Origin of the sequence: Kitasatospora sp. NPDC052868, assembly GCF_044547105.1 — a bacterium.
In the GTDB taxonomy this organism is placed as follows: Bacteria; Actinomycetota; Actinomycetes; order Streptomycetales; family Streptomycetaceae; genus Kitasatospora.
The window spans coordinates 323448-379429 of record NZ_JBITZW010000003.1 but is presented as its reverse complement, the minus strand read 5'-3'; the positions used below and the strand labels follow the sequence as shown (position 1 = coordinate 379429).

Annotated in this window: 52 protein-coding genes and 1 tRNA gene (2 of these 53 cut by a window edge); 8 read left to right on the top strand and 45 right to left on the bottom strand. The window is 72.2% G+C overall.

Annotation, left to right across the window (positions count from 1 at the left end; translation table 11 throughout):
* Positions 1-258, top strand: the end of a protein-coding gene (locus ACIGZJ_RS08120) for an ABC transporter permease subunit (protein ID WP_396456469.1). The gene continues 510 nt to the left of window position 1, outside the view; only the last 258 of its 768 coding nucleotides appear in the window; its start codon lies beyond the left edge, outside the window; its stop codon occupies positions 256-258.
* 31 nt (positions 259-289) lie between these two features.
* On the opposite strand, the gene ACIGZJ_RS08115 is transcribed toward ACIGZJ_RS08120, so the two are convergent.
* Positions 290-610, bottom strand: coding sequence for an ATP/GTP-binding protein (locus tag ACIGZJ_RS08115; protein WP_396456468.1), 321 nt, complete (start codon positions 608-610; stop codon positions 290-292).
* A 227-nt stretch (positions 611-837) separates the two neighbouring features.
* Between ACIGZJ_RS08115 and ACIGZJ_RS08110 the strand changes: the two genes are divergently transcribed.
* Positions 838-2142 carry an LLM class flavin-dependent oxidoreductase gene (locus ACIGZJ_RS08110; RefSeq protein ID WP_396456467.1) on the top strand — a complete coding sequence of 435 codons (1305 nt, stop codon included), beginning with the start codon at positions 838-840 and terminating at the stop codon, positions 2140-2142.
* Between the two features lie 206 nt (positions 2143-2348).
* On the opposite strand, the gene ACIGZJ_RS08105 is transcribed toward ACIGZJ_RS08110, so the two are convergent.
* The gene (locus tag ACIGZJ_RS08105) at positions 2349-2741 is read right to left on the bottom strand and encodes an SCO5389 family protein (RefSeq protein ID WP_392929302.1); all 393 of its coding nucleotides are present in this window, start codon (positions 2739-2741) and stop codon (positions 2349-2351) included.
* 461 nt (positions 2742-3202) lie between these two features.
* Between ACIGZJ_RS08105 and nucS the strand changes: the two genes are divergently transcribed.
* Positions 3203-3862: an endonuclease NucS gene (nucS, locus tag ACIGZJ_RS08100; protein WP_392929300.1), complete on the top strand. Its 660-nt coding sequence runs from the start codon at positions 3203-3205 to the stop codon at positions 3860-3862.
* A 16-nt stretch (positions 3863-3878) separates the two neighbouring features.
* Here nucS and ACIGZJ_RS08095 read toward each other — a convergent pair whose 3' ends face one another.
* The 5 genes from ACIGZJ_RS08095 to ACIGZJ_RS08075 all read right to left on the bottom strand — a co-directional run bounded on the left by ACIGZJ_RS08095 (position 3879) and on the right by ACIGZJ_RS08075 (position 10166).
* A complete protein-coding gene (locus tag ACIGZJ_RS08095; RefSeq protein ID WP_396456466.1) occupies positions 3879-6266 on the bottom strand; it encodes an ATP-binding protein in 2388 nt (795 codons plus the stop codon).
* A gap of 289 nt (positions 6267-6555) precedes the next feature.
* The gene (locus tag ACIGZJ_RS08090) at positions 6556-6900 is read right to left on the bottom strand and encodes an STAS domain-containing protein (RefSeq protein ID WP_396456465.1); all 345 of its coding nucleotides are present in this window, start codon (positions 6898-6900) and stop codon (positions 6556-6558) included.
* A gap of 369 nt (positions 6901-7269) precedes the next feature.
* Entirely contained in the window at positions 7270-8139 is an 870-nt protein-coding gene (locus ACIGZJ_RS08085; protein WP_396456464.1) for a 3-hydroxyacyl-CoA dehydrogenase family protein, read from the bottom strand.
* Positions 8140-8307: 168 nt separating this feature from the next.
* Positions 8308-8958 (bottom strand): response regulator, encoded by a 651-nt coding sequence (locus ACIGZJ_RS08080; RefSeq protein WP_396456463.1) that lies wholly within the window; start codon positions 8956-8958, stop codon positions 8308-8310.
* Positions 8955-10166, bottom strand: a complete 1212-nt coding sequence (locus ACIGZJ_RS08075) for a sensor histidine kinase (protein ID WP_396456462.1) — start codon at positions 10164-10166, stop codon at positions 8955-8957. The genes ACIGZJ_RS08080 and ACIGZJ_RS08075 overlap by 4 nt, the downstream gene beginning before the upstream one ends.
* Before the next feature lie 157 nt (positions 10167-10323).
* Here ACIGZJ_RS08075 and ACIGZJ_RS08070 point away from each other — a divergent pair, with 157 nt between their 5' ends.
* The gene (locus tag ACIGZJ_RS08070; RefSeq protein ID WP_396456461.1) at positions 10324-10902 is read left to right on the top strand and encodes a hypothetical protein; all 579 of its coding nucleotides are present in this window, start codon (positions 10324-10326) and stop codon (positions 10900-10902) included.
* An 11-nt stretch (positions 10903-10913) separates the two neighbouring features.
* Here the strand turns inward: ACIGZJ_RS08070 and ACIGZJ_RS08065 are convergent, their stop codons facing one another.
* The 26 genes from ACIGZJ_RS08065 to ACIGZJ_RS07940 all read right to left on the bottom strand — a co-directional run bounded on the left by ACIGZJ_RS08065 (position 10914) and on the right by ACIGZJ_RS07940 (position 39114).
* Positions 10914-11486, bottom strand: a complete 573-nt coding sequence (locus ACIGZJ_RS08065; RefSeq protein ID WP_396456460.1) for a cob(I)yrinic acid a,c-diamide adenosyltransferase — start codon at positions 11484-11486, stop codon at positions 10914-10916.
* A gap of 220 nt (positions 11487-11706) precedes the next feature.
* The gene (locus tag ACIGZJ_RS08060; RefSeq protein WP_030302766.1) at positions 11707-12207 is read right to left on the bottom strand and encodes a DUF2550 domain-containing protein; all 501 of its coding nucleotides are present in this window, start codon (positions 12205-12207) and stop codon (positions 11707-11709) included.
* 148 nt (positions 12208-12355) lie between these two features.
* Positions 12356-12739, bottom strand: a complete 384-nt coding sequence (locus ACIGZJ_RS08055) for a F0F1 ATP synthase subunit epsilon (protein ID WP_392929284.1) — start codon at positions 12737-12739, stop codon at positions 12356-12358.
* A gap of 184 nt (positions 12740-12923) precedes the next feature.
* The gene (atpD, locus tag ACIGZJ_RS08050; protein ID WP_392929282.1) at positions 12924-14369 is read right to left on the bottom strand and encodes a F0F1 ATP synthase subunit beta; all 1446 of its coding nucleotides are present in this window, start codon (positions 14367-14369) and stop codon (positions 12924-12926) included.
* 2 nt (positions 14370-14371) lie between these two features.
* On the bottom strand, positions 14372-15286 hold the full coding sequence (locus tag ACIGZJ_RS08045) for a F0F1 ATP synthase subunit gamma (RefSeq protein WP_396456459.1): 915 nt from the start codon (positions 15284-15286) through the stop codon (positions 14372-14374).
* 32 nt (positions 15287-15318) lie between these two features.
* Positions 15319-16893: a F0F1 ATP synthase subunit alpha gene (atpA, locus tag ACIGZJ_RS08040; protein WP_392929278.1), complete on the bottom strand. Its 1575-nt coding sequence runs from the start codon at positions 16891-16893 to the stop codon at positions 15319-15321.
* Between the two features lie 153 nt (positions 16894-17046).
* Complete coding sequence (locus ACIGZJ_RS08035) at positions 17047-17862, bottom strand: F0F1 ATP synthase subunit delta (protein WP_392929276.1); 816 nt, start codon at positions 17860-17862, stop codon at positions 17047-17049.
* Complete coding sequence (locus ACIGZJ_RS08030; RefSeq protein WP_387945394.1) at positions 17859-18419, bottom strand: F0F1 ATP synthase subunit B; 561 nt, start codon at positions 18417-18419, stop codon at positions 17859-17861. Before ACIGZJ_RS08030 ends, ACIGZJ_RS08035 begins: the two co-directional genes overlap by 4 nt.
* Before the next feature lie 40 nt (positions 18420-18459).
* Positions 18460-18696, bottom strand: coding sequence for an ATP synthase F0 subunit C (gene atpE, locus ACIGZJ_RS08025; protein WP_148642913.1), 237 nt, complete (start codon positions 18694-18696; stop codon positions 18460-18462).
* Between the two features lie 92 nt (positions 18697-18788).
* On the bottom strand, positions 18789-19601 hold the full coding sequence (gene atpB / locus ACIGZJ_RS08020) for a F0F1 ATP synthase subunit A (RefSeq protein WP_392929274.1): 813 nt from the start codon (positions 19599-19601) through the stop codon (positions 18789-18791).
* A gap of 285 nt (positions 19602-19886) precedes the next feature.
* Positions 19887-20330: a hypothetical protein gene (locus tag ACIGZJ_RS08015; RefSeq protein WP_396456458.1), complete on the bottom strand. Its 444-nt coding sequence runs from the start codon at positions 20328-20330 to the stop codon at positions 19887-19889.
* Between the two features lie 360 nt (positions 20331-20690).
* Positions 20691-22025, bottom strand: coding sequence for an MraY family glycosyltransferase (locus tag ACIGZJ_RS08010; RefSeq protein WP_396456457.1), 1335 nt, complete (start codon positions 22023-22025; stop codon positions 20691-20693).
* Between the two features lie 160 nt (positions 22026-22185).
* Positions 22186-23466, bottom strand: a complete 1281-nt coding sequence (gene glyA / locus ACIGZJ_RS08005) for a serine hydroxymethyltransferase (RefSeq protein ID WP_396456456.1) — start codon at positions 23464-23466, stop codon at positions 22186-22188.
* A 171-nt stretch (positions 23467-23637) separates the two neighbouring features.
* Positions 23638-24261, bottom strand: coding sequence for a protein-tyrosine-phosphatase (locus ACIGZJ_RS08000; RefSeq protein WP_396456455.1), 624 nt, complete (start codon positions 24259-24261; stop codon positions 23638-23640).
* Between the two features lie 47 nt (positions 24262-24308).
* Entirely contained in the window at positions 24309-24956 is a 648-nt protein-coding gene (locus ACIGZJ_RS07995) for an L-threonylcarbamoyladenylate synthase (RefSeq protein ID WP_396456454.1), read from the bottom strand.
* A 190-nt stretch (positions 24957-25146) separates the two neighbouring features.
* Positions 25147-26013, bottom strand: coding sequence for a peptide chain release factor N(5)-glutamine methyltransferase (gene prmC / locus ACIGZJ_RS07990; protein WP_392929264.1), 867 nt, complete (start codon positions 26011-26013; stop codon positions 25147-25149).
* Between the two features lie 43 nt (positions 26014-26056).
* A complete protein-coding gene (gene prfA, locus ACIGZJ_RS07985) occupies positions 26057-27133 on the bottom strand; it encodes a peptide chain release factor 1 (RefSeq protein WP_396456453.1) in 1077 nt (358 codons plus the stop codon).
* Between the two features lie 161 nt (positions 27134-27294).
* Positions 27295-27516, bottom strand: a complete 222-nt coding sequence (rpmE, locus tag ACIGZJ_RS07980; RefSeq protein ID WP_327680707.1) for a 50S ribosomal protein L31 — start codon at positions 27514-27516, stop codon at positions 27295-27297.
* A 137-nt stretch (positions 27517-27653) separates the two neighbouring features.
* Positions 27654-28835: an LCP family protein gene (locus ACIGZJ_RS07975; RefSeq protein WP_396456452.1), complete on the bottom strand. Its 1182-nt coding sequence runs from the start codon at positions 28833-28835 to the stop codon at positions 27654-27656.
* A 126-nt stretch (positions 28836-28961) separates the two neighbouring features.
* Positions 28962-31064, bottom strand: coding sequence for a transcription termination factor Rho (gene rho / locus ACIGZJ_RS07970; RefSeq protein WP_396456451.1), 2103 nt, complete (start codon positions 31062-31064; stop codon positions 28962-28964).
* 604 nt (positions 31065-31668) lie between these two features.
* Positions 31669-32586 carry a homoserine kinase gene (gene thrB, locus ACIGZJ_RS07965; RefSeq protein ID WP_396456450.1) on the bottom strand — a complete coding sequence of 306 codons (918 nt, stop codon included), beginning with the start codon at positions 32584-32586 and terminating at the stop codon, positions 31669-31671.
* A 362-nt stretch (positions 32587-32948) separates the two neighbouring features.
* Positions 32949-34037, bottom strand: a complete 1089-nt coding sequence (thrC, locus tag ACIGZJ_RS07960) for a threonine synthase (RefSeq protein ID WP_392929254.1) — start codon at positions 34035-34037, stop codon at positions 32949-32951.
* A gap of 8 nt (positions 34038-34045) precedes the next feature.
* On the bottom strand, positions 34046-35338 hold the full coding sequence (locus ACIGZJ_RS07955) for a homoserine dehydrogenase (protein ID WP_396456449.1): 1293 nt from the start codon (positions 35336-35338) through the stop codon (positions 34046-34048).
* 138 nt (positions 35339-35476) lie between these two features.
* Positions 35477-36868, bottom strand: a complete 1392-nt coding sequence (lysA, locus tag ACIGZJ_RS07950) for a diaminopimelate decarboxylase (RefSeq protein WP_396456448.1) — start codon at positions 36866-36868, stop codon at positions 35477-35479.
* A gap of 88 nt (positions 36869-36956) precedes the next feature.
* A complete protein-coding gene (gene argS / locus ACIGZJ_RS07945) occupies positions 36957-38612 on the bottom strand; it encodes an arginine--tRNA ligase (RefSeq protein ID WP_396456447.1) in 1656 nt (551 codons plus the stop codon).
* A 73-nt stretch (positions 38613-38685) separates the two neighbouring features.
* Positions 38686-39114, bottom strand: a complete 429-nt coding sequence (locus tag ACIGZJ_RS07940) for a response regulator (RefSeq protein WP_396456446.1) — start codon at positions 39112-39114, stop codon at positions 38686-38688.
* A 244-nt stretch (positions 39115-39358) separates the two neighbouring features.
* On the opposite strand from ACIGZJ_RS07940, the gene ACIGZJ_RS07935 reads away from it, so the two are divergent.
* A tRNA-Arg gene (locus tag ACIGZJ_RS07935) sits at positions 39359-39430 on the top strand.
* A 293-nt stretch (positions 39431-39723) separates the two neighbouring features.
* Here ACIGZJ_RS07935 and ACIGZJ_RS07930 read toward each other — a convergent pair.
* The 5 genes from ACIGZJ_RS07930 to ACIGZJ_RS07910 form a co-directional block, all read right to left on the bottom strand.
* Positions 39724-40704, bottom strand: coding sequence for a trypsin-like serine peptidase (locus ACIGZJ_RS07930; RefSeq protein WP_396456445.1), 981 nt, complete (start codon positions 40702-40704; stop codon positions 39724-39726).
* A gap of 104 nt (positions 40705-40808) precedes the next feature.
* A complete protein-coding gene (locus tag ACIGZJ_RS07925) occupies positions 40809-41762 on the bottom strand; it encodes a carbohydrate kinase family protein (RefSeq protein ID WP_396456444.1) in 954 nt (317 codons plus the stop codon).
* 80 nt (positions 41763-41842) lie between these two features.
* Positions 41843-43417: an MFS transporter gene (locus ACIGZJ_RS07920; protein WP_396456443.1), complete on the bottom strand. Its 1575-nt coding sequence runs from the start codon at positions 43415-43417 to the stop codon at positions 41843-41845.
* 236 nt (positions 43418-43653) lie between these two features.
* Positions 43654-45387 carry a DUF885 domain-containing protein gene (locus ACIGZJ_RS07915; RefSeq protein WP_396456442.1) on the bottom strand — a complete coding sequence of 578 codons (1734 nt, stop codon included), beginning with the start codon at positions 45385-45387 and terminating at the stop codon, positions 43654-43656.
* Between the two features lie 64 nt (positions 45388-45451).
* A complete protein-coding gene (locus ACIGZJ_RS07910) occupies positions 45452-46141 on the bottom strand; it encodes a rhomboid-like protein (RefSeq protein WP_396456441.1) in 690 nt (229 codons plus the stop codon).
* 171 nt (positions 46142-46312) lie between these two features.
* Between ACIGZJ_RS07910 and ACIGZJ_RS07905 the strand changes: the two genes are divergently transcribed.
* Positions 46313-47047, top strand: a complete 735-nt coding sequence (locus ACIGZJ_RS07905; protein ID WP_396456440.1) for a TetR/AcrR family transcriptional regulator — start codon at positions 46313-46315, stop codon at positions 47045-47047.
* Between the two features lie 77 nt (positions 47048-47124).
* On the opposite strand, the gene ACIGZJ_RS07900 is transcribed toward ACIGZJ_RS07905, so the two are convergent.
* The 7 genes from ACIGZJ_RS07900 to ACIGZJ_RS07870 form a co-directional block, all read right to left on the bottom strand.
* Entirely contained in the window at positions 47125-47976 is an 852-nt protein-coding gene (locus tag ACIGZJ_RS07900; RefSeq protein ID WP_396456439.1) for a fumarylacetoacetate hydrolase family protein, read from the bottom strand.
* Between the two features lie 271 nt (positions 47977-48247).
* Positions 48248-49444 (bottom strand): serine/threonine-protein kinase, encoded by a 1197-nt coding sequence (locus ACIGZJ_RS07895; protein ID WP_396456438.1) that lies wholly within the window; start codon positions 49442-49444, stop codon positions 48248-48250.
* 78 nt (positions 49445-49522) lie between these two features.
* Positions 49523-50509, bottom strand: a complete 987-nt coding sequence (locus ACIGZJ_RS07890) for an ABC transporter substrate-binding protein (protein ID WP_396456437.1) — start codon at positions 50507-50509, stop codon at positions 49523-49525.
* A gap of 45 nt (positions 50510-50554) precedes the next feature.
* The gene (locus ACIGZJ_RS07885) at positions 50555-51337 is read right to left on the bottom strand and encodes an amino acid ABC transporter ATP-binding protein (protein WP_392929227.1); all 783 of its coding nucleotides are present in this window, start codon (positions 51335-51337) and stop codon (positions 50555-50557) included.
* Positions 51334-52335 carry an amino acid ABC transporter permease gene (locus ACIGZJ_RS07880; RefSeq protein WP_396456436.1) on the bottom strand — a complete coding sequence of 334 codons (1002 nt, stop codon included), beginning with the start codon at positions 52333-52335 and terminating at the stop codon, positions 51334-51336. Before ACIGZJ_RS07880 ends, ACIGZJ_RS07885 begins: the two co-directional genes overlap by 4 nt.
* 40 nt (positions 52336-52375) lie before the next feature.
* Positions 52376-53323, bottom strand: coding sequence for an ABC transporter substrate-binding protein (locus ACIGZJ_RS07875; RefSeq protein ID WP_396456435.1), 948 nt, complete (start codon positions 53321-53323; stop codon positions 52376-52378).
* A gap of 15 nt (positions 53324-53338) precedes the next feature.
* Complete coding sequence (locus ACIGZJ_RS07870; RefSeq protein WP_396456434.1) at positions 53339-53851, bottom strand: GNAT family N-acetyltransferase; 513 nt, start codon at positions 53849-53851, stop codon at positions 53339-53341.
* 634 nt (positions 53852-54485) lie between these two features.
* Here ACIGZJ_RS07870 and ACIGZJ_RS07865 point away from each other — a divergent pair.
* Complete coding sequence (locus tag ACIGZJ_RS07865) at positions 54486-55478, top strand: amino acid ABC transporter permease (protein WP_396456433.1); 993 nt, start codon at positions 54486-54488, stop codon at positions 55476-55478.
* On the top strand, positions 55475-55982 hold the 5' portion of the coding sequence (locus tag ACIGZJ_RS07860) for an FAD/NAD(P)-binding protein (RefSeq protein WP_396456432.1). It continues 1424 nt past the right edge of the window; only the first 508 of its 1932 coding nucleotides appear in the window; the start codon lies at positions 55475-55477; its stop codon lies beyond the right edge, outside the window. The genes ACIGZJ_RS07865 and ACIGZJ_RS07860 overlap by 4 nt, the downstream gene beginning before the upstream one ends.

The following is a 55982-nucleotide window of genomic DNA, read 5'->3' as shown; positions in this document are numbered from 1 at the left end:
GCGATGCTGCACAACCAGACCCTGGCGCTGGGCGTGCTGGTGCCGTTCTTCTTCCTGCTCTCGCCGATCCTCTCGGCGGTGCCGAAGGTCAAGACGCTGGCCCACTACTTCCCCGACTACGCGGGCTCCCGGATGCTGCTGGTGTACGAGCAGCACGGCCAGCCCTACGGACCGTGGACCGGCTTCACCATCTGCCTGGCCTGGACCCTGGCCGCACTGGTGGGCGGCGCGCTGGTGCTGAAGAACCGCGACGCCTGACCGGTCGGCGCGGACCCGGCCGCGGCGCCGCTCAGTAGCGGGGGGCGCCGCGGCCGCGCTGGATGTTGGAGGCGCGCCGCTCCCGGGCGCCCCAGCAGGCCCGGTGCCAGTGCCGGCGGTCGTCCACCCCGGCCCCGTGCATCGGCCAGGCCACCACGTGCCCGACGCCCGGCGGGATCTCCTGGTCGCAGCCCGGGCAGCGGTAGTGGCGGCCGGCCGTCCCGGCCACCGTCTGCACCACCCACTCCTCGCCCTGGTAGTTCTCGGTGCGGCGCAGCGAGCCCCCGAGCGGGGGTGCCGGCTCCGCGGCCTCGCGGTCGGCTGCGATCTTGATCCGGTTGCGGCGCGGCACGGCTGGCTACCTTTCTGCGGGGGCGCGGAACCATCCCAGCCTACGGCCGGAATCCGATCTCCCGGGCCTCTATCACGGCATCGCCCGGAGCTCCGGTGTTTCCCGTGATATCCACCCGATCTTCTGGGAAATTGGTGGTTCGGCGTGCCATTGGCACATGACATCGGTTACTCACGAGGGGACAGGCGGGGCCCGCAGACCCTGCGCGCACCCGAGGAGGCCCATCGATGACCAAGACCAGTGCCCGCGCCGAGGCCCGACGACCCGTCGGAGTGCGTCCGCCCGCCCCCGGCCCGGTGCCGCACGCCCCGGTGACCCCTACCCCCGGCACCCCGCTGCCCGTACCCGAGCGGGCGGCCGCACTACCCGCGGACACCGCTCCCGTCCGGGTCGGCGCCTTCCTGCTCTCGGCGCAGTTCCCCGGACAGACCCACGGCGAGGCGCTGGACCGCACCGTGCGGGCCGCCGTCGAGGCCGAGCGCGCCGGCCTGGACTCCGTCTGGCTGGCCGAACACCACTTCGTCCCCTACGGGGTCTGCCCGAACGCCGCCACGCTCGCCGCGCTGCTGCTCGGCCGAACGCGCCGGATCGGCGTCGGAACGGCCGTCAGCGTGCTGTCCACCGCCCACCCGGTGACGCTCGGCGAGCAGGCCGCGCTGCTGCACCTCACCTCCGACGGGCGGTTCACGCTCGGCGTCGGACGCGGCGGGCCGTGGATCGACCTGGCCGTCTTCGGTGGCGGCGTGGACGCGTTCGAGCAGGGGTTCCCGGAGCGGCTGGACCTGCTGCTGCGCTGGCTGCGCGGCTCCCGGGTGGGCGGGGACGGGCCGCAGTTCGACTTCCCCGAGGTGGCCGTGGTGCCCCGGGCCTCCGAACCGGCCCGCCGCCCCGAGCTCGGCTCCTGGCTGGGCCTCGGCGACCAGGGCGCGCTGCCGCGGTTCCCGCGCCAGCGCAAGGACGCCGGCGCCGCGGACGGGGAGCTCACGCCCGCCGGGCGCCCGGTGGCGGGCCCGCCGGTGGTGGTCGCCTGCACCTCCCCCGGCGGGGTCCGGCTCGCCGCCGAGCGCGGCCTGCCGATGCTGCTCGGGATGCACTCCGGGGACGAGGACAAGCTGCGGATGCTGGAGCTGTACCGGGCCGCCTGGCTGGCCGCCGGCCGCAGCGAGGAGCAGCTGCGCCGGGTGAACCGCCAGCACGTGGCGGCCGGTGTGGCCCAGGTCGACGACCGGACCTCGGCCGCCCGGGCCACCCTGCTGCGCTCGATGCCGGGCTGGTTCGAGTACGGGCTCGGCGCGCACCGCACGGTGGACGGTCGGGAGCGCAAGATGCGCGACCCGCACGAGTACACCGAACTGCTCTGCGACCTGCACGCGGTGGGCACACCGAAGCAGTGCGCCGACCGCCTGCTGGCGACCGCCGAGCGGACCGGCATCCGCCGTTTCGCCCTGCTCGCCGAGGGCAGCGGTGATCGCGAGGCGACGCTGCAGAACATCGCCCGGCTCGGCTCCGAGGTCCTGCCGCAGTTGAGCTGAGGCCGATGGAGGCCGCCGTCGCCGCGCCGGAACGGTTCTGCGACGGCCCGGGCCGCCCCTCCCCCTCGACGTCCCGATCGGGCGACGTCTCGGCGGGGGCGGGGCGGCCCGGTGGCGTCCTGCGATCCGACCGGCCTAGGCCCTGTCCGGCCGATCTTGCCGGGCGCTGATCCGCCAAGATCGACCGGACAGGGCCTGGTGGCCCGTCAGCAGTCCCGCAGTTCGTCGGACTGGTTGAGCAGCTGCTCCCGGACGGACGTGAAGCGCTGCAAACGCGCCTCGTTGGCGTCCGACGGCAGGAACACCGCCACCCGGTGACAGTTCTGGAAAGCCAGCCGGACGCCGAAGTGGCGCTGCAGGGCGCCCCGGATCGCGTCGCTGGCGAGGGCCCGGAGGAGCTGGCCGCGGGCCTGCTCGCTGGGCGGCGGTACCTGGTTGTCGGCGAAGTCGGTGCCGTCGACCTTCGCCTGGGCGACCAGCGAGCTGATCAGCTCCCAGGCGTACGGCAGGGAGACGCGGACGCAGTCGACGAATTCCCGCTCGTCGACCTCGCCCCGCTCGGCCTTCTCCAGCAGGGCCGGTGAGACGTCGAGCGACATGGATTCTCCTCTCGCGGTCCACCCGCGCGGCGCCCGGGTGGTTCTGCGTTGTCCAAGCTGAGGGTGAGGGTGGGCGATCGCGCGTGATGTCCGGAACGCCGTCGGACGGCTGTTTCCGGCACCGTGCGGAGGCGGTTGGGCACAGGGCGTCAACCGCTCACAACAGCGTGGCAGCCATCCGTGGACGAGGCCGGTGGTTCCTTCGGATTGCTCCGGAAATACGACGCGCTGCACCAGAATGGCCTGATCCCGTCGGATCGTTCATCTGCCGTCTCCATCCCCGTTGACAGCGGCCCCGCAATCGTGCCGTCACACACGGTAGCTACCTATGGGTGTGGGCGCCAGAGCGTGGCGGGCAATCGTCGAACCGCCGAACATCCATGTTCGTCGGGTTCGCGGTTTCTTCACCCGGCCGTCGCGGAATCGCATCAACTGGCCCCGGTGGGCTAGCGTGGTCGACCGTGCGTCTCGTAATTGCCCGCTGCTCAGTCGACTATGCCGGTCGGCTCTCCGCCCATCTGCCCTCCGCCACCAGGCTCATCCTGGTCAAGGCCGACGGCAGCGTCAGCATCCACGCCGACGACCGCGCCTACAAGCCGCTCAACTGGATGTCCCCGCCGTGCGTCCTCAAGGAGGCCGACGGGGTCTGGACGGTGGAGAACAAGGCCGGCGAGAAGCTCATCATCACGCTGGAGGAGGTGCTGCATGACTCCTCCCACGAACTCGGGGTGGACCCTGGTCTGATCAAGGACGGCGTCGAAGCCCACCTCCAGGAGCTGCTCGCGGACCGGATGGAGGTGCTCGGCGCAGGCTGGTCGCTGATCCGCCGCGAGTACCCGACCGCGATCGGCCCGGTCGACATCCTGTGCCGCGACTCGGACGGCGCGACCGTCGCCATCGAGATCAAGCGGCGCGGCGAGATCGACGGCGTCGAGCAGCTCACCCGCTACCTGGAGCTGCTCAACCGCGACCCGCTGCTCGCCCCGGTGAAGGGCGTCTTCGCCGCGCAGGAGATCAAGCCCCAGGCCCGTGTCCTGGCCACCGACCGGGGCATCGGCTGCGTAGTGCTGGACTACGACGAGCTGCGCGGCATCGACGACGACAAGCTCAAGCTGTTCTGACCGGTCCCCGACCGCGTCAGGACGGCGATCCGGACGCGGTCGGGCTGCCCGTGCCCGACGGCGTCGTGCTGGACGTGGCGCTGGGGCTGGTCGAGGGCGGGGTGCTGGTCGTGGACTGCGAGGGCGACGGCGTGCTGCCGGTACCGCCGGCGGCCGCGCCGCCACCGGTCGTCCCACCGTTGTTGCCGTTCCCACCGGCCCCGCCGTTGCCGCCGCCTACCGAACCGCCGGGCGGCGGCGGGTTGCCGCCCGCCCCGCCACCCGCCGCACCGCCGCCGACCGCGCCGCCGGCCGGGGGCGGCGACTGGCCCGGATCCGCGGGCTGCGGGGTGCTCGCCGTGGCGGTCGGCGACTTGGTGGGCTTCTTCGACGGCGAGGGCGAGTGCGACGCTCCGCCGCTGCTCGCCGAGGCCTCCGGGCTCGACTGCTCCTCGGCCGGGGTGGCCGGGTCCTGGGTGCCGCTGGAGGCCGTCGCGCCGGGGCTGAGGCTCGGGCGGGGCGTCGGCAGGCCCGCGGGCAGGCCCGAGCCGTCCTCGGTGCTGATGTGCGGGTCGCCGCCGGGCTTCTCCGAGCCGGTGACGCTCATCGCGACCGCCGTCCCGAGCACGCCGAGCGCCAGCACGGCCGCCGAGGCGGCGATCACCGTCCGCCGGGTGCCGCCGGCCGTTCCCGGAGTGCTCTTGAAACGCCACGGCACCTGCGCGATGGCCCGGATGACGGGCCGCCGGGGCGAGGTCTGGCCGGCCGACCCGGCCGCGGGCAGCTGACGCCCGTCGGCGCGCAGCAGGTCGAGCATCCGACGGGCCGCGACGGCCCCCCGCGGCTCGCCCAGCGCGGCCCGCAGGGCCAGTGCGGCCTCCAACTCGGCCATCGCGCGGGCCGGTTCCCGCACGCAGATCGCGAACACGCCCAACTCGTGGCGGAACCAGGCCTCGTCGCCGCGCGAGCCGCTCCGGCGGGCGGCCTCCAGCCCGAGCTGCAGGGCCTGCTCCCAGGCCCCCCAGCGCAGCGACAGCGCCAGCGCGGGGGCGGCCGCCCGGGCCAGCCGCAGCACCGAGCCGTCGCGCCCGGCGGCGGCGTCGGCCAGCAGCACGCCGATCACCACCTCCGCCTCGGCCGCGATCTGCCGGGTGGAGACCGAGCTGTGCCCGACCCACCAGGCGAAGTGCTGGGCGGCGCCGTCGATGCTGCGGCGGGCCGGCCAGTGCGGGGCGAGCAGCTCCAACGCGCCCGAGGTGAGCCGGTGGTGGCCGCCGATGGAGACGGCCAGCCCGCAGTCGGCGAGTTCGTGCAGGGCGCTCTCGCCCTGGCCCACGTCGATCAGCGCGGGCAGGTGTGGCGCCGTCGGGCACTCGCCGCCGAGTGCCACGGCGAGCCGCAGCACGGCCTGGGCGGGCTCACTGAGCCCCTCGGCGAGCCGGACGGCGGGTGAGGCGCTCTCAGCGACGGAGGGCAGCGGGACGGTGCCGCGCAGCTCGCCCTCGCGGATCGCCGGGTCGGGGTGCTGGACCGGCTCCTCGACCGCGCCGAAGACACCCAGCCGGTCCTCCTCGGCGGCCACCAGCGCGTCCACCGCGACGTCCCGCTGGCGCAGCAGCGCGGCGGCCTGGACGAAGCGCAGCGGCAGGCCCTCCGACTCGAACCAGAGGTCGACCGCCCAGGCCTTCTCGGACGGGTCCAGCGCCCGGCCGGCCAGCCGGGCGGCCAGCGCCAGGCAGGCGGACCGGGAGAGCCCGGCCACCAGGTGGTCCTGCAGCCGGGAGTCGAGCGGCAGCGCGGGGCTGTCCGGGGCGACGGAGAGCAGGAAGGCGCAGTCGGGGGCCGCGGCGAGCAGCTGCTCCAGCTCGGGGCCGACGCACTCGACCTCGTCGATCACCACGACCGCGCCGACCCTGGCCAGGTGCTCGGCGAGCTGCCCCGGGTCGGGCCGGTAGCCGGGGGCGTGGTGGGTGGCGGCGAAGAGGTCCTGGAGCAGGTCGGCCGCGGTGCGGCGGTGACCGCAGAGCTGGACGACGCCGCCGGGGGCGATGTCCCCGGCCGCCTCGGCGACCGCCGACAGCAGGGCGCTGCGGCCCGATCCGGCCTGGCCGACCAGCCGTATCGAGCGGCCCTCGGCCAGCAGGCCGAGCAGCTGGGCGATGTCGGCCTCGCGGTCCAGCAGCGGCAGGTCGGCCGCCCCCGCGCCGAGGGCGAGCGGTCCGACGGCGCGGCCGGGGCCGCCGACCGGGCCGCGGGCGGGCTCGCTGCGCTCGATCCGGCGGGGGCGGGGACGCCACTCCTCGGGGCAGGGCCGCACCTCGGAGCCGTCCGGGGTGCCGACGCTCACCAGCAGGCCGCCGGAGACCAGCTCACCGCCACGGGTGCGTACGGCCTCCTGCCGGAACTCACCGGATGGCTGTCCCACGTTCTACCTCGCCCCATGCTCGGCCGACGACTGCGTGCGGCCGCTCCCGTGCCGGGGTGCGCCCCCGGCCTCCGGTCGGCGGACCCCCGCCCGGCCGAAGGCCGGAGGGAGCCGGACCTGGCTCCGGCGGCCGAATTCTCTGACGGCAGACTCTCGCACATCCGGCCCCACCCGTGCAGCGGCGGTCCGGGCCGGGCCCGCGGCCGACGGCCGGACCAGGGGCGATGCCCGCCGCCGGGACCGGGCGGTGCCGGGCCGGGCCGGGCCGAGCTGGACGGTGCGGGCCGGGTTAGAGGACCGGCCCGAGGGCGGGCAGGGTCGCACCGAGGTGGTCGACGGTGATGCCCTCGACGGCGAGGATGCGGTGCAGCCTGGTGGCCACCAGCAGGCGCTGGAGCTGGGCCGGGACGGAGCGCAGCACCAGTCGGCGGCCGATCCGGCCGGCCCGGCGGTGGGTGCCCATGATCACGCCGAGTCCGGTGGCGTCCCAGAAGTCCAGCCGGGCGAGGTCCAGGACGAGGTCGCCCCGGCCGCCGTCGACGGCCCGGTGCAGGCGGGCACGGGCGTCGGCGGCGGTGCGCACGTCGAGGCGGCCTTCGATGGCCAGCGCCGTGTGGTCGCCGGTGATGCGCATGCTCTCCTCCTCCGCCTGGCAGGCCTGGTACGGGATCGTTCCGCCCCGGCCGCGCCGGGTCCGGGGGCGGGGTGTGTCCATCCGGGCGGGCCGTGGCCCCGCGCCCGGGCCCGACCGCGGCATCAGTGCCGGGCCGGGTTCCCCCTCATCTGACGGTGAACCAGGTCCGCAGGTTGCTGGTTCCGGCCAGATCTGAAGCAACTTCACTCGTCCGAGGGAATATACGCAGTAACTCCCCACACCTACGCTCGATTACCGCCCAAATCACCCGTCTGCGGCACCCGGCGTGAGGAAACTCACCCGCCCCCTCGGAGGCGGGCCCGCGATGCGCTGATCGCGGGCCCGGCCCTGCTCATCCGAGCGGGCGGATCACTTGCCCGGGTAGGGGTAGAAGCCCCGGCCGCTCTTGCGGCCCAGGTCACCGGCCGTGACCATGCGGGCCATGATCTCAGGGGCGGCGAACTTCTCGTCCTGGGTCTCGGCGTAGATGTTGTGGGCGGCGTGCAGCAGGATGTCGACGCCGGTGAGGTCGGCGGTCTCCAGCGGGCCCATCGGGTGGCCGAAGCCGAGACGGCAGGCCGTGTCGATGTCCTCGGCGGTGGCGACGCCCGACTCGTACAGCTTTGCGGCCTCGACGACCAGGGCGGTGATCAGGCGGGTGGTGACGAAACCGGCCACGTCGCGGTTGACCACCACGACGTCCTTGCCGACGCCCTCGGCGTAGGCGCGGACGGTGGCCAGCGTCGCGTCGCTGGTCTTGTAGCCGCGCACCAGCTCGACCAGCTTCATCAGCGGCACCGGCGAGAAGAAGTGCACGCCGACGACGGACTCGGGGCGCCCTGTGGCGGCGGCGATCCGGGTGATCGGGATGGCGGAGGTGTTGGAGGCCAGCACCGCGCCGTCCTTGGCGATCTTGTCGAGCTCGCGGAAGACGCCCTCCTTGACCTCCAGCTGCTCGAACACCGCCTCGACCACGATGTCGGCCTCGGCGACCGCGCCCAGGTCGGTGGTGGTGGTGATCCGGGCGAGCGCCGCCTCGGCGTCCTCGGCGGTCAGCCGGCCCTTGGCGACGAACTTGTCGTACGAGGCGCGGATGCCGGCGAGGCCGCGCTGCAGCGCCTCGTCGGTGACGTCCCGCAGCACCACCGGGTGCCCCGCCTGCGCGGAGACCTGGGCGATGCCGGCCCCCATCAGGCCGGCGCCGATCACGGCGATCTGCTGGCTGGACGCATTGCTCATGGCTGGGTCTCCCGGATGCCGTCGCCGCCCTGTGGGCGGGCCCTGAAGGCGGCTCAGGGCAGGGGTCACCCGCTTCGGAGCCGCGTCGCTCATGCGCGGACTCTAATGCCCTTCAGGCCCGCGTGGTGCCATTCGAGAGTGTGATCTGTGCCCGACCTGGTCACCCGATCAGACCGTCAGCCCGAGGTCCTGCGCGAGGATCGCCGCCTGCACCCGGCTGCGCAGCTCCAGCTTCGACAGGATCCGGCTGACGTGCGTCTTGGTGGTCGCCTCCGCCATCTCCAGCCGCCGCGCGATCTCGCCGTTGGACAGCCCGGCGCCGATGCAGGCCAGCACCTCCCGCTCGCGCGGGGTGAGCGCCGCGACGGCCGCCCGCGCGTCGGGTCCCACCGCGCGGTCCGGACGGGCGAAGGTGCCGATCAGCCGCCTGAGCACCGAGGGCGCCAGCATGCCGTCCCCGCGGGCCACCGTGCGGATGCCCTCGACCAGGGTGTCCGCCTCCAGGTCCTTGAGCAGGAACCCGGCCGCGCCGGCCCGCAGCGCGCCGTAGACGTACTCGTCCAGGTCGAAGGTGGTCAGCACCAGTACCTGGGCCGCCCCGGCGGCCACCACCTCGCGGGTCGCCGAGACGCCGTCCAGCCGGGGCATCTGCACGTCCATCAGGACGACGTCGGGCCGCAGCTCCAGCGCGAGGCGCACCGCCTCCTCCCCGTCGGCGGCCTGTCCGACCACCTCCAGGTCCGGTTCGGCGCTCAGGATCATCACCAGCGCCGCCCGCACGGCCGCCTGGTCCTCGGCCACCAGCACCCGGATCGTCATGCCCGGCCCTCGCCTTCCTCGGTCACCAAGGCGCGCGGCAGTACCGCGCGCACGCTCCACAGCTCCCCGTGCGGGCCGGCCTCGAAGTCGCCGCCGAGGAGTCCGGCCCGCTCCCGCATCCCCACCATGCCCGCCCGGGCACCGGGCAGCGCCTGGCCGGCGCCGGTGCGGTACGGGCTGTCCACGGCGATCCGCAGCTCCCGCGGCAGGTACTCCAGCCGCACCCGGACCGTACCCGGACCGGCGTGCTTGAGCGTGTTGGTCAGCGACTCCTGCACGATCCGGTACGCCGCCAGCCCGACCGGCACCGCCAGCGTGCCGCGCTCACCGCTCTGCTCCAGCTCGAAGTCCAGCCCGACGTCCTGCCCGGCCGCCCGGGCCTTGGCCAGCAACGCGTCGACCGCGTCCAGGTCGGGCGCGGCATAGGACTCGTCGGCCTCTCCCCCGCCGCTGTCCCGCAGCAGGCCGATCATGCGGCGCATTTCGGCCAATCCCTGGACGCTGTTCTCCCGGATCACCCTCAGCGCCTCCACCAGCGGGTCGTCCTCGGGCCGGCGCTGACGGCGGGCCACCGACTGCGCGCCGGTGGCGTGGATCGCGATGGCCGACAGGTGGTTGGCCACCACGTCGTGCAACTCCCTTGCCATCCTGGCCCGTTCGGCGACGACTGCCTCCCGCCGGTCCATCTCGGAGAGCAGCGCGGTCTGTTCGGCCCGCAGCCGCTGGGTCTCCGCCTCCTCGCGGTGCCTGCGCACCAGGTCGCCGGTCCACACCGGCCCGAGGAAGATCAGTGCGGTGATCACCACGACCGCGAGCGCCGTCGGGGCGTCGCTGTAGAGGAAGGCCAGGCTGCTCAGCACCACCACCGACCCGGCACCGGTCAGGTGCAGGATCCGCGACATCCGGGCCTTGCCGTAGACCACGCTCGCGTAGAGCAGGTCGGTGTACATGATGGTGGTCGCGATCAGCGCGCCGGTGAAGATGCTCGCGGCGAAGACCGCCCCGCCGAGCACCACCGTCAGGATCGGACGGGTCCGGCGGAACAGCTCCAGGCAGGCGGTGGCCAGCAGCGGCGGCAGCACCATCCAGCGCGGGACGCCCTCGGAGTGGTCGTACACCTTGAACGCGATCAGCAGCAGGCCGCCGAGCAGGCCGCCGAGGGCGATCGCTCGGTCCTCCTGCCGCGGGGTGAGGGTGGGTCTGCGCACCACCCCATCAGATCATCTCCGGGCGGGCCCCCGGCTCCGGTGCGGGGAGGAGACGTCGTACACCGAAAGATGCAGGCCGGGCTCGCCTTCGGCGACGACGACGGGCGCGCCCGTACCCGGGAGGCTGGAGGCACCGCCGAGAGTCCCGGAGCACACCATGATCGTCACCCTCATCCTCGCGGCCGAGGTCGCCTTCTGGGTCCTCCTCGCCCTCGGCCTGGCCGCCCGCTACCTGCTGCGCCGGCGCACCCTGAGCACCGTCCTGCTGGTCGGGCTGCCCGCCGTGGACCTGACGCTGTTCGCCCTCACCGTGCTCGACCTGCGCGGCGGGGCCACCGCGAGCTGGACGCACGCGCTGGCGGCGGGCTACGCGGGCTTCTCGATCGGCTACGGGCCGTCGCTGGTGCGCTGGGCCGACCGGCACTTCCGGTACCGCTTCGCCGGCGGCCCCAAGCCGCAGGGCCCGCCGAAGTACGGCGCCGAGCGGGCCGGCCACGAGTGGCGGATCTGCGGGCGCACGGTGGTCTCGGCCGGCATCACCCTGACCCTGATCACCGCGCTGGTCCCGCTCTCCGCCGGCGCCGCCCACTTCGGCGACTTCACCGGCTGGTACCTGCGGCTGGGCATCGCGGCCGTGGTCAACGTGATCGTCGCCGCCTGCTACTCGATCTGGCCCAAGCAGGCCCCGGCCGGCGCCGCCGTCGAGGACGGCCAGCTGGTCGGCCGGGACTCCTGACCGGACAGGGCCTAGCGGTTCTCGCCCGGCACCCAGAGCACGTCGCCCTGCTCCATGTTGGCCGTACGGGCCAGGATGAACAGCAGGTCGGACAGCCGGTTGAGGTACTTGGCGGTCAGCGGGTTGACGGTGTCCCCGTGCTCGTCGATGGCCGCCCAGGTGGACCGCTCGGCCCGCCGCACCACCGTGCAGGCCAGGTGCAGGTACGCGGCGCCCGCGGTGCCGCCGGGGAGGATGAAGCTGCGCAGCTTCTCCAGCGGCTCCAGGTAGCGGTCGCAGTCCTCCTCCAGCTTGTCGATGTAGGACTCCAGCACCCGCAGCGGCGGGTACTTCGGGTCCTCCACCACCGGGGTGGCCAGGTCCGCACCGACGTCGAAGAGGTCGTTCTGCACCCGGGTGAGCACCGCGGAGACGTCCTCGGAGAGCCCGCCGGCCGCGATCGCCACACCGATCGCGGCGTTGGCCTCGTTGGTGTCGGCGTACGCGGCCAGCCGCGGGTCGGTCTTGGTCGTACGGCTCATGTCACCGAGCGCGGTGGTGCCGTCGTCGCCGGTACGGGTGTAGATGCGCGTCAGATTGACCATGCCGCCAAGACTAGCGAGCCGGGTTAGGCCGCGTTAACCCCCGGCCGGGGTCCTCCGCTACCGGTGTTCGCACCTCCCCACCCCGAGGGTCCGCCGCTACGCGACGTTGACCTCCCCCAGCCTCCGGCCGGGGGTACCCCCACCCCGAGGGGGTGCCGCTACGCGACGTTGACCTCCCCCAGCCTCCGGCCGGGGGTACCCCCACCCCGAGGGTCCGCCGCTACGCGACGTTGACCCTCTGCCCGGGCGGGGCGGCCTCCAGCCAGGCGAGGAAGCCGGTCAGCGCGTCGTCGCTCATCGCGAGCTCCAGCGGGGCGCCGTTGTGCAGGCAGCGCAGCACGACCGAGCCGGAGAGCAGCGCGAGCTCCTCCTGGCCCTCGGGGTAGCGCCGGCCGAGGACCTCGATCTCCCGGCGGGGCAGCACCTTGCGCGGGCGCGGGGCGTAGGAGAAGACCCGGAACCACTCGATGGAGTCACCGCTGTACCGGCCGATACCAAAAACCCACCCCTTGCCATCGGTCTGCGGGACCGGGGCCGAGGTGGGTTTGCCGTTCTCGTCGAGGTCGGGCTGCGTCGACGCGTCGGCGGGCATTTTGAGTCGGTAGCTGCAGTCGAACGTTCCGCCGACCCGCTGGATGACACGGCGGCGTACCGCGAAGGCCACCAGGCCGATCACGCCCAGTGCCACGACCGCCGCACACACCACAAGGGCGAGGACCATGCTCACCTACCTCCTCGCTGCCCGCGTTCCCCGTATCGGTCGTATCAAGCGACCGCGTTGACCTACCAACTGATACGACAGTCCCGGGGTCACGCTCACGCGTCCCCGGGACCGTCGGTCGACCCCGCCACTGCGGGGTCAAGCTTGCTCAGGCGTGGGCCTTGAGGCCGCGCGCCGCGAACAGGCGCACCTCGGCGCGCCGCTCGGCGTGCTCGTCCAGGTCGGACTTGGCCTTGTCCAGCGCGCGCTCGGCACGGGCGACATCGATCTCGTCCGCCAGCTCGGCGATCTCCGCGAGCAGAGACACCTTGTTGTCGGCGAAGGAGATGAAGCCTCCGTGCACGGCGGCGATAACGGTGCCGCCGCCCACCGTGCGGATGGTGACCGGACCGGTCTCCAGCACGCTCAGCACCGGGGTGTGTCCCGGCATGATGCCGGTGTCACCGGAGGCCGTACGTGCGACAACGATGGTGGCCGCACCGGACCACACCTTGCGGTCGGCTGCGACCAGCTCGACGTGCAGCTCAGCCAACGTGGGCTCCTAGGCTCATGCAACGCCCGATTACTCGGGAGTTTCGGTAAGAATAACGGGCCCGCGCCTCCGGCATGAAACCGGCGGCACGGATTTGACCTGAATCACAGCCGATGCGACGCGAGGGGTGGGTCCCAGGGCTGGGGCCCACCCCTCACGGTCACTCAGCTGCTACCGGCCGCGATTACTTCTTCGCCAGCTCGGCGGCGTTGCGCTCCAGGTCCTCGATGCCACCGCACATGAAGAAGGCCTGCTCCGGGATGGAGTCGTACTTGCCGTCGGCGATCGAGTTGAAGGCCTCGATGGTCTCCGACAGCGGCACGGTCGAGCCCTCGACACCGGTGAACTGCTTCGCCACGTAGGTGTTCTGCGAGAGGAAGCGCTCGATACGGCGGGCGCGGTGGACAGTGATCTTGTCCTCCTCGCTCAGCTCGTCGATACCGAGGATCGCGATGATGTCCTGGAGGTCCTTGTACTTCTGCAGGATCCCCTTGATACGGATGGCCGTGTCGTAGTGGTCCATCGCGATGTAGCGCGGGTCCAGGATGCGGGACGTCGAGTCCAGCGGGTCGACGGCCGGGTAGATGCCCTTCTCCGAGATCGGGCGCGACAGAACGGTCGTCGCGTCCAGGTGGGCGAAGGTGGTGGCCGGGGCCGGGTCGGTCAGGTCGTCCGCGGGGACGTAGATCGCCTGCATCGAGGTGATCGAGTGACCGCGGGTCGAGGTGATGCGCTCCTGGAGGAGGCCCATCTCGTCGGCCAGGTTCGGCTGGTAGCCCACCGCGGAGGGCATACGGCCGAGCAGGGTCGACACCTCGGAACCGGCCTGGGTGAACCGGAAGATGTTGTCGATGAAGAGGAGCACGTCCTGCTTCTCGACGTCACGGAAGTACTCCGCCATGGTCAGCGCGGAGAGCGCGACGCGCAGACGGGTGCCCGGCGGCTCGTCCATCTGGCCGAAGACCAGCGCGGTCTTGTCCAGAACGCCCGAGTCGACCATCTCGTCGATGAGGTCGTTGCCCTCACGGGTGCGCTCGCCGACGCCGGCGAACACCGACACACCACCGAAGTTCTCGGCGACGCGGTAGATCATCTCCTGGATCAGAACGGTCTTGCCGACACCGGCACCACCGAACAGACCGATCTTGCCACCCGTGACGTACGGGGTGAGAAGGTCGATGACCTTGATGCCGGTCTCGAACATCTCGGTCTTGGACTCGAGGTCCTTGAAGTCCGGGGCCTTGCGGTGGATCGGCCAGCGGACCTCGACCTGGGACTCGAACTCGCCCTTGTCGACGTTCAGCACCTCACCGAGGGCGTTGAAGACCTTGCCCTTGGTGATCTGGCCGACCGGCACCGAGATGGCGGAGCCGGTGTCGCTGACCTGCGTGCCGCGGACCAGGCCGTCGGTCGGCTGCATCGAGATGCCGCGGACCATGCCGTCGCCGAGGTGCTGGGCGACCTCGAGGGTCAGGGTCTTCTTGCCCGAGCCGTCGGGGTTCTCGACCTCGACGTGAAGGGCGTTGTACATCTCCGGAATCGCGTCGACGGGGAACTCCACGTCGACGACCGGGCCGATGACCCGCGCGACGCGGCCCGTCGCCGTGGTCGGCTCAACAGTGGTGGTCATTCTCATTCGCTCCCGCGGCTAGCGTCGGCGAGGGCGTTGGCACCGCCGACGATCTCGCTGATTTCCTGGGTGATCTCGGCCTGACGGGCCGAGTTGGCAAGCCGCGTGAGCGACTTGATGAGCTCTCCGGCGTTGTCCGTCGCGCTCTTCATCGCGCGCCGGCGTGCGGCGTGCTCGGAGGCGGCCGACTGCAGCAGCGCGTTGTAGATCCGGCTCTCGACGTACCGCGGCAGCAGTGCGTCGAGGACGCCCTCCGCCGACGGCTCGAAGTCGTACAACGGGAAGATCTCGTGCTTCGCCTTCGACTGGTCGCTGAGCTCGACCTCGTCGAGCTTCAGCGGCAGCAGGCGGGCGTCCACCGCGGTCTGGGTCAGCATGGACTCAAACTTGGTGGAGACGAGGTGCAGCTCGTCCACGCCGCCGGTCTCGGCCGTGAAGGCCTCGATCAGGTCGGCCGCCACGATCTTCGCGTCACCGTACGTCGGCTTGTCGGAGAAGCCCGTCCACGACCCCGTGACCGAGAGGTCACGGAAGTTGTAGTACGAGACACCCTTGCGGCCGACGATGTACGTCACCACGTCCTTGCCCTCGGCGCGAAGCTTCGCGCTGAGGACGACCGCCTGCTTGATGGCGTTGGTCGAGTAACCGCCCGCCAGGCCGCGGTCCGCCGTCACCAGCAGGACGGCGGCACGCGAGGCGTTCGGGTTCTCGGTGGTGAGCGGGTGCTTGGCGTTGGACCGGGTGGCCACCGCCGTCACCGCCCGGGTGAGCTCATCGGCGTACGGAGTGGAGGCGGCCACCGCGCGCTGCGCCTTGACGATGCGCGACGCGGAGATCATCTCCATCGCCTTGGTGATCTTCTTCGTCGCGGTGACAGAGCGGATCCGGCGCTTGTAGACCCGAAGCTGTGCTCCCATGGGTCGTTACGTCCTTTCCCTCGCTACCGGACTCAGGCCTGCTCGCCGAGCAGCTTGCCGTCGGCGGTGGTGAAGCCCTGCTTGAAGGCGTCGATCGCGGTGGTCAGCGCGTCGGTGGTGCCCTCGGCCAGCAGACCGGTCTCGACGATGCCGGCGAGCAGGTCCTTGTGCTGCAGACGCACGTGGTCCAGGAACTCGCGCTCGAAGCGGCGGATGTCCGCCACCGGGACGTCGTCCAGCTTGCCGGTGGTGCCGGCCCAGATGGAGACGACCTGCTCCTCGACCGGGAACGGCTGGTACTGGCCCTGCTTCAGCAGCTCGACCATGCGCGCACCGCGCTCCAGCTGGGCCTTGGAGGCCGCGTCCAGGTCGGAACCGAAGGCGGCGAAGGCCTCCAGCTCACGGTACTGGGCGAGGTCCAGGCGCAGACGGCCGGCGACCGAGCGCATGGCCTTGATCTGGGCGGAGCCACCGACGCGGGAGACCGAGATACCGACGTTCACGGCCGGGCGGATGCCGGCGTTGAACAGGTCGGACTCCAGGAAGCACTGGCCGTCGGTGATGGAGATGACGTTGGTCGGGATGTACGCCGAGACGTCGTTCGCCTTGGTCTCGATGATCGGCAGACCGGTCATCGAGCCGCCGCCGAGCGCGTCGTTCAGCTTGGCGCAGCGCTCCAGCAGGCGGGAGTGCAGGTAGAAGACGTCACCCGGGTAGGCCTCGCGGCCCGGCGGGCGGCGCAGCAGCAGGGAGACGGAGCGGTACGCCTCGGCCTGCTTCGACAGGTCGTCGAAGATGATGAGGACGTGCTTGCCGTCGTACATCCACTCCTGGCCGATGGCCGAGCCGGTGTACGGGGCGAGGTACTTGAAGCCGGCCGGGTCGGAGGCGGGAGCAGCCACGATCGTGGTGTACTCCAGCGCGCCGGCCTCCTCCAGGGCGCCGCGAACGGACGCGATGGTGGAGCCCTTCTGGCCCACGGCGACGTAGATGCAGCGGACCTGCTTCTTCGGGTCGCCCGAGCGCCAGTTGTCACGCTGGTTGATGATCGTGTCGACGGCCACCGCGGTCTTGCCGGTCTGGCGGTCGCCGATGATCAGCTGGCGCTGGCCGCGGCCGATCGGGGTCATCGCGTCGATGGCCTTGATGCCGGTCTGCAGCGGCTCCTTGACCGACTTGCGGGCCATGACGCCCGGAGCCTGCAGCTCCAGGGCACGACGACCGGTCGCGGCGATGTCGCCCAGACCGTCGATCGGGCTGCCCAGCGGGTCCACGACGCGGCCGAGGTAGCCGTCGCCGACCGGCACGGAGAGGACCTCGCCGGTGCGGCGCACCGTCTGGCCCTCCTCGATGCCGCCGAACTCGCCGAGGATGACGACACCGATCTCACGGGTGTCGAGGTTCAGCGCGAGGCCGAGCGTGCCGTCCTCGAACTTCAGCAGCTCGTTCGCCATGACCGAGGGCAGGCCCTCGACATGCGCGATACCGTCCGCCGCGTCAGTAACCGTGCCGACCTCTTCACGCGAGGCGGCGTCCGGCTGGTACGACTGGACAAAGTCGGCCAGCGCGTCCCGGATCTCCTCCGGACGGATCGTAAGCTCCGCCATCAGGCTTCCCTGCTCTCCTAGTTTGCGATCCTCGGCCCGCCATTGAGGGCCGCAAGTATTCGACTCTCGGCCGGGTCTCTCGAACCGGCCGTACGATTTGCCGGCTCCGGTGGAGCCGGTTCCCGACCGAGGGTCGGATGTGCTTCGGGGTGCTCAGCCTTCGAGCGACTGGCGAGCGCCTTCGAGGCGGCTCGACACGGTGCCGTCGATGATCTCGTCACCGATCTCGACCCGGACACCGCCGACGACCTGGGGGTCGACGTCGATGTTCAGGTGCACCTGGCGGCCGTAGAGCCGGGCCAGCGAGCCCGACAGGCGCTCCTTCTGGCCGTCCGAAAGCGGCACCGCGGTGGTGACCAGGGCCACCACGCGACCGCGCCGCGCCGCGGCGAGCCGCGAGTAGGACTCCAGGCCCTGCTCAAGGCTACGGCCACGCGGGTGGGTGACCAGGGCCGTGACCAGCCGGACGGTGCCCGCGTTGGCGCGGCCGCCGAGCAGCTTCTTGATCAGCTCCGCCTTGGAGGCGGTGCCGGCCTTGGGCTCGGTCAGCGCGGAGCGCAGCTCGTGCGAGCCGCTCACCACCCGGCCGAACCGGAAGAGCTCGTCCTCGACGTCGTCCAGGACACCGGCCTTCTCGGCGGCGATGACCTCGGCGTACGCGGCCAGCTCCTCGGTGGCGTCCACCAGGTCGCGCGAGCCCGACCAGCGGGAGCGGACCAGGCCGGAGGCCAGGTCCACCGTCTCGCCGGAGACCTGGCCGGCCAGCAGCGAGGAGACCAGCTGGGCCTTGTCCTGGCCCGACCGGGACGGGTCGGTCAGGACGCGGCGCAGCGACACCTCACGGTCCAGGAGGACCGTGACGGCGGTGAGCTCCTCGGCGAGCTTGACCGCGTCCACCGAGGTGGAGTCGGTCAGGCTTTCGAGGTTCTGCCGCCCGGCGGCGAGGGCCTCGCGGCTTGCGCCGATCACTTGGCCGCACCCTGAGCAACGGCGGCCTTGGCCTCCAGCTCGTCCAGGAAGCGGTCAATCACGCCGCTCTGCCGGGTGTGGTCCTCAAGGGACTCACCCACGATGCGGGAGGCCAGCTGCGAAGCGAGCGAACCCACGTCCTGGCGCAGGGCGGCAGTCGCCTGCTTCTTGTCGGCCTCGATCTGGGCGTGACCGGCGGCGACGATGGCCTCGCGCTGACGCTGGCCCTCCTCGCGCATCTCGCCGAGCTGGGCAGCACCCTGCTCGCGCGCCTGCTCGACGATCCGAGCAGCCTCGTGCCGCGCCTCGGCGAGCTCGGCCCGGTACTGCTCAAGCAGGGCCTGGGCCTCAGCCTGAGCGGTCTCCGCCCGCTCCATGCCGCCCTCGATCGCGTCCCGGCGCTCCGACAGCACCTTCTCGATGCTGGGGAGGAGCTTCTTGCCGAGCAGGCCGAAGACGATGAAGAAGCAGAGCAGGCCGATGATGATCTCCGGCCACGCGGGGAGGAGAGGATTCATCTTCTCCTCCTCCTGCGCAAGCTGAGCCACAATGCCCATGCTCATATCTGGACCTTCCTCGAAAGGGTCTGCGGCGGGATTACTTGTTGCCGAAGACGAACGGCATGACGATGCCGATGAGGGCCAGCGCCTCGGTCAGCGCGAAGCCGATGAACATGTTGGAGCGGATCAGGCCCGCGGCCTCGGGCTGACGGGCCATGGCCTGGACACCGTTACCGAAGATGAGACCGACGCCGATGCCGGGGCCGATCGCGGCGAGGCCGTAGCCGATGGAAGCGACGGAACCGTAGACAGTGCCCTCAGCGAGGAAGCTCATTGCAGTTGTCCTTTGCAGGGTGGTGAACCGGTGGTGATTGGCCACCGGGCGATCCGGGAGGTTGGTTCAGGGAGGGCCGAAGGCCCCCTGGCTCAGTGCGCCTCTTCGAGGGCACCGGCGATGTAGCTGCTGGCCAGCATCACGAAGATGTAGGCCTGCAGGAACTGGACCAGCAGCTCGAAGGCGGTCAGCGCGATGGTCACCACGAAGGAGACCGAGCCGTAGAGCGCGCCCAGGGTCGGGCTGAGCAGGTACCAGGAGGCGATGGAGAACATCACGATCAGCAGGTGGCCCGCGAACATGTTCGCGAAGGCTCGGACCGCGAGCGTGAAGGGGCGCACGAGAACGTTCGAGAAGAACTCGATCGGCACCAGGATGAACATGACCCAGCCGGGGATGCCCGAGGGCCAGCAGAGGTTCTTCAGACCGCCGACGAAGCCGTGCTTCTTGAAGGTCAGGGTCATGTACGTGACCCAGACGATCGCCGCGAGGCCGGCCGGGAACGCGATCGCCGCCATCACCGGGAACTGGGCGAAGGGGATGATCGACATGATGTTCATCATCCAGATGAAGAAGAACATCGAGACGAGCATCGGGACGTACTTCTCGCCCTTCTTGCCGATCGTCTCCAGCACGATGGACCGCTTGACGAAGTCGTAGCCGATCTCACCGACCAGCTGCATCTTGCCGGGCACCACTCGCGGCTTGGCGAAGGCGGCCCAGAAGAAGGCGACCACCAGGAAGGAGACGATGAACGACAGCAGCATCGGCTTGTTGAACTCGATGCTGCCGATCGTGAAGATCGGCTCGAACTGGAACTCGTTCAGGCCCGGGGCCGGGAAGCCGCAGCCAGCGTCCCCGAAGTGGCAACTGCCTGAGGCGAGGGACGTGAGTTCAGCACTCACCACGGACTCCTTCGTCGTGACGCATGGTTACGGCAACCTCGGTGTGTCGGCGTGGCCTGCGGCCACGGAGCGGCACTGAAACTTGATGGGTATCTCGCCGACCCCGCGCAGCAGTGCGGCGCACCGCAGAGGGATCATCGAAGACTTCGCGGATCCGGGGGGCGATCCGTCCATGACTCGGACAGGCCAGGCCTCTTCCCGTGTTCCGTTGTTGCGACGGACGATAGCAGCCCGTCAGTGCGGCATAAACACCGCCCCCCTCGTTGGGGGGACAGTCCGGGCTCGTCACTGTTGACGCCCCGAGTCCGAAGGCTTGTCGGCCTTGTTTTCGGAGGCGTCCGGGTCGACGTAGAAGGTCTTGGCCTTGAGCGCACCGCGGACCTGGAAGCCGGTCCAGATCAGCGCGCAGCCGAGCAGGGTGAAGGCGAAGGCCTGGCGGTTGAAGAGCTCGGTGTCCTTGAAGACCGCGAGGACGATGCCCACCAGCAGGATCTGCGTCGTGTAGACCAGGAGCGCCGCGGCCATCATGATGTGCGGGTTGTTCCTGGTCAGCCGGTCGAGGGCGACCTGGCCGAAGCTGAAGAAGGCCATCACCAGCAGCGTTCCGAAGAGAGCGCCGAGCAACCCCTTGGTGCCCGCGACGGCGAGGGAGATCGCCATCGCGATGACTCCGGCGACCGCAGTGGGGATCGCGGCGCCTCGGAGGATCCGGGCGTCGTTGGACGGCATGTCGGCAACTCCGGCGGCATGTCGATGTGGCGGGGGGACGGGCACAGAACGTGGTGGGTGGCACCGGACCGAGAGGCCGCCGCGGGCCGGCCGTCTGACGACGGGGCCGTCGAGGGAGACCGACCAGGGACGGAAGTCATCCACCTGTGAGGTCTTTCGGCGTGTTCTCGGTACTCGTGAACGGTATCACAAACTATTTGATGAGAGCTTTACCATGAATGTGTGGCACCTGTCACACTGGCGGCCTAACGGTGCCGCCGTACGGGTGAAGCATCTTGACGCCGCATCAGCCTAATGCGTAGGCCAACCGGGCGCCCGCGTCCGGCCTGGGCCCGCCCGGCAAGATCGGCCGGACAGGGCCTAGTCGCGGTGCGGACCGCGCGCGCGGCCGCCGACCGCCGAGGACCCCTTGCCCAGGCCGCCGAGCAGTTCCTTGTCCTTGGCGGACAGCTCGGCCATCGGCTCGGAGGCCGGCGCGGTCGCGGCGGACTCGCTCCCGGGCGCCGGGGCGACCGCCCTGGCCGGGGTGCGGCGGCGGTAGCGCGGCGGGACGAAGGCCTGCACCGCACGCGGGGCGCGCGGGCGGAACCGCGGGGTGAGCAGCACCACCAGGCCGACCAGGCAGAGCCCGGCCAGCGTCAGCACCACCGTGCGGCCGGTGTTGGTGACCGAGAAGGCGACGGTGCCGAAGGCGATCAGCGCGGCCCAGAAGTACATGATCAGGACGGCCCGGCTGTGCGAGTGGCCGACCTGGAGGAGCCGGTGGTGCAGGTGCCGCTTGTCGGCGGCGAACGGCGACTGGCCGGCCCAGGTGCGGCGGACCACGGCGAGCAGCAGGTCGGCCAGCGGCAGCGCGATGACGGTCAGCGGCAGCAGCAGCGGGATGTAGATCGGGACCAACGCGTGCACGGTGGCGGTCTGCGAACCGGTCTCGCTGGTGATGAGGTCCGGGTCGACGCGGCCGGTGATGGAGATCGCGGCCACCGCCAGCATCAGGCCGAGCATCATCGATCCCGAGTCGCCCATGAAGATCCGGGCCGGGTGCACGTTGTGCGCCAGGAAGCCCAGGCACATGCCGATCAGCAGCACGCTGAACAGCACGGCGGGGGCCGCGTCGGTGATCGTGTAGCCGTACCAGAGCCGGTAGGAGTACAGGAAGAAGGCGATCGCGGCGATGCAGACCATGCCGCCGGCCAGGCCGTCCAGGCCGTCGATGAAGTTCACCGCGTTGACCATGACGACGACCATGGTGACCGAGATGACCATGCCCTGGGTGGGGCTCACCGCGACCGCGCCGACCCCGGGCACCGGCAGGGTGATCACCGTGACGCCCTGCCAGACCATCACACCGGCGGCGATCATCTGGCCGCCGAGCTTCACCAGGGCGTCCACGCCCCACTTGTCGTCGAGCACGCCGAGCAGCCACATGATCCCGGCACCGGAGAGCAGCGCCCGGATGTCGGTGCCCTGGGAGAACACCTTGCTGAGGTTGTCGAGCTGGGAGGCGACCAGGATGCCCGCGCACAGGCCCCCGAACATCGCGATGCCGCCGAGCCGGGGCGTGGGCTCGCGGTGCACGTCACGGGCGCGCACCGGCGGCATCGCGCCGGCCGCGATCGCGAACTTCCGGACCGGGCCGGTCAGCAGGTAGGTGACGGCCGCGGTGCAGAACAGCACCAGCAGATACTCACGCACCACTGGCCTCCTGCGTCACTGTCCGACGGGTGAGTACCGAAGGTACTCCCGCGCTTGTCCGGGATTCGAGGTGCGTCGCCACGGCACACACCTTATTGAGTCGGACGCCCCGGATGTGCATCGCGGTTCGCCCTGGAGGGTAGGGATCCCGGTCGCGTGTTCACCCGCGCCCGGCGAAGGCCGCCGCCAGCTCCCGGACGCGCGCCCCGGTCCGGGCGTCCGTACCCCCGCCGAGCACCCGTCCGATCAGCTCGGCGATCTCGGCGATCTCCACCTCGCCCATGCCCTGCGTGGTGACGGTGCCGGTGCCGAGCCGGATCCCGGAGGTCTCCGCGGGCGGCGCCGGGTCGTAGGGCAGCGCGCACTTGCCGAGCAGGAGTCCGACCGAGGCGCACCGGCGTTCGGCCTCGGCGCCGCTGACACCGAGCGGACCGACGTCGGCGGTCACCAGATGGGTGTCGGTACCGCCGGTCAACAGGCGCATTCCGGCCGCCGCGAGCCCTGCCGCCAGCACCCGCGCCCCCGCCACCGTGCGGTGGGCGTACCCGCGGTACCCGGGGGTGGCCGCCTCGGCCAGCGCGACCGCCTTGCCGGCGACCTCGTTCATCGCCGCGCCGCCCTGGCTGAACGGGAACACCGCCCGGTCGATCCGCTCGGCCAGCTCGGCGGTGGACAGCAGCAGACCGCCGCGCGGGCCGCGCAGCAGCTTGTGGGTGGCGGCCACCGTGACGTCCGCGTAGGGCACCGGGGAGGGGGCCACACCCGCCGCGATCAGGCCGGTGGTCTGCGCGGCGGCGGCGATCAGATAGGCGTCCACCTCGTCGGCGATCTCCCGGAAGGCGGCCCAGTCCGGGTGCCGGGGGTGGGAGATGGACCCGGCCACGATCGCCTTCGGGCGGTGCAGGCGGGCCAGCTCGCGGACCTGGTCGAGGTCGATCAGGCCGTCGTCCTCCCGGACCCCGTACCCGACGAACTCGAACCAGCGGCCGGAGAAGTTGGCCCGCGAGCCGCAGCTGAGGTGGCCGCCGTGCTCCAGCGACATCGCCAGCACCGCGTCGCCGGGCCGCAGCAGCGCCGCGTAGGTCGCCAGCATCGCCGAAGTGGCCGACCGAGGCTGGACGTTGGCGTGCGGGGCGGCGAACAGCTCACGGGCCCGGTCGATCGCCAGCAGCTCGGCGGCGTCCGCCAGCGCGCAGCCGGTGTGGTGGCGCCTGCCCGGGTAGCCCTCGGCGTACTTGTCGATCAGCGGGCCGCCCAGGGCCGCCAGCACCGCCGGGGTGGTGAGGTTCTCCCCCGCCAGCAGCTGGATCGTTTCGGCCCGCCGTTCGGACTCGGCGGCGAGCAGGTCGGCCAGCTGCGGATCGGCCCGGTAGAGCGCCTCGGACGCCCACCGGCGCCCGGTCGTCGCGGAGGAGCCGGTCGCGGCATCGGTGACGGTCATGGCGGGGCTCCCGGCGGCGTCGGGTTGCGGGCACCTCCCGGCCGAAGGCTGGGGGCGGTCCCTCCAGCGTAGGACCGGGTGCCGTGCAAGGCCTGCCGACGCGGTGGCGGTGCACCCGGCCGGGGGCCGGACGGGGGGTGCCGGCGCCGTCGCAGGTGAGGGTGCGGGCCGTCAGTGGAGCGCGGGGACGCCGGTGAGCGCGGTGACCACCGGGTCCACCGCGTGGAATATCTCCTCGCCGCAGTTGCGGAACATGCCGATCGGCGCGCCGTACGGGTCGTGGACCTCGTCCGACTCCGGGCTGGCCGCCAGCAGCCAGCCGCGCAGCGCGGCGGCGGCCCGGACCAGCGCGCGGGCCCGCTCGGTGACGTCGGCGCCGCGGCGCGGGTCGGGCAGGGTGCCCGGGTCGATCGTGCGCACCAGCCGGGTGAACTCCTTCAGCGTGAAGGTGCGCAGCCCCGCCTCGTGGCCCATCGAGATCACCTGGGCGCGGTGGTCCAGGGTGGCGGTGAGCACCAGGTCGGCCTCGACCACGTGCTCGTCCAGCAGCTCGCGCCCGGCGAAGCCGCCGCTGTCCGCGCCGTACTCGTCCAGCACGGTCGCGGCGTGGTCCTCCATCGGCGCGCCCACGTGGCCCCAGGTGCCGGCGCTCTCCACCAGGATGCGCCCGGCCACCCGGGGGCTCAGCCGGGTGTCCAGCTCACGCCGGGTGAGCCGCTCGGCGATCGGCGAGCGGCAGATGTTCCCGGTGCAGACGAACAGGATCCGAAAGTGGTCCAGGGGCCTCGGGCCCACGCTCAGGTACGGCGATATGCCGGGCCCGGCATGGAGGGAGGCGGCCGTCAACTGCCGGCCTCCAGGTCGGGAACGACCTCCCTCAGCTGCTCGGCGCTGATCGCGCCGGCCCGCAGCAGGACCGGGACCTTGCCCGTGACGTCGACGATGGAGGAGGCGGTGGCGTGGTCGGCCGTGCCGCCGTCCAGGTAGACGGAGATGGCGTCGCCGAGCTGCTGCTGGGCCTCGTCGCAGGTGGACGGGGAGGGGCCGCCGGTCCGGTTGGCGCTGGAGACGGCGAGCGGGCCGGTGGTGTTCAGCAGCTCGATCGCGACCGGGTGCAGCGGCATCCGGACGGCGACGGTGCCCCGGGTGTCGCCGAGGTCCCAGCGCAGCGAGGGCTGGTGCCTGGCGACCAGGGTGAGACCGCCGGGCCAGAAGGCGTCGACCAGCTCCCAGGCCTGCTCGGAGAAGTCGGTGACCAGGCCGTGCAGGGTGGTCGGCGAGCCGACCAGGACGGGCGAGGGCATGTTGCGGCCGCGGCCCTTGGCCTCCAGCAGCGCGGCGACGGCCTCCGGTGAGAAGGCGTCGGCGCCGACCCCGTAGAGGGTGTCGGTGGGCAGCACGACGAGTTCGCCGCGGCGGATGGCCGAGGCGGCCTCGCGCAGACCGGTGGCGCGGTCCCCGGCGTCGGCACAGTCGTAGCGGCGGCTCATCGGTGCGGTCCCCTTCCGAGATGACTCATGACAGCGCGGCCGTGCGGGCCACGGCGCTGGTCGTTCACAGCGCGGCCGTTCGGACGGCCGTGCTGCTCTGCTTGCCGGTCACGACGACGCCGTTCGGGCCGTCGCGGTCCGTGTGGTGGTCACAACGACGCCCTTCGGGCCGTTGTGCTCTGCTCGATCGTCACAACGACGCCCTTCGGGCTGTTGTGAACCGCGGGCGGTTGTTGAGGTCGCGGTGGTCGGCCGCGTCCGTCCAGCCGCCCTCCTCGTTGAAGATCCACGGGACCTGGCCGCCCTGGGTGTCGGCGTGCTCGATCACCACGGCCCCGCCGGGGCGCAGCAGCCTGGCCGCGACCCGTTCGATGCCCCGGATGGTGTCCAGGCCGTCCTCGCCGGAGAACAGCGACATCTGCGGGTCGTGGTCGCGGGCCTCGGGGGCGACGTACTCCCACTCGGTGAGCGGGATGTACGGCGGGTTGGAGATCACCAGGTCGAAGCGGCCGTCCCAGGAGCGGTCGTCCTCGAAGGCCCGGGTGGCGTCGCCCGCGTGCAGGGTGACCCGGGCCCGGTCGGAGCTCGCCTCGATGTTGCGCCGGGTGTACTGGAGCGCGCCCTCGTCCAGCTCGAAGGCGTGCACGGTGGAGCGCGGCAGCTCCTGGGCGAGGGCGAGCGCGATGGCGCCGGAGCCGGAGCAGAGGTCGACCACCAGCGGCTCGGCGACGTCCATGTCCCGGACCGCGTCTATCGCCCACTCGACGACCGACTCGGTCTCCGGCCGGGGCACGAAGACCCCGGGGCCGACCTCCAGCTCCAGATAGCGGAAGAACGCCCGACCGGTGATGTGCTGCAGCGGTTCGCGCGCCTCGCGCCGGGAGACGGCCTCCCAGTAGCGGGCGTCGAAGTCGCCGTCCTTGACGGTGTGCAGCTGGCTGCGCTTCACGTTGTGGACGTGGGCGGCGAGCTCCTCCGCGTCGAAGCGCGGCGACGGCACGCCGGCCGCGGCCAACCGCTGGGTGGCCTGGGCCACCTCGGCGAGCAGCAGGTTCATCCGTACGACCTCTTGTTTCTGCGCTCCGGCCGGTTCGCCGGTCTCAGTTCTGTTGGGCCGCGGCGAGCTTGGCCGCCGCGTCCGCGTCGACGCAGGACTGGATCACCGCGTTCAGGTCGCCGTCCAGGACCTGGTCCAGGTTGTACGACTTGAAGCCCGTGCGGTGGTCCGAGATGCGGTTCTCGGGGTAGTTGTACGTCCGGATCCGCTCGGAGCGGTCCACCGTGCGGACCTGGCTGCGGCGCGCGTCGGAGGCCTCCCGCTCGGCCTCCTCCTGCGCGGCGGCCAGCAGCCGCGAACGCAGGATGCGCATCGCCTGCTCCTTGTTCTGCAGCTGACTCTTCTCGTTCTGGCAGGACGCCACGATACCGGTCGGCAGGTGGGTGATCCGGACCGCCGAGTCGGTGGTGTTGACCGACTGGCCGCCGGGGCCGGAGGAGCGGTACACGTCGATCCGCAGGTCGTTGGCGACGATCTCGACCTCGACCTCCTCCGCCTCGGGGGTGACCAGCACGCCCGCCGCGGAGGTGTGGATGCGGCCCTGGGACTCGGTGGCGGGGACGCGCTGCACGCGGTGCACGCCGCCCTCGTACTTCAGCCGGGCCCAGACGCCCTGGCCGGGCTCGGTGCCGCCCCGGGTCTTCACGGCCACCGCGACGTCCTTGTAGCCGCCGAGGTCGGACTCGTTGGAGTCGATGATCTCGGTCTTCCAGCCGACCCGCTCGGCGAAGCGCAGGTACATCCGCAGCAGGTCGCCGGCGAACAGCGCGGACTCCTCGCCGCCCTCACCCGCCTTGACCTCGAGGATGACGTCCTTCTCGTCGTTCGGGTCCCGCGGCACGAGCAGCAGGCGCAGCTCCTCGGTCAGCACCTCGCGGCGGGCCTCGGAGTCCTTCACCTCGGCGATGAAGTCCGGGTCCTCGGCGGCGAGTTCACGAGCGGCCTCGATGTCCTCGCCGGCCTGCCGCCAGGCGCGGTACACCCGGGTGATCGGGGTCAGCTCGGCGTAGCGCTTGGCCAGCTTGCGGGCGTTCGCCTGGTCCGAATGGACCGCCGGGTCGGCCAGCCTCGTTTCGAGGGCGGCGTGCTCGACGAGGAGCTCTTCGACTGCCTCGAACATGGAGTGGGCCTTCTTCCCGTGAGAACCGGTGGAGTGGGTGGCGCAGAGGGCGCCGGGGCGCGGCCGCCGCGGCGTTCACACGCCGTGGGACGCGAACGGCGCCGGTCCCCAGCGCCCCCGGAACAAGTACGGGGGCACCGGAAACCGGCGCCGAGGGAGCGCTAGGCCTTCGCGCTGTGCTGCTTGCCGAAGCGGGCCTCGAAGCGGGCCACGCGGCCACCGGTGTCGAGGATCTTCTGCTTGCCGGTGTAGAACGGGTGGCACTGCGAGCAGACCTCGGCGCGGATCACGCCACTGGTCTCGGTCGAGCGGGTGGTGAACTCGGCGCCGCAGGTGCAGGTCACATTGGTGACCACGTACTCGGGGTGGACGTTGGGCTTCAAGGGGATCTCCTAGGTTCGGGAGGGCACCGGGTCGGCGGCAGGAATGCCGCACGTGAACCGGGACCGACGTACCAGTCTGCCAGGACCGGCCGCTTCTTCCCAAACCGGGTCGCGCCCCGGGATATTCCGGGCCCGGATCAGCGGTCCGCGGTGGCCTTCGGCGACGGCTTGGCGGTACCCGCGGCGCCCGTGGGGGCCTTGGGAGCCTTGGCCGGGGGCGTGGCCGCCTTCGCGGGGGCCGTGGGCGCCTTCGGCGGGGCCGTGGGGGTCGCCTGGGCGGGATTGACGGGCTGGTCGCCCAGGACGCCCGGCGGGAGCGGCTGGTCGGCCTTCAGGGCCGCCCACAGCTGTCCGGCCTGCGGCTGCTGCTCTATCACGCGGTTGGCGTCGCCGGGGGCCGTCACGACCGGCAGGGTGGCCATGGTGAGCTGGTCCGGGCCGATCCCCTTCAGCTCCTCGGCCAGGCCCACCAGGGAGTTCACCGAGGCCAGCGCCGAGTCGGTGGTGATGCTGCGGGTGAGGGTGTCGCCGAGCGACCAGAGCTTGACCGGGTTGGAGAAGAGCCCGATCCCGCCGGCCTGCTGGAGCAGCGACTTCACCATCTGCTTCTGGAGCTCGATCCGGCCGAGGTCGCTGCCGTCGCCGACCCCGTGCCGGGTCCGGACGAAGGCCAGCGCCTGCTCGCCGCCCAGGTGGTGCTCGCCGGCCGGCAGGTCCAGCCCGCTGTCCTTGTCGTGGATGGCCACCGAGGTGGTCACGGTGGCCCCGCCTATCGCGTCCACGACCCGGGCGAAGCCGGCGAAGTCGATCTCGACGTAGTGGTCCATCCGCAGGCCGGTCAGCTGCTCGGTGGTCTTGACGGCGCACGCGGCGCCGCCGGTCTCGTAGGCGCTGTTGAACATGGCCCGCTTGGCGCCGGCCGCCGCCCTGCCGCTCGCGTCGGTGCAGTCGGGCCGGGCGACCAGGGTGTCGCGGGGGATCGAGACGATGTCGGCGCGCGAGTGGTCCTGGTTGACGTGCACCACCATCGCGGTGTCCGAGCGGGCGGTGTCGCCGGTGTCCCCGCCGGCCAGGGCGCCGTTGCCGCCGGCCCGCGAATCCGAGCCGAGCACCAGCAGGTTGAACGATCCGTCGGTGGCGGCGGGCGGCCGGGCGGTGCCCAGCCGGGCGTCGATGTCGACGCTCTTGATGTTGCCGTTGAGCTTGAAGTACGCGTAGCCGGCGGCTCCGGCACCGAGGACGACCAGCGCGGCGAACGCGCACGCGGCCGTCCGCAGCAGCCTGCGGCGGCGACTCGTAACCCTCTTGTGCTCGGCCATACGATCCAGAGTAAATCGGACAACATGATCAAAAAGGTCCAAGGTGTCCCAACTCTGGAACAAACGCAGAACCCTGGACCGCTCGCGCGATCCAGGGTTCTGTGCCTGCCTACCGGTTACCTACTGTCAGTCGCCGGACCCGGGGGTCGTCTTGGCGATCTGCATCAGGAACTCGGCGTTCGACTTGGTCTGCTTCATCTTGTCCAGCAGCAGCTCGATCGCCTGCTGCGAGTCGAGCGCGTGCAGCACCCGGCGGAGCTTCCAGACGATGGCCAACTCCTCGCTGCCCAGCAGGATCTCCTCCTTGCGGGTGCTGGAGGCGTCGACGTCGACGGCCGGGAAGATGCGCTTGTCCGAGAGCTTCCGGTCGAGCTTGAGCTCCATGTTGCCGGTGCCCTTGAACTCCTCGAAGATGACCTCGTCCATCCGCGAGCCGGTCTCGACCAGCGCGGTGGCCAGGATCGTCAGCGAGCCGCCGTTCTCGATGTTGCGCGCGGCGCCGAAGAACTTCTTCGGCGGGTACAGCGCGGTCGAGTCGACACCACCGGACAGGATGCGGCCGGAGGCCGGCGCCGCCAGGTTGTAGGCGCGGCCCAGACGGGTGATCGAGTCCAGCAGGATCACCACGTCGTGGCCCAGCTCCACCAGGCGCTTGGCGCGCTCGATGGCCAGCTCCGCGACGGTGGTGTGGTCCTCGGCCGGGCGGTCGAAGGTCGAGGAGATGACCTCGCCCTTCACCGACCGCTGCATGTCGGTGACCTCCTCGGGACGCTCGTCGACCAGGACGACCATCAGGTGGCACTCGGGGTTGTTGTGGGTGATCGCGTTGGCGACCGCCTGCAGCACCATGGTCTTACCGGTCTTCGGCGGCGCGACGATCAGACCGCGCTGGCCCTTGCCGATCGGCGACACCAGGTCGATGATCCGGGTGGTCAGCACGCCCGGGTCGGTCTCCAGGCGCAGCCGCTCCTGCGGGTACAGCGGGGTGAGCTTGTTGAACTCGGGGCGGCCGCGGCCGCTCTCCGGGTCCATGCCGTTGACGGAGTCCAGGCGCACCATGGCGTTGAACTTCTCGCGGCGCTCGCCGTCGCGCGGCTGGCGCACCGCACCGGTGATGGCGTCACCCTTGCGCAGGCCGTTCTTGCGGACCTGGGCGAGCGAGACGTAGACGTCGTTGTGGCCCGGCAGGTAGCCGGAGGTGCGCACGAACGCGTAGTTGTCGAGGATGTCGAGGATGCCCGCGACCGGGATCAGCACATCGTCGTCGCCGACCTGCGGCTCGGCGGGGCCGACCTCGAAGCCCTCGCGGCGGCCGCGGCCACGGCGGTCGCGGTAGCGGCCGCGACGGCCACGGCGTCCGTCGCCGAACTCGTCGTCGTCGTAGCCGCCCTGCTGCACCTGCGGCTGGGCGGGCTGCTGGCTCTGGCGGCCCTGCTGGCCCTCGCTCTGGCCGCCCTGCTGCTGGCCCTGCTGGCCCTGGCGCTCGGGACGGTCCGCGCGGTCCCGGCGGTTGCGCCGGTCGCGACGCGACTCGCGGGAGTCGGCGTCCTGCGCGGTCTGGGCCTCGCCGCCCTCCTGGCGGCCCTCGCGCTCGCCGCCCTCGCGGCGGTCACGGCGGTCGCGGCGGTCGCGGCGGGTCTCGGTGCGACCCTCCTCGCGGCCCTCGAAGCCGCGGGTCTCGGCCGGGCGGGCCTCGGCCTGCTTGGCCTCGGTGACCACCGCGGCGGGCGCCTCGGCGACGGCGTCCGCGGTCGGGGCGCCGGCGGCCGAGGTGGCCCGGCGGCGGGTGCGCTCGGTGCGGGCGGGCGCGGCGGCGGCGGTCTCGGCGGCGGCCTGGACCGGGATCTCGATCTGGGCCTGCGCCTCGGCGGCCGGGGTCTCGGCCTGCGCGGCCTTGGTCCGGCGGGCCGGCTTCTCGGCCGGCTCGGCGGTCTCGGCCTTGGCCGCGGCACGCTTGGTGGCGGGCGCGGCGGCGGTGCCGCCGGCGGCGGCGAGCAGCGGGTCCCCGCCGCTCTTCTCCTTGATGGCCTCGATCAGCTGGCTCTTGCGCAGGCGTCCCGTGCCGCTGATCCCGAGCGTCGAGGCGAGCTTCTGCAGCTCGGCCAGGACGAGGCCGTCCAGGCCCGCGGCGGCGGTGCGACGGCGCCGGGCCGGGGCCGCGGGGGCGGCGGCTGCGTCCGACGCCTCGGCGTCCGGGCGCGCGCCCATCAGATCGGTGGTGTCGCTCACTAAGGGTCCTTCCCTGGAGCGGACGTCGGCCTGTCTGGCACGGCGACCGGTTGTGCTGTCCTGACCAACGCTCGACTGCGTCGGTCCGAGGCGGTGATCCCCCGGATGGCGGTAGCCGGTCGGGGGAGGGGCTGCGAGGTGCGGTGCGTGAAGCACGGTGGTGCTGGGTTGGCGCGGTGGGATGGTCGCGTACCGACCCTCCCCCGGCCTCCGGCCGGGTGGTACCCCCACGCTGCCTGCGAATCCCGGGCCCCGTCGCGTGACGGTGGCCCGTGCTCCGCCCGGCATGGCCTCGGAGTGGGGAGGCTGCGGGGTGGGGGTCAGGTGCCGTCACGGCTTCGGGATGCGGCCGCGTGTCGCGCAGGCAGGCTGCGTACGCGCTGCGGTGGGCTCCCGGAGAATCGTCGCCCCGTGCATCGCCGGGACTCCGCTGATGCGGAGTGCTGGGATCGGGACGCGGCGCACCGAGCCCCGGAGGGCACCTGGTGCAGCAATGAGGTTAACACTACCGACCCCCTCAGACATTCCCCAGCCGTGCGCTTGCCAATCGTGTCCGGAGGACCGGGCTCCGGCCGTGCCGGAGCCCGCCTCCCGGACGGGGTGTTCAGACGTCGAGCGGGAGTACCGAGGCCCCGGTCCGGTCGAGTTCCAGCCGGTGCGCGGCGAACGCCTCGCCCGCGAAGTGGACCAGCTTGTCGGCCCCCGCCTCGTCGGTCAGGGCAAGGACGGTCGGGCCCGCGCCCGAGATCACCGCGGCGTAGCCCTCGGCCCGCAGCGCCCCCACCAGCGCGGCGCTGTCCGGCATCGCCGAGGCCCGGTAGTCCTGGTGCAGCCGGTCCTCGGTGGCGGCGAGCAGCAGCTCGGGGCGCCTGGTCAGGGCCTCGACCAGCAGCGCGGCACGGCCCGCGTTGACGGCGGCGTCGGCCAGCGGGACGGTCTTGGGCAGCAGGCCGCGGGCGGTCTCGGTGAGCACCTCGGTGCCCGGTACGAAGACCACCGGCACGACCCGGTCGGACGGCTCCAGGGTGACGGCCTTGGCCGACTCCTCGTCCGTCCACGCCACCGTGAAGTTGCCGCGCAGACAGGCGGCGACGTTGTCCGGGTGGCCCTCCAGCTCGGAGGCGAGGGCCAGCAGCGCGTCGTCGTCCAGGGCGGACGGGCCGCCGATGGTGACGGCGCGGGCGGCCACGATGCCGGCGCAGATCGCGGCCGAGGAGGAGCCGAGGCCCCGGCCGTGCGGTATCCGGTTGGCACAGACGACCTCGAGGCCGCGCGGCTGGCCGCCGAGGCGGTCGAAGGCGGCGCGCATCGAGCGGACCACCAGGTGGCGCTCGTCGCGGGCCAGCGTGTCGGCGCCCTCACCGGCGATGTCGACGGAGAGCCCGGAGTCGGCGACCCGGACCACCACGTCGTCGTACAGACCCAGCGCGAGTCCGAAGGCGTCGAAGCCGGGGCCGAGGTTGGCGCTGGTCGCGGGGACCCGGACCCGGACGGCGGCGGCACGGAACGCAGGACCGGCCATGCGGTGGACTCTCCTGGGGAAATCGGACGGCGCGAAGCGCGTCGGTGCGAGGGTGGGGGGAGGGGGCCGCGGGCCCCGTCCTGGGCGGACGGTCACAGTCGTCGGCGCGGCCCGGGGAGCGGGTCGGGCCCGGGGCATGTGCCACACGGCCGGACCCAGAGTATCGAAGAGAGGTTCCACAGTGGTACACCCCGTGGGCCTTCGATCTGGTGTGTTGCCGCTTCTGGCCGGAATGCGTGCCGAAACGGGCGCGGAATACGCCGCTGAATTGACACAAAAGTGTCAGCCGGAGACGGCGACGGGCCGACCCCCGAAAGGGTCGGCCCGGGGCCTGGATTCGGCTCGGGAGCGGCGGGATCCGGTCAGTCCAGCAGGCCGAGGCGCTGCGCGGCGGCCTCCGCGTCGATCGGGACGATCTGCGGCTGCGGCGCACCGGCCACCGCCCAGTCCGGGTCCTTGAGGCCGTTGCCGGTCACCGTGCAGACGATCCGCTGGCCCGGGTCGACCAGGCCGGCCTCCGCCTTGGCCAGCAGACCGGCCACCGAGGCCGCCGAGGCGGGCTCCACGAAGACGCCCTCCTGCGCGGCCAACAGCCGGTAGGCGGACAGGATCTGACGGTCGGTCACCTTGTCGATGAGGCCGCCCGACTCGTCCCGCGCGGCGAGCGCGAAGTCCCAGGAGGCCGGGTTGCCGATCCGGATCGCGGTGGCGATGGTCTGCGGCTTGAGCACCGGCGCACCGTCCACGATCGGGGCCGAGCCGGCGGCCTGGAAGCCCCACATCCGCGGGGTGCGGGCGGCCAGGCCGTCGGTGGCGTACTCGCGGTAGCCCTTCCAGTACGCGGTGATGTTGCCCGCGTTGCCGACCGGCAGGACGTGGATGTCCGGCGCGTCGCCGAGCATGTCGACGATCTCGAAGGCGGCGGTCTTCTGGCCCTCGATCCGGACCGGGTTCACCGAGTTGACCAGCGCCACCGGGTACTTCTCGGACAGTTCACGCGCAAGGGTGAGGCAGTCGTCGAAGTTCCCGTCCACCTGAAGGATCTTCGCGCCGTGCACCAGGGCCTGGCCCATCTTGCCGAGCGCGATCTTGCCCTGCGGGACCAGCACCGCCGAGACCATGCCGGCGCGCACCGCGTACGCGGCGGCGGAGGCCGAGGTGTTGCCGGTGGAGGCGCAGATGACGGCCTGGGCGCCGTCCTCCTTGGCCTTGGAGATCGCCATCGTCATACCGCGGTCCTTGAAGGACCCGGTCGGGTTGGCGCCCTCGACCTTGAGGTAGACGTCGCAGCCGGTGCGCTCGGAGAGCACCTGGGCGGGGACGAGCGGCGTGCCGCCCTCCAGCAGGGTGACCACCGGGGTGTTGTCGCCGACCGGCAGCCGGTGGCGGTACTCCTCGATCAGGCCGCGCCACTGGTGGGTGTGGGCGCCTCTGTCGATCACGGCGTTCATGGCTGTTCCTACTCCCCTTCGACCCGCATGATGCTGGCCACGTCGCGCACGCTGTCCAGTGCGCGGAGCTTGTCGACCGTCGCCGACAGGGCGGCGTCGGTCGCACGGTGGGTGACCACGACGAGCGAGGCGTCGCCGTCGCGGCCCTGCTGGCGCACGGTGTCGATGGAGACGCCGTGCTCGGCGAAGACGGACGCCACCTGGGCGAGCACGCCCGCGCGGTCGTCCACGTCCAGGCTGACGTGGTAGCGGGTGACCACCTCGTCCATCGGCTTGGCCGGCAGCCGGGTGTACACCGAGTCGCCGGGGCCGGTGGCGCCGGCGAGCTTGTTGCGGCAGACCGCGACCAGGTCGCCGAGGACCGCCGAGGCGGTCGGCGCGCCGCCCGCGCCCGGGCCGTAGAACATCAGCCGACCGGCCGCCTCGGCCTCGACGAACACCGCGTTGTACGCCTCGCGGACGGAGGCCAGCGGGTGCGTGAGCGGGATCATCGCCGGGTGGACGCGGGCGGTGACGGACCCGCCGTCCGCGGCCCGCTCGCAGATCGCCAGCAGCTTGACCACGCAGCCCATCTGCTTGGCGGAGGCGATGTCGGCGGCGGTCACCTCGGTCAGGCCCTCGCGGTAGACGTCCGCCGCGGTGACCTTGGTGTGGAAGGCGATACCGGCCAGGATGGCGGCCTTGGCGGCGGCGTCGAAGCCCTCCACGTCGGCCGTCGGGTCCGCCTCGGCGTAGCCCAGCGCGGTGGCCTCCTCCAGCGCCTCCGAGTACCCGGCGCCGGTGCTGTCCATCTTGTCGAGGATGAAGTTGGTGGTGCCGTTGACGATCCCGAGCACCCGGTTGACCTTGTCGCCCGCGAGGGACTCGCGCAGCGGGCGGATCAGCGGGATCGCCCCGGCCACCGCGGCCTCGTAGTACAGGTCCACGCCGGCCTCGGCGGCCGCGGCGTGCAGCTCGGTGCCGTCCTTGGCGAGCAGCGCCTTGTTGGCGCTGACCACCGAGGCGCCCTGCTTGAACGCCGACAGGATGAGGTGTTTGGACGGCTCGATGCCGCCCACCACCTCGACCACCACGTCGATGTCGCCCCGGTTGACCAGGGCCTCGGCATCGGTGGTGATCAGGTGCTCGGGCACGCCGGGACGGACCCGTCCGGCCCGGCGGACCGCGATACCGGCGAGCTCGACCGGCGCGCCGATGCGCGCGGCGAGGTCGGCGGCGTCCGTCGTCATGATGCGCGCCACCTCGGAGCCCACCACACCACAGCCCAGCAACGCCACCTTCAGCGGCCGCGTACGCATCATCCGACTCCGCTCTGCATTCATCGTGCTTCGGTATTTCCGGCGGGATTTCGGGGGTCCGCCGGAACTTCGGTCTGTACCAGTCTCCGGGACTTTCCGTACGGATCTACGGTCGTTCCATGATCTGAGACAAGGATTTCGTCATCCGATATCGAGACGCAGGAGATCCTCCTCCGTCTCGCGCCGGACGATCACCCGGGCCGCGCCGTCGTTCACGGCCAGCACGGGGGGCTTGAGGGCGTGGTTGTAGTTGCTGGCCATCGAGCGGCAGTAGGCGCCGGTGGCCGGTACCGCGATCAGGTCGCCCGCGGCCAGGTCGGCGGGCAGGAAGGCTTCCCGGACGACGATGTCGCCGGACTCGCAGTGCTTGCCCACCACCCGTACCAGCATCGGCTCGGCGTCGCTGCGACGCGACACCAGGGCCACCGAGTACTCGGCGTCGTACAGCGCGGTACGGATGTTGTCGGACATGCCGCCGTCCACGCTGACGTAGGTGCGCAGGCCGTCCAGCGGCTTGATGGTGCCGACCTCGTACAGCGTGAAGGCGGTCGGGCCGACGATCGCGCGGCCCGGCTCGACGCTCAGCCGCGGGGCGGCCAGGTTCGCGGCGGCGCACTCGCGGCGGACGATCTCGGCCAGCGCGGCGGCGATCTCGGCCGGCTCGCGCGGGTCGTCCTCGCTGGTGTACGCGATGCCGAGGCCGCCGCCGAGGTCGATCTCGGGCAGCTCCACGCCGTGCTCGTCGCGGATCTCGGCCAGCAGGCCGACCACCCGGCGGGCGGCCACCTCGAAGCCCGCGGTGTCGAAGATCTGCGAGCCGATGTGCGAGTGGATGCCGCGCAGCTCCAGGCTGTCCCGGCCGAGCACCCGGCGGACCGCCTCGGCCGCCGCGCCGCCGCTCAGCGAGAGGCCGAACTTCTGGTCCTCGTGGGCGGTGGCGATGAACTCGTGGGTGTGCGCCTCGACGCCCACGGTGATCCGGATCAGCACCGGCTGGCGCACGCCCTGGCGGGCGGCGATCGCCGCCAGGCGCTCGATCTCCTCGTAGGAGTCGAGCACGATGTGGCCGACGCCCGCCTTCACGGCCTGCTCCAGCTCGTGCACGGACTTGTTGTTGCCGTGCAGCGCGATCCGCTCGGCGGGCATCCCGGCGGCCAGCGCGACCGCCAGCTCGCCCGGGCTGCAGACGTCGAGGTTCAGGCCCTCCTCGTGCAGCCAGCGCACGACCGCCTTGGAGAGGAAGGCCTTGCCCGCGTAGTAGACGTCCGCGCCCTCGCCGAAGGCGTCCCGCCAGGCGCGCGCCCGGGAGCGGAAGTCGTCCTCGTCCATGACGTAGGCCGGGGTGCCGAACTCGGCGGCGATCCGGTTGACGTCCAGGCCGCCGACGGTGACCACGCCGTCGGCGCCGCGGGCGACGGTCTTCGACCAGACCTTGGGGTCGAGCGCGTTCAGGTCGCTCGGCGGCGCCTGGTAGTGGCCCTCGGGCAGCACGTCGCCGTGGCGGGGACCTGCGGGGTGTGCGGAGCGACTCATCGGTGTCTCTCGTCCTTGACCTATGGCGAGGGGCGGCGGCGGTCCCCGTTGACCGTCCGCCGCCCCCGCTGTGCGCTTGGGGGTGGTGCTACATCCGCTCGGGCGCCGTCACGCCCAGGAGCGTGAGGCCGTTGGCGATCACCGTGCGCGTCGCGTCGGCGAGCCAGAGCCGGGCGTGCGTGAGGTCGGTGACCTCCTCGTCGCCCTTGGGCAGGATCTGGCAGTTGTCGTAGAACCGGTGGTAGTCGCGGGCGACCTCCTCCAGGTACCGCGCGACGTGGTGCGGCTCCCGCAGCTCGCCGGCCCGGGCCAGCACGCGGGGGAACTCGCCGAGCCGGCCGAGCAGGTCGGACTCCCACTCGCTGGCGAGCAGCTCCGGTTTGAAGTCCTGGGCCTTGGTGATGCCGAGCGCGGCCGCCTTGCGCTGGACGCCGCACATCCGGGTGTGCGCGTACTGGACGTAGAAGACCGGGTTCTCGTTGGTCTGGCTGGTCAGCACGTTGATGTCGAGCGTGATGGTGGAGTCGGTGGAGGAGCGCGCCAGGGTGTACCGGGCCGCGTCCACGCCGATCCAGTCGACGACGTCGTCGATCGTGATGATGTTGCCGGCCCGCTTGGACATGCGGACCTCCTCGCCGTCGCGAAGCATCTTCACGAACTGGCCGATCTTGACCTCGATGTTGCGGTCCATGTCGTCGCCCGCGCAGGCCGAGATGGCCTTGAGGCGGTTGACGTAGCCGTGGTGGTCCGCACCGAGCATGTAGACCGAGACCTCGGCGCCGCGGTCCCGCTTGGAGAGGTAGTAGGCGGCGTCGGCGGCGAAGTAGGTCGTCTCGCCGTCGGCCTTGATCAGGACGCGGTCCTTGTCGTCGCCGAAGTCGGTGGTGCGCAGCCAGATCGCGCCGTCCTGCTCGAAGACGTGGCCCTGCTCGCGCAGCCGGTCGATGGCCTTCTCGACGGCGCCGGAGTCGTGCAGCGACTTCTCGGAGAACCAGACGTCGAAGTGGGTGCCGAACTCCCGCATGGAGCGCTGGATCTCGGCCACCATGAGCTTGAGGCCCTCGTTGCGGAAGGCCTCCAGCTGCTCGGCCTCGGGCAGGTCGAGCACGCCCGGGACGCCGTCCACGATCGCCTTGGCGATGTCGACGATGTACTCGCCGACGTAGCCGTCGGCCGGGACGGGCTGCCCGTTGGCGGCGGCCTTCAGCGAGCCGGCGAACTTGGAGATCTGCACGCCGGCGTCGTTGAGGTAGTACTCGGTGGTGACGTCGGCACCGGAGGCCCGCAGCACCCGCGCCAGCGAGTCGCCGACGGCGGCCCAGCGGACGCCGCCGATGTGGATCGGACCGGTCGGGTTGGCGGAGACGAACTCCAGGTTGATCTTCAGGCCCTTGAGGGCCTCGTTGCGGCCGTAGAGCTCGCCGGCCTCGACGATGGAGCGGGCCAGCGCGCCCTGGGTGGCCGCGTCGAGCGTGATGTTCAGGAAGCCCGGCCCGGCGATGTCGACCTTGGCGACCCCGGGCAGCTCTCGCAGACGGGCGGCCACCAGGTCGGCCACGGCTCGCGGCGGCTTGCCGGCCGACTTCGCGAGCTGGAGGGCCACGTTCGTCGCGTAGTCGCCGTGGTCCCTGTTCTTGGGCCGCTCGACCGTCACGTGCTCGGGCACGGCGACGGCCAGCTCGCCCGCCTCGACGGCGGCGCTCACTGCGGCCTGGACTGCCTGGGAAAGTTCTGCGGGGGTCACGACGCCAAGCGTAGGCGAGAGGGGGTGCCCGCCCGCCACCCGGTTTGCCGGTTGAGACGTCCGCCCGCCCGGCTCAGCCCCGATCGACGCCATCTGTTCGCTGAGGGCGAAACCCCTCGGCCGCACCGCCGCGGACCATCAGCCGCCGCACCAGCGCCACCAGATCCGCCGGATCGAAGGGCTTGCCGAGGTAGCCGTCCACCCCGACCGACTCCCCCAGGTCCAGATCCGCCGGGGTGCAGGCGCTGACGATCGCGATCGGCAGCCGGCGCGTCCCCGGGGCGGCCCGCAGCCGGGCCGCCGTCCGCAGGCCGTCCAGTCGCGGCATCACCACGTCCAGCGTCACCACGTCCGGCTTCACCCGGCGGACCACCTCCAGGCACTCGGCGCCGTCGGCGGCGGTCACCACCTCGAAGCCCTCGAGCTCCAGGTTGACCCTGATCAGCTGGCGGATCACCTCGCTGTCGTCCACCACGAGGACCCGCCCGGACACTCCCGACACCTCACCGAGGGTATCGGCGCGCCCGTCGCCCCGTCCGGCCTTTCCCGACTTCCGCTCCCCCGTCCACCACCCCGCGCTCCGTCTCCACTCCCTCTCCGCCCCCCTGCCTCCCTCCCGCCCCTCCCCCGCCGGCCGACCGGCCCCGGACGCCCCGGGGCGCGTCGCCAAAACCCGTGCACGGACCACGGCCCGGGCCTGGTAATGTTCTCCACGTCGAAGCGAGAGCAACGACAGCACCAAGCAGGCCCCCGTAGCTCAGGGGATAGAGCACCGCCCTCCGGAGGCGGGTGCGCAGGTTCGAATCCTGCCGGGGGCACTTCGCAAGAAGTGCAACAGAGGCCCAGATCAGTGGAGTTCATCCACGGATCTGGGCCTTCGTCATGTCACGGGCAGGGTCTGCCGGCCACGCGCCGGGCCGCCGCCCACGGCGGGGCGGCGGGCCGGGGTGGGCCGTCCGCGGTCAGCCGGCGGCGAGGGCCAGGGCCGTTGCGGCGATCGTCAGGGCGGTGGTGCGGGAGGTGGTCACGAAGGCCTCTCCGGTGGCTTGGATCGTCGACGGAGAGTTTTCACGCGGCGCACACGTCGACCGAACGGGATGTCGACACCCGCTCAGGAGGCCGACTCCACCGCCTCGTCGTAGAGGGCGGCGATGGTGTGGTCGAAGTAGGCGCTGTAGGAGGTGTCGGGGCTGTCGCCGCCCTCCTGGTAGCCGCCGATGGCGCCGACCACATGGCCGGTGGCGGTGCTGATCCAGGGGCCGCCGCTGGTGCCGCCCGGGTAGTCGGGGCAGTCGACCACGCGCTGGTAGGTGCTCTGGCGGCCGGTGCTGTCGGTGCAGAGGACCGGGCCGTCGGAGCCGTTGGGGTAGCCGTAGAGGCGGACGGTCACGCCGAAGGGCTCGTCGGTCCCGAGCCGGTTGGCGCCGACCACGTCCTCGATCCGGCGGCCGGCGTTGGAGGCGGTCTCCAGGATCGCGAAGTCCTCGTCCTGGTCGCCGTCCTGGGACCAGCCGGTGGTGGTGTGGATCGCGGTGACCCGCCAGGTGCCGTAGGGGGCCGTGCCGTCGCGGTAGCCGGGGGCGAAGGTGACGCCGGAGGTGCTGCTGAGGCAGTGGGCGGCGGTGAGCAGCAGGTTGCCGGTCGTGCTGTGCAGCACGCTCGCGGTGCAGAAGTGCCCCCCGGCGGCGACCGCTCCGGTGAACAGGGCGCCCACGGTGGCGGATTCGGGGGTGGCGGGGGCCGTGGCCGTGGTGCCGAGCGCGGGCGGGGCGGGGGCCGCGGAGGATGCGGGGGCGGCGACGGGCGACGGGTTGTCGACGGAGGACGGGCTGTCGGCGGGGGACGGACTGCCGGCGGGGGCCGCGGAGTCGGCGGGGGCGGCGGCATCGACGGACGGGGGCGGGGCGGCGGCTTCGGACCCGGCGGAGGCGGGGGCGGCGGCCGTCACGGTCGGACCGGCGACGGCCGCCGCCCCGGGGGTCGGGGCGTGCGAACCCGCCACGACGGTGGCGACGGTGAGCGCCGCCAGGGCGGTGAGCAGGGTGGGTACCAGGAGGCGGCGGCGGGGGGTGCGGCGACGGTGCTGGCCCATGCCTGTCTGCTCCTGCCCTGGGTGTCGGTGCGAACTGTCGGTCCGACTATGGCGGGTGCAGCTGGGAAGGGTGTGATGCCCGGCTGGGAGCCGGATGAGAAATCTCAGCCCGCGCGGTCGGCCGCTCCGGCGGTCACCGCTCCGGCGCTCAGGCCGTCCGCCGTGATGAACGCCGTGTGGGTGCCCGCCGTGGTGCAGGCGAACGCGCCCGCCACCGAGCCGGACCGCGCGCACTCCAGCGGCGGGCGGCCCTGGAACCAGGCGTACAGGAAGCCGGTCACGAAGGCGTCCCCGGCACCGTTGGTGTCCACCACCGGGCGGCCCGGGTCGACGGCCGGGACGTGCCGGAACTGCCCGTCCCGGGTGAGCAGATGGCAGCCGTCCGCCCCCGCGGTGGCGACCACGGTGGTGGCGCGGCCCTCGGCGAGGATCCCCCGCATCACCTGCTCGTGGCGGCCCCGGCAGCCGGCCACCGAGAGGAAGACCAGGTCGGACCGGAGCGCGTACGGCCGGTGGTGGGGGTTGCGGCCGTCCCAGTCGTGCAGGTCGGTGGAGCTGCTGCGGCCGAGCCGGTGGATGTCCGGGTACATGTCCCGGTTGGGGCCGGTGATGGAGAGGTGGACGTGCCGGCTGCGCTCCACGTACGGGAGGTAGAACGCGCGCGGCAGCCGCAGCCCGTCGGGGTGGCGGCCGTCGTAGAAGGAGAACCGGCGGCCGTCGGCGTCGACCAGGTTGACCGCGCGCGGGGTGCCGTGCGGGGAGACGAGGTGGTCGAACGCCAGGCCCTGGCGGGCGTATTCGGCGAGGATCAGGGCGGCCTGCGGGTCGTCGCCGAGGTGGTCGATGAAGGCGGTGCGCAGCCCCAGGTGGTGGGCGCCGAGGGCGACGCCGTTGCCGGTGTGGGCGACGTAGTCCCGCACCGGCGGGACGTACTGCGAGTCTCCTGCGGGCACTTCGAGCCGGTCGACCCGGACGATGGTGTCGACCCCGGCCCCGCCGACGACCAGCAGGTCGAGGTCGGCTGCGGGGGTGGGTGCGGACTGGTCCGGCTCCGGCACGGCGGCGCCTCCTTGGCTCCTGGTGGTGGCCAGGAGTCAAGCAGGCGCCGGAGGTTGACTGCAAGACCTTGCTGCAATTTTCAGGTGGCCCTCTGCTCTCCGGTCGCGGTCACCTCGCCGCCCGACTTCGCGACGGCCTGGGCGTCCGCCGTGGCGTCGACCCGGGCGCCAGCCGGGGCGCCGGCACCGACCTCCCCGGTCGCCTCGCCGGGCGCCGGGCGGTGGTTGATCATCAGGAACGCGATCAGCGCCGCGGCCAGCAGGACGCCCATCGCGACCCAGGAGGCCGTCACGTACCCGTGCACCGCTCCCTGGGCCTGGACCTGGGGGTCGGCGGCGATCCGGGTGGCCAGGTAGGTCGCGGTGGCGCTGGCCGCGATGGTGTTCAGCAGCGCGGTACCGAAGGAGCCGCCGACCTGCTGGGCCGAGTTGATGGTGGCCGAGGCGGCACCCGTCTCCTGCGGGGCGACGGTCAGGGTGGCCAGGCTCATCGACGGCATGAACACCAGGCCCATCCCGAAGCCCAGCAGCAGCTCCGCCGGCAGCACCGTGGCGGCCCACGGGCTGTCCACCTCCATCCGGGTCAGCCAGGCCATCGCGGCCGCGGCCAGCAGCAGTCCGGGACCGATCAGGTTGCGCGAGGGCACCCTGGTCATCAGCCGGGCCGCGATGCCCGTCGAACTGATGATGATGGCGGCGGTCATCGGCAGGAAGGAGACACCGGACACCACCGGCGAGAAGTGCTTGATCACCTGGAGGTAGTAGGTCAGGAACAGGAACATGCCGAACATGCCGATCATCGCCAGGCCGATCGAGAGCGCGGCACCGCCCCGGTTGCGCTCGGCGACGATGTGCAGGGGCAGCAGGGCGTGTTCGGTCCGCCGCTCCACCAGGACGAAGACGACGAGCAGGGCGACACCTAGGGCCAGCGAGCCCAGCACCAGCCAGTCGGTCCAGCCCCGGGTGACGGCCTCGGAGGTGCCGAAGACGATCGCGAGCAGGCCGCCGCAGCCGAGGACGGCCCCGGGCAGGTCGAGTTTGACCCGACGGCCCTTGGCGATGTGGTCGGCGGTGAGCACGTAGTAGGCCGCGAAGGCGGTCGCGATGGCGATCGGCGTGTTGACGAACAGGCACCAGCGCCAGTTCAGGTACTCGGTCAGCACACCGCCCAGGAGCAGTCCGATCGCGGCGCCGCCGCCGGCGATCGCACCGAAGATGCCGAAGGCCGTACTCCGCTCCCTGGGGTCGGTGAAGGTGGTGGACAGCAGCCCCAGCGCCGAGGGCGCGAGGAGGGCGCCGAAGGCGCCCTGCAGGGCGCGGGCCGCGAAGAGCATGGCCGACCCCGAGGCCGCGCCGCCGATCGCGGAGGCCAGGGCGAAGCCGAGCAGTCCGATGGTGAAGACGCGCTTGCGGCCGAAGAGGTCGCCGAGCCGGCCGCCGAGCAGCAGCAGTCCGCCGAAGGCCAGCGTGTAGGCGGTGATCACCCATTGCCGGTTGGCGTCGGAGATGCCCAGGTCCTTCTGGGCCGATGGCAGCGCGATGTTCACGATGGTGATGTCGAGGACGATCATCAATTGGGCGATGGCGATGACCGCCAGCGCCCACCAGCGGCGGCTGTCCGCCGGTTCGGTACGGGTGGCAGCTTGCGCAGACACTGGGGAGCCTTCCGGTTGGTAGCGGAGAGGTCACGCAGTCGCCTTCAAGCCAAACTCGCGGGGCTGCGAATGGCAAGGAAAAACATCACCAAATAGTGTGAATCAGGACAAAAGAACCAGAGCCTCTGGGACCAGCGCACCAGGGGGCCCGGGAACGCCCGGGCCCCCGGGAGCGGATGGCTCCCGGGGGCCCGTCGGCCGCCCACCCCGCCGCCGAGAGAGGCGGGTTGGCTCCGCTACAGCGCGGCCAGCTCCGCGACCAGGTCGTCCAGGCCGAGCGAGCCCTGCGACAGCGCCGCCATGTGCCAGGCCTTGAGGTCGAACACCTCGCCGCGGGCCTCGTGCGCCGCCTTCGCCGCCGCCCGGCCGCGCAGCCAGGCGCGCTCGCCCAGCTTGTAGCCGATCGCCTGGCCGGGCATGCCCAGGTAGCGGACCAGCTCGCTGTCCAGGAAGTCGGTGGACAGGCCGCAGTACAGGCCGAAGAACTCCCGGGCGTCGTCCGGCAGCACGGGCCGGCCGGCCTTGTACGGGGAGTCCGCGGGGAAGTCGAGTCCGGCGTGCATGCCGATGTCGACGATCACCCGCAGCGCGCGCATCATCTGGGCGTTGAGGTAGCCGAGCCGGTGGCCCGGGTCGGTGAGGTAGCCCAGCTCGTCCATCAGGCGCTCCGCGTACAGCGCCCAGCCCTCCAGGTTGGCGCTGACCCCGCCGGTGCTGACCTGGTAGGTGGAGAGCCGGTCCGCGACGTAGTTCCACTGCGCCAGCTGGAGGTGGTGGCCCGGGACGCCCTCGTGGTACCAGGTCGAGACGAGGTCCCAGACCGGGAAGCTGTCGCGGCCGATGGTCGGCAGCCAGGTCCGCCCGGGGCGGGTGAAGTCCAGCGAGGGGGCGGTGTAGTACGGCGCGGCGGCGCTGCCGGCCGGGGCGATCATCGACTCGACCCGGGTGACCGGCTCGGCCAGGTCGAAGTGGGTGCCCTGGAGGTCGTTGATCGCCTGGTCCATCAGGCCCTGGAGGTACTCACGGGCGGCCTCGGCGCCCTCGATGGCCGGACCGTCGGTCTCCAGCCACTTCATCGCCTCCATCGGCGTGGCACCGGGCCGGACCTTCTCCGCCTCCGCCCGCATCTGGGCGTACAGGTCGTGGAACTCCTGCCAGGCCCAGGCGTACGCCTCGTCCAGGTCGAGGTCGGCGCCGGTCCAGTAGCGCACCCAGCGGCCGTAGCGCTCCCGCCCGGTGGTGTCGGGGGCGTCGGCGGCGGCCGGGCCGTAGACGTCCCGCAGCCAGTCGCGCAGCTGCGCCAGCGCCTCGGCGGCGGCGACGGCGTGCCCGGTCAGGGCCGGGCGCAGGCTCTCGGGGGCGTCCTGGACGAAGTCCCCGAACCAGCCCGCCCCGTGCCCGGTCGGCGCGCCCTCCTCGGGGGCGTCCTGCGCCAGCCACTCGCCGAGCTGGCCGACCACGGTGACGACCTGGCGGGGGCCGGAGAGCAGACCGCGCTCGACGCCCTCGGCGAGGGTCTCGCGGTACTGCGCCAGCGCGGCCGGCACCCGGGCCAGCCGGCGGCCGACGACCTCCCACTCGTGCTCGGTCCCGGTCGCCATCAGCGTGAAGACGTCGCGCACGTTGTGCACCGGCGAGCCGAGGTTGCGCACCGCCCGGTAGCCCTCCCCCGCGTCGTGGACGGCGAGTTCGGCGGTGAGGCGCTCGCGCAGCAGGCGCGCGCAGCGGCGCTCGGCCTCGTCCTCGGCGGCGCCGGCCGCCTCGGCCTCGGCGAGCCGGGCGAGGGTGCGGCGGGCGAGGTCGGCGATGGCGTGCGCGCCGGCCGGGGAGAGGTCGGGGAGGCGGTCGTCATCGGGGTTGAGCCCCAGATACACCGCGGTCAGCGGGTCGAGCTCGGCGAGGGCCTGGACGTAGGCGTCGGCAATACGGCGGGGGGTGGTGCCGTCTGAGCTGATCAGTTCTTCAACCATCCGGACATCATTTCGCGGCCCGGGCCGATTGCAAGACCCGTCGACGGATACTGACCGTCCGCGGTCAGGCGGTGCCGCGCCGCGCCCGCCACCACTGCCGCAGCAGACCCGGATCCCAGGTGGGCCGTCCGCGCGCGAAGCGGTGGAAGCAGAGGCCGATCAGCACCGCACAGAAATGGCCGAGATCCGTGAAGGTGTGCGAAGTGACCAGCGGGACAAGGTAGAAGACCACCACCCCGGTCCCGTACAGCCGGCGCCAGCCGCCCGCGAAGCGGTAGGTGAGCACCGCGACCACTCCGGCCAGCGCGTACGAGACCCCGACGTCCACGGTGTCGGCCAGGTCGGCCTGCAGCCGCCCCCGGACGATGCCCCAGGCCACCACGCCCTCGCTGACCAGGGTGGCCAGCACATGCGAGGTGGCGGCGACCGTGAGCCAGCGCCAGGTGCCCAGCCAGCGCTCGGCGTTGGCGTGGAAGAGGGTGAACAGCACCAGGTAGAACAGGAAGTCGGCCTGCTCCGTCCAGAGCGCGCTGGCCACCAGCGCGTGCACCGGGTGCGAGGTCAACTGGTCGATGTTGGTGGAGCGAGCGGCCAGGAACCAGTCCAGCGCGGCCGGCTCCATCCGCGCCACCACGAAGCTGGTGACCGCCAGGACCAGCAGCCACAGGTACGTCCCCGGCGCCGACCGGACCCACGCCCACACCGCCCGCGGCACCCTCCGGGCGAGGGCCGCCCGCTCCAGCGTCTGCGCCATCCGGTAGACCCTCCTCGCCTGCGACCACGGGCATCCCGTCCATATTCGGCGCTTTGTCCACTTCCGGCCCACCGACCCACGCGAACCGTGGCGAACGGCGACAAACATCCGTTCGGGAAGATCGGTGCAGGCAAGGAGCCGATCGGCCGGACGCCCATTACGCTGGCCGCCATGGAAGCCAGCTCAGCGCCCGTTCCGCCCGCCGGTGAGGCCCGTCCGCGCAAGACGGGGTACCGCCGACTGCCGGTCCAGCAGCGGCGGGAGCAGCTGATCGCGGTGGCGCTGGAGCTGTTCGCCGCGCGGCCGCCCGAGGAGGTCGGGCTGGACGAGGTGGCGGAGGCGGCGGGGGCCTCCCGGCCGCTGGTGTACCGCTACTTCGCGGGCGGCAAGCAGCAGTTGTACGAGGCCGCGCTGCGGACCGCCGCGGAGGAGCTGACCAGCCGGTTCACCGTGCCGGTCAGCGGGACCCCGACCGAGCAGCTGGCGGCCGTGCTGGACGCCTACTTCGCCTTCGTCGCCGGGCACGACGCCGGGTACTCGGCGCTGCTGCGCGGGGGTTCGGTGGTGGAGACGGCCCGGACCTCGGCGATCGTCGACGACGTCCGCCGGGCGGCGCTCAAGCGGACCCTGCGGCACCTGGGGGTACGGGAGGCCGGACCGCGGCTGACGCTGCTGGTGCGCTCGTGGATCTCGGTGGTCGAGGGCGCCTCGCTGAGCTGGCTGGACGAGGGCCGGGTGCTGGCGGTCGACGAGCTGCGGGACTGGCTGGTCGACCAGTTCGTGGCGATGGCGGCGGCGACCGCGGTGCACGACCCGCAGACCGCGGACGTGCTGACCGCGCTGTTGGCGCTGGAGGGCCCGGACGCGCCCCGGCCGAGGCGGCTGCGCGAGCGCCTGTCCATGTGAACCCCGGTGGCTCGGGCGGCGCCCCGGAGCGGTGACCCTGACCCCCGTGCCCGGGGTCGGGGTCGTGGCGGGCCGGCTCAGGCCTTGCCGAGGACCTGCCGCTGACGGCCCAGACCGTCGATCTCCAGCTCGACGATGTCGCCCGGCGCCAGGAAGGCGGCGCCGGGGTGGCCCAGCGTGACACCGGCCGGGGTGCCGGTGACGATCACGTCGCCGGGCTCCAGCACCATGAACTGGCTCGCGTAGCGGACCAGCTCCAGCACCGGGAAGACCATCTGCGCGGTGGAGCCGTCCTGTCGCAGCTCCCCGTTGACCCAGAGCCGCAGCGGCAGCCGCTGCGGGTCCGCCACCTCGTCGGCGGTGACCAGCCAGGGCCCGAGCGGGGTGAAGGTCTCCGCCGACTTGCCCTTGTCCCACTGGCCGCCGCGCTCGAACTGGAAGGCCCGCTCGGTCACGTCGTTGGCGATGGTGTAGCCGGCGATCACCTCCGCCGCCGCCCGGTGGCTCTCCAGGTACCGGGCGGTGCGGCCGATCACGATGGCCAGCTCGGCCTCGTAGTCGGTCTTGTCGCCGCCGCGCGGCACCAGCACCTCGTCGTACGGGCCGACCACGGTGTAGCTCGGCTTGAGGAAGATCACCGGCTCGTCCGGGATCGCCGCACCGGCCTCCTTGGCGTGGTCGCGGTAGTTGAGGCCGATCCCGACCACCTTGCCCGGGCGGGCGACCGGCGCCCCGACCCGCTGCCCGGCGATGTCCGTCACCGGCAGTGCGCCGGCGGCCACCTCGCGGGCCAGTTCGGCCGGGTCCAGCCCGGCCAGGAAGGCGCCGTCGATGTCCCGGGCCCGGCCCGACAGGTCGTACGCGGCACCGTCCTGGTCCAGCACGATCGGACGCTCGGCGCCCGGGGGTCCGACACGGAGGAGCTTCATCAGAGCGTCACCACCTGGTTCGTCGCAGCTCACCGGAGCGGCGGCACACCGCTCCCGGTCTATGCAAGCGAGGTATATCAACGCCGGGTGCCGGCGAACCAGACGGTTCCGGTCGGCGAATTCCTATCAATTCCTCCAAGCCGCCCGGGCCCGGAATCGGCTGCCCGTACGGTTGACAGCCCCCGCCGTGCGCGAACGGCCGCCCGGCCGGGCGGAAACCGGGGCCGGCCGGGCCGTACGCCCCGGGCCCTGTCCGGGCAGGGGCTGGGCGTCAGACGCGGCCCAGCAGCGCGTCCAGGCCCGGTGAAGCGCTCGCGCCCCGGTCCGGCCCGGCCGACCCGCGCTCCCAGCGGGCCAGGTCGCGGCGGGCGTCCTCGTACGCGGCCGGCTCGCCGGTGAGGGCCGGCAGCAGCTCGCGCAGCAGCGCGGCGGCGGCGCCCGGGCGGCCGTCGCGGGCCAGCCAGACGGCCAGGTCGTGGCAGGTGCGCAGGGTCCGCAGGTCGGCCGGGCCGCAGATCCGGGCGAACTCCGGGATCAGCCCCTCCAGTACCTGGACGGCCATCGCCGGCTCGCCGTCCGCACCGATCCGCCAGGCCTGGTCGGCCCGGCGGCGCAGCTGCTCGGGGCTGGGGTCGTCCGGGGCGAGCAGGCCGGGCCGGACGTCGCGCAGCCGCCGGCGCACCTCGGCGGCGTCGGCGGGCCGGTCGGCCGGGTCCTTGGCGAGCAGCTGGGCCACCAGGGCGGCCAGCGCCGGATCGGTGGTGCGCACCGCCGGCGGGGTGTCATGCAGGTGCTGGTACATCATCGCGACGGGCGTGTCGGCGGTGAACGGGCGCCGCCCGGTGCAGAGCTGGAAGAGCAGCACGCCGAGCGCGTACAGGTCGGCCCGGCCGTCGATCGAGGCGCCGGACCAGCACTCGGGCGCCAGGTAGGGCGCGGTGCCGACCACACTGCCGGTGGAGGTGATCCCGACGGACTGGGTGAGCAGCCGGGCGATGCCGAAGTCCAGCACCTTCGCCTCGCCGCTCTCGGAGATCATGATGTTCTGCGGCTTGATGTCCCGGTGCACCACGCCCGACCGGTGCGCGGCGTCCAGTGCCTTGCAGACCTGCCGGACCCACTTCAGCGACAGCACGTGCTCGGGCAGGCCGTCCTTGAGCACGTCGGACAGCGGCCGGCCGCGGACCAGCTCCATCACCAGGTAGTGGGTGGACCACGCCCCGTCCTGCACCCGCCCGTAGTCGTGCAGGGTGACGATGTGCGGGTTGGTGAGGCTGCCGACGGTCTTCGCCTCCTGGATGAAGCGCTGCACCGCCTCCTCGTCCGAGGCGTTCTCCTCGGACAGGACCTTCACCGCGACCGGCCGGTCGATGGTGCGGTCGTGGGCCGCCCAGACCACGCCGAAGCCTCCCCGGCCGAGCTCCCGGTCCAGCCGGTAACGGCCGTCCAGCACGTCCCCCGCCCTCATGCCTGCCCCCAAGTCCGCTGGATCCGAACGGTGTTCCCCCGCACGATAGCGGTGGAGGCGGGCGTGGAGGTGAACGGGCTACGGCTTGGGCCTGGGCAGCCCCGGCGGATTGATCTCGGAGCTCTGGACGGCCTCGCCGTCCAGCCCCCAGCGCTTCAGCACCTGTCCGTAGGTGCCGTTCCTGATGATCTCGTCGAGTGCGCCGCCCAGCGCCTTGACCAGCCCGTTGTCCTTCCTGGTGGTCGCCGCGATCTTCCCGAGGACGTCCCCGCCGCCGGAGTAGGTGCCGATCACCTCGGTCTCGCCGGTCTGCACGGCGTGGAACGCGGCGCTCGGGTTGGGGCCGACGTAGGCGTCGATCCGGCCGGAGGACAGCGCCAGGTAGTAGTCGGCGGAGTTCTGGAAGTACTTGATGTCGGTCGGCTTGAGGCCGTCCTTCACGTTCTGCTCGTTCCAGCCGACCAGCAGCTTCTCCTGGTTGGTGCCGGAGGCGACGGCGATCGTCCTCCCGGCGACGTCCTTGGGCCCGGCGACCTTCCAGCCGCTGCCCTTCTTCGCCTCGAAGCCGAGGACGTCCAGGCGGTAGGTGGCGAAGTCGTACTTCTCCTTGCGGGCCTCGGTGACGGTGATGTTGGAGAAGCCGACGTCGTACTTGCCGCTGTCCAGGCCGACGAAGATGTTCTCCCAGGAGACCGGGTTGAACTCCACCTTCAGGCCGAGCACGTTGCCGACCAGCTCGGCGATGTCCGGCTCGACGCCGATGATGGTCTTGTCGTCGTCGGCGTAGAAGTCCAGCGGTGGCGTGGTGCCGATCGAGTCGACGACCGTCAGGGTGCCTCTCTTTCTGATCTCCTCCGGAACCAGCGCCGCGAGCGCGTCGACTTTGGCGGTGGTGACCCGGTTCTGCTGGGGCGTCAGGTTCACCGTGACCCCGTTCGGCGCGGTGCCGCCCTTGGCGGGGGCGAGTCCGGCCGAGGCGCCGGAGGAGCTTCCGCAGGCGGCCAGGGTGAGGGCGGCGGCGAGCGAGGCGGCGGCGGTGACGAGGGCGCGACGGGGTAGGGACATGGCGGAACTCCTTGCTTGCGGGCTTGCGGGGGGGGAGGGGGTCGGTCAGAGGACCTTGGCGAGGAAGGCGCGGGTCCGCTCGTGCCGCGGGTCGTCCAGGACGGCCTTCGGCGGGCCCTGCTCGACCACCACGCCGCCGTCCATGAAGACGACGGTGTCGGCGACCTCGCGGGCGAAGCCGATCTCGTGGGTGACGACGATCATCGTGGTGCCGGACCGGGCCAGGTCCTTGATCACGTCGAGCACCTCGCCGACCAGCTCCGGGTCGAGCGCCGAGGTGGGCTCGTCGAACAGCAGCACCTTGGGCTCCAGCGCCAGCGCCCGGGCGATCGCCACCCGCTGCTGCTGGCCGCCGGAGAGCTGCCGGGGGTAGGCGTCCGCCTTGTCGGCCAGCCCGACCCGGTCCAGCAGCTCCAGGGCCCGGGTGCGGGCCTCGGCCTTCGGCCGCCCGAGCGCGCTGATCGGCGCCTCGGTGATGTTCTCCAGCACGGTGAGGTGCGGGAAGAGGTTGAAGTTCTGGAAGACGAAGCCGATGTTGGTGCGCTGGCGCAGGACCTCGCGCTCCTTCAGCTCGTGCAGCCGGTCGCCGGCCCGGCGGTAGCCGATCAGCTCGCCGTCGATCACGACGAAGCCCCGGTCCAGCTTCTCCAGGTGGTTGATGGCGCGCAGCAGGGTGGACTTGCCGGAGCCGGAGGGGCCGAGCACCACCGTGACCGAGCCGGTGGCCACGTCGAGGTCGACCCCGCGCAGCACGGCCAGCCGGCCGAAGCTCTTGTGCAGGCCCCGGACCTGCACCATCGGGTCACCGGACTTGGTCAGCGTGGTCATGAGCGTCCTCCGACGGCGTTCTCGGCAGCGGTGCGGGGGCTGCGCAGGCCCCGGACGAGGGCCCGGGCCCGCTGCAGCGGGGTGGGGGGCGGGGTGCGCTGGGCGCCCCGGGCGAAGTACCGCTCGACGTAGTACTGGCCGATCGACAGCAGGGTGGTCAGCAGCACGTACCAGACGGTGGCGACCATCAGCAGCGGCACCACCCGGCCGGTGCGGCCGTAGATCACCTGCACCTGGTAGAAGAGCTCGCCGAGGGCCATCACGTAGACCACCGAGGTGCCCTTGAACAGCGAGATCACCTCGTTGGCGGCGGCCGGCAGGATGCCGCGCATCGCCTGGGGCAGCACGATCCGCCAGGCCTGGCGCCAGCGCGGGACGCCGAGCGCGGCGGCGGCCTCCCGCTGTCCGGCGTCGACGGCGATGATGCCGCCGCGGATGATCTCGGCGGCGAACGCGGCCTGGTGCAGCCCGAGGCCGAGCACTGCGGCGCCGAGCGCGCCCAGGACGCCGATCGTCTCGAAGTCCGCGAAGGTCGGGCCGAACGGGATGCCGAAGCCGAACCGCTTGTAGAGGTAGGAGAGGTTGAACCAGAACACCAGCTGGACGATCAGCGGGATGGAGCGGAACGCCCAGACGTACGCCCAGGCGAGGGACTGCAGGACCGCGCTGCCCGAGAGCCGCATCGCGGCCACCCCGGCGCCCAGGACGAAGCCCAGCACCGTTCCGTAGAAGGTGAGTTCAAGGGTGCGGCCGACCGCGCGCAGGATGGTGTCGGCGGAGAAGAAGACCCGGAAGGTGGCCCAGTCCCAGCCCGGGTTGGTGGCCAGCCCGTGGGCGAACTGGGCCAGCACGACGAGCGCGGCGAGGCCGGCCGCCCAGCGCCAGGGGTGCCGGGCGGGGACGGTCCGCAGCCGGGGCAGCTCGTCCAGGTCGAGTGGACCGGTCGGCTTGGTGGCGGTCCTGGCCGGCGGTCCGCCGGCCGTGGTGATGACGGTCATGGGGGGATTCCTCCAACAGGCCGGGGGCCCGGACAGGGGGTCACGTGTGCTCGGGCGGGCTGATCCGGGACTCCTTGATCGCGGAGTCGGTCACCCCCCACTTCCGGAGGATCCGCTCGTAGGTGCCGTCCTTGATCAGCTGGTTGACCGCCGCCTGGAACGCGGGGGCCAGCGGGGAGCCCTTCTTGAAGGCGAAGCCGACGTCCAGGCGGTGGAACTCGCCGAGGAACCGCGTCCCGGAGGCCTCCTGCGAGGCCTGGTAGCGCAGACCGTTGATGGTGGACATCAGGATGTCCACCCGGCCCTGCTGCAGGCTGGTCAGCACGGTGCCGCTGTCGCTGAACGCCTTCACCTCGTACGGCTTGCGGCCGGCGTCGGTGCAGACGCTCTTCCTGCTGTTGAGCGTGGTCTCGAAGGTGGTGCCGGCGCCGGTGCCGATGGTCAGGCCGCAGAGCTGGAGGAGGTCGGTGACCGGCTGGACGGCGGTGTTGTCCTTCTTGACCGCGAAGCCCTGGCCGTCGTCGATGTAGGTGACGAAGTCGATGGTCTTCAGCCGGGCCTCGGTGACGCCGAAGTTGCCGGTGCCGACGTCGTACTTGCCGCTGCCGAGCGCGGGCAGGATGGTCTCGAAGGCGGCCTCCTCGCGCTGGACGGTCAGGCCGAGCACCTTGGCCACCGCGTCGCTGAAGTCGATGTCGATGCCGGCCGCCTTCCTGGTGGCCTGGTCGGCGTAGAACGCGGTGGGCGGGGCGCCGATGGAGGCGCCGAACTTCACGGTGCCGGACTTGCGGACGTCCTCGGGCAGCAGCGCGGCGGCGGCGTCCGACCTGGCGATGCCGGAGACGAGGTCCTGCGTGGCGGCGGCGGCCGCCTGGCCGCCGCCGCCCTTCCCGCCGACGGCCTTCGGGTCCGAGCCGCAGGCGGCCAGCGCCAGCACGGGCAGCAGGGCGGTGGCCGCGAGCAGGCGGCGGGCGGTGGTGGTTCTCACGGGAAACAGCGCCTTTCAGCTGGTCAGGTACTTCTGGAAGGGCAGCGGGCCGATGGTCAGCGGGTCGGCCGCGAGGTCGAACAACGGGGTGTAGCCGGTCGCCAGGTACAGCCCCCTGGCCTCGGGCTGGCGCGGTCCGGTGGTGAGAAAGACCCGGGAGTAGCCGGCCGCCCCGGCGGCCCGCTCCAGCTCGGCCAGGACCTGCCGGGCCAGGCCGCGGCGGCGGTGCGCGGAGTGCGTCCACATCCGCTTGAGCTCGGCGGTGTGCTCGTCGTACCGCTTGTACGCGCCGCCCGCGACCGGCTCGCCGTCCTCCAGCAGGAGCAGCAGCAGCCCGGCCGGCTCCGCGAAGGCGTCCCGCGGGTAGCGGGTCATCTCCTGGCGGGCCTCGGGGCCGTACCGGCCGACGTACTCCTCGGTGAGCTCGCGCAGCAGCGGCTCGACCAGCGGGTCGTCGATCACCACCCGGCGGACCTCCAGCACCGGGCGGGTGCCGGTGGCGGCGGCGCCGGGGAATTCGACGGGCATGGTGGCGGACCTTTCGGTTGTACGGGCGTCCGGCGGCTGCGGGCGGGCACGCCGGAGGAGGCCGCGGCAGGGCCGGGCCGGGAGGAGGCGGCGCACGTGCGGACGTGACGGTGACGGTGACGACGACGGTGCCGGCGACATGCCGAACTGCCGGAGTGCGGAAGGAGTGAGAGACGGCGAAGGCGGCAGCGTGCGCCTGGACCGCCGTCAGTGGACGGCGGATTCCCGGCCCGCGACGGGGCACCGAGGGAGGGGTCTCCGAAGGAGAGCAGGGCCGGCTAGACGGCCCGCTGCCGGGTCAGCCGCGACATGCCGCGGACCACACCCGACCGAAGTCGATGTGGTCGCGGGTGACCAGGGGCTGCTCGGCGTACATGGCAACAAGTTGAGCAGCGAACGACGCACTACGTCAACCACCCTCTGTTGCCGCACTGTTGCGATCTCCTGTCGCCCCGCGACCACCGTTTCGGCCCCGCCCACCACCCTTGACAGGCGCCGATCGCGCATGCGTACGATCAAGACGGAGTGAGTGCAGTGCCACCCGCGTTGAGGGACGCGGACCGGCGCCGACGGCCGTACGTGACCATCCCCGTACCCCCCGCCCGCCCGCACCTCCCCGCCTGGAGCCCTCCGCATGGCCACCCCGCAGGACGTCCTCCCCTCCCCCGCCCTCACCCCCGTCCGCCGCCCGGCCGCCGAAGCCGCGGACGACACCCGCATCGTCCCCCGCCGCCGGCCCGGCCAGTGGGTCTCCGCCGCCCTCGCCCTGCTGCTGTTCGCGATGGCCGCCAACTCGGTGGTCCGCAACCGGGCCTTCCAATGGGACGTGGTGGCCGACTGGTTCACCTCCGCCTCCGTCCTGCACGGCCTCACCCTCACCCTCTGGCTGACCGGCGTCACCCTCGTTCTCGGCTTCGTCCTGGGCACCGTGCTCGCCACCATGCGGCTGTCCGCCAACCCGGTACTGCGCACCCTGAGCTGGATCTACATCTGGATCTTCCGCTCCACCCCGGCGCTGGTGCAGCTGCTCTTCTTCTTCAACATCGGCGCGCTCTACCCGACCCTCGGCCTCGGCATCCCGTTCGGCCCCGAGTTCGTCAGCGTCAGGACCGTCAACCTGATCGGCCCCACCCTCACCGCCGTCATCGGCCTCACCCTGCTGGAGGCCGCCTACGCCGCCGAGGTGGTGCGCGGCGGCATCCTCTCGGTGGACCGCGGTCAGCTGGAGGCCGCCTCGGCCCTCGGCCTGGGCCGGTGGCGGGTACTGCGCCGGATCGTCGTACCGCAGGCGATGCGCTCGATCGTGCCGACCGCCGGCAACATGCTGATCAGCGCGCTCAAGGGCACCAGCATCATCAGCGTGCTGGCCGTCTCCGACCTGCTCTACTCGGTGCAGCTGGTGTACCTGCAGACCTACCAGGTCATCCCGATGCTGATGGTCGCCACCATCTGGTACATCGCCGTCACCACCGTCCTGTCCATCGGCCAGTACTACGTCGAGCGCCACTACGCCAAGGGCGCCACCCGGGAGGGCCTGCCGCCCACCCCGCTGCAGAAGGCCCGGGCCGGCTACCGCCGGCTGCGCGCCGCCGCCGACGCCGATCCGCGCACCGGGGGGAAGCGTTGACCACCCTGGTGATCGTCGGAGCCGGGCCGCGGGGCACCGGCCTGCTGGAGCGGATCGCCGCCAACGCTCCCGAACTGCTGCCCGCCGACCGGCCGTTGCAGATCCACCTGGTCGACCCATACCCGCCCGGCGCCGGCCGGATCTGGCGCTACGACCAGTCCCCGCTGCTCCGGATGAACTCGATGGCCGAGGACGTCACGATGTTCACCGACGAGCGGTCGACCATCGACGGGCCGCGCCGGCCGGGCCCCTCGCTGGCCGAATGGGCCGCCCGCAGAACGGAGTTCGCCCCGTACCGGGAGATCGCCGACCCGGCCGTCCGGGCCGAGCTGGACACCCTGGCGCCCACCGACTTCCCCACCCGCCGGGCCCAGAGCGCCTACCTGGACTGGGTGTTCCGCCGCGCCGTCGCCGACCTGCCACCGCACATCACCGCCACCGTGCACCGCGACACCGTCCGCCGGATCGACGGACCCGCCGACGGCCCCCAGTCGGTCCACCTCG

Bases quoted from the DNA above. Each gene is read 5' to 3' on its own strand.
- ACIGZJ_RS08015 (WP_396456458.1), bottom strand. From the start codon at position 20,330: ATGCCGTCCAACGACGCCCGGATCCTCCGAGGCGCCGCGATCCCCACT.
- ACIGZJ_RS07885 (WP_392929227.1), bottom strand. From the start codon at position 51,337: ATGACCACGCTGACCAAGTCCGGTGACCCGATGGTGCAGGTCCGGGGC.
- ACIGZJ_RS08045 (WP_396456459.1), bottom strand. From the start codon at position 15,286: ATGGGAGCACAGCTTCGGGTCTACAAGCGCCGGATCCGCTCTGTCACC.
- atpD (WP_392929282.1), bottom strand. From the start codon at position 14,369: ATGACCACCACTGTTGAGCCGACCACGGCGACGGGCCGCGTCGCGCGG.
- thrB (WP_396456450.1), bottom strand. From the start codon at position 32,586: ATGGCCGGTCCTGCGTTCCGTGCCGCCGCCGTCCGGGTCCGGGTCCCC.
- ACIGZJ_RS07930 (WP_396456445.1), bottom strand. From the start codon at position 40,704: ATGGGCCAGCACCGTCGCCGCACCCCCCGCCGCCGCCTCCTGGTACCC.
- ACIGZJ_RS07975 (WP_396456452.1), bottom strand. From the start codon at position 28,835: ATGGCCGAGCACAAGAGGGTTACGAGTCGCCGCCGCAGGCTGCTGCGG.
- prfA (WP_396456453.1), bottom strand. From the start codon at position 27,133: ATGTTCGAGGCAGTCGAAGAGCTCCTCGTCGAGCACGCCGCCCTCGAA.
- atpE (WP_148642913.1), bottom strand. From the start codon at position 18,696: ATGAGCTTCCTCGCTGAGGGCACTGTCTACGGTTCCGTCGCTTCCATC.
- ACIGZJ_RS07870 (WP_396456434.1), bottom strand. From the start codon at position 53,851: ATGCCCGTCGAATTCCCCGGCGCCGCCGCCACCGGCACCCGCCCGGTG.
- ACIGZJ_RS07895 (WP_396456438.1), bottom strand. From the start codon at position 49,444: ATGAGGGCGGGGGACGTGCTGGACGGCCGTTACCGGCTGGACCGGGAG.
- ACIGZJ_RS07910 (WP_396456441.1), bottom strand. From the start codon at position 46,141: ATGGCGCAGACGCTGGAGCGGGCGGCCCTCGCCCGGAGGGTGCCGCGG.
- ACIGZJ_RS07880 (WP_396456436.1), bottom strand. From the start codon at position 52,335: ATGACCGTCATCACCACGGCCGGCGGACCGCCGGCCAGGACCGCCACC.
- thrC (WP_392929254.1), bottom strand. From the start codon at position 34,037: ATGAACGCCGTGATCGACAGAGGCGCCCACACCCACCAGTGGCGCGGC.
- ACIGZJ_RS07865 (WP_396456433.1), top strand. From the start codon at position 54,486: ATGGCCACCCCGCAGGACGTCCTCCCCTCCCCCGCCCTCACCCCCGTC.
- lysA (WP_396456448.1), bottom strand. From the start codon at position 36,868: ATGAGTCGCTCCGCACACCCCGCAGGTCCCCGCCACGGCGACGTGCTG.
- ACIGZJ_RS08110 (WP_396456467.1), top strand. From the start codon at position 838: ATGACCAAGACCAGTGCCCGCGCCGAGGCCCGACGACCCGTCGGAGTG.
- ACIGZJ_RS07890 (WP_396456437.1), bottom strand. From the start codon at position 50,509: ATGTCCCTACCCCGTCGCGCCCTCGTCACCGCCGCCGCCTCGCTCGCC.
- ACIGZJ_RS07905 (WP_396456440.1), top strand. From the start codon at position 46,313: ATGGAAGCCAGCTCAGCGCCCGTTCCGCCCGCCGGTGAGGCCCGTCCG.
- ACIGZJ_RS07900 (WP_396456439.1), bottom strand. From the start codon at position 47,976: ATGAAGCTCCTCCGTGTCGGACCCCCGGGCGCCGAGCGTCCGATCGTG.
- ACIGZJ_RS07915 (WP_396456442.1), bottom strand. From the start codon at position 45,387: ATGGTTGAAGAACTGATCAGCTCAGACGGCACCACCCCCCGCCGTATT.
- ACIGZJ_RS08080 (WP_396456463.1), bottom strand. From the start codon at position 8,958: ATGACGATCCGGGTGCTGGTGGCCGAGGACCAGGCGGCCGTGCGGGCG.
- prmC (WP_392929264.1), bottom strand. From the start codon at position 26,013: ATGAACCTGCTGCTCGCCGAGGTGGCCCAGGCCACCCAGCGGTTGGCC.
- ACIGZJ_RS07995 (WP_396456454.1), bottom strand. From the start codon at position 24,956: ATGAGCCGCCGCTACGACTGTGCCGACGCCGGGGACCGCGCCACCGGT.
- ACIGZJ_RS08090 (WP_396456465.1), bottom strand. From the start codon at position 6,900: ATGCGCATCACCGGCGACCACACGGCGCTGGCCATCGAAGGCCGCCTC.
- atpA (WP_392929278.1), bottom strand. From the start codon at position 16,893: ATGGCGGAGCTTACGATCCGTCCGGAGGAGATCCGGGACGCGCTGGCC.
- ACIGZJ_RS08030 (WP_387945394.1), bottom strand. From the start codon at position 18,419: ATGGGCATTGTGGCTCAGCTTGCGCAGGAGGAGGAGAAGATGAATCCT.
- ACIGZJ_RS08065 (WP_396456460.1), bottom strand. From the start codon at position 11,486: ATGGTCAATCTGACGCGCATCTACACCCGTACCGGCGACGACGGCACC.
- ACIGZJ_RS08105 (WP_392929302.1), bottom strand. From the start codon at position 2,741: ATGTCGCTCGACGTCTCACCGGCCCTGCTGGAGAAGGCCGAGCGGGGC.
- glyA (WP_396456456.1), bottom strand. From the start codon at position 23,466: ATGACCGTCACCGATGCCGCGACCGGCTCCTCCGCGACGACCGGGCGC.
- ACIGZJ_RS07955 (WP_396456449.1), bottom strand. From the start codon at position 35,338: ATGATGCGTACGCGGCCGCTGAAGGTGGCGTTGCTGGGCTGTGGTGTG.
- ACIGZJ_RS08060 (WP_030302766.1), bottom strand. From the start codon at position 12,207: ATGGTCCTCGCCCTTGTGGTGTGTGCGGCGGTCGTGGCACTGGGCGTG.
- ACIGZJ_RS08070 (WP_396456461.1), top strand. From the start codon at position 10,324: ATGATCGTCACCCTCATCCTCGCGGCCGAGGTCGCCTTCTGGGTCCTC.
- ACIGZJ_RS08085 (WP_396456464.1), bottom strand. From the start codon at position 8,139: ATGAGCAATGCGTCCAGCCAGCAGATCGCCGTGATCGGCGCCGGCCTG.